This window comes from Demequina zhanjiangensis, from assembly GCF_030418315.1.
GTDB lineage: Bacteria > Actinomycetota > Actinomycetes > Actinomycetales > Demequinaceae > Demequina > Demequina zhanjiangensis.
In genome coordinates, this window is the sequence record NZ_JAUHPV010000002.1 from 57,672 (window position 1) to 115,342 (window position 57,671).

Annotated in this window: 47 protein-coding genes and 1 tRNA gene (2 of these 48 cut by a window edge); 9 read left to right on the forward strand and 39 right to left on the reverse strand. The window is 69.7% G+C overall.

Features of this window, described 5'->3' with window-relative positions; all coding sequences use genetic code 11:
* On the forward strand, positions 1-798 hold the 3' portion of the coding sequence (locus tag QQX04_RS02945) for a CAP domain-containing protein (RefSeq protein WP_301126137.1). The gene continues 69 nt to the left of window position 1, outside the view; only the last 798 of its 867 coding nucleotides appear in the window; its start codon lies beyond the left edge, outside the window; it ends in the stop codon at positions 796-798.
* Positions 799-884: 86 nt separating this feature from the next.
* Here QQX04_RS02945 and QQX04_RS02950 read toward each other — a convergent pair whose 3' ends face one another.
* The 3 genes from QQX04_RS02950 to QQX04_RS02960 are packed head-to-tail and all read right to left on the reverse strand — an operon-like array spanning position 885 to position 3,653.
* Complete coding sequence (locus QQX04_RS02950; RefSeq protein WP_367312938.1) at positions 885-2,180, reverse strand: MFS transporter; 1,296 nt, start codon at positions 2,178-2,180, stop codon at positions 885-887.
* Entirely contained in the window at positions 2,107-3,270 is a 1,164-nt protein-coding gene (locus tag QQX04_RS02955; protein WP_301126139.1) for a DUF3027 domain-containing protein, read from the reverse strand. The genes QQX04_RS02950 and QQX04_RS02955 overlap by 74 nt, the downstream gene beginning before the upstream one ends.
* Complete coding sequence (locus QQX04_RS02960) at positions 3,270-3,653, reverse strand: cold-shock protein (protein ID WP_301126141.1); 384 nt, start codon at positions 3,651-3,653, stop codon at positions 3,270-3,272. The genes QQX04_RS02955 and QQX04_RS02960 overlap by 1 nt, the downstream gene beginning before the upstream one ends.
* A gap of 106 nt (positions 3,654-3,759) precedes the next feature.
* Here QQX04_RS02960 and QQX04_RS02965 point away from each other — a divergent pair, with 106 nt between their 5' ends.
* Positions 3,760-4,035 (forward strand): DUF4031 domain-containing protein, encoded by a 276-nt coding sequence (locus QQX04_RS02965; protein WP_301126142.1) that lies wholly within the window; start codon positions 3,760-3,762, stop codon positions 4,033-4,035.
* Positions 4,036-4,408: 373 nt separating this feature from the next.
* Here the strand turns inward: QQX04_RS02965 and groL are convergent, their stop codons facing one another.
* The 3 genes from groL to QQX04_RS02980 all read right to left on the reverse strand — a co-directional run bounded on the left by groL (position 4,409) and on the right by QQX04_RS02980 (position 7,172).
* A complete protein-coding gene (gene groL, locus QQX04_RS02970) occupies positions 4,409-6,037 on the reverse strand; it encodes a chaperonin GroEL (protein WP_301126143.1) in 1,629 nt (542 codons plus the stop codon).
* 227 nt (positions 6,038-6,264) lie between these two features.
* Entirely contained in the window at positions 6,265-6,864 is a 600-nt protein-coding gene (locus QQX04_RS02975) for a LytR C-terminal domain-containing protein (protein ID WP_301126145.1), read from the reverse strand.
* Between the two features lie 20 nt (positions 6,865-6,884).
* Positions 6,885-7,172, reverse strand: coding sequence for a DUF3263 domain-containing protein (locus QQX04_RS02980; RefSeq protein ID WP_301126150.1), 288 nt, complete (start codon positions 7,170-7,172; stop codon positions 6,885-6,887).
* An 87-nt stretch (positions 7,173-7,259) separates the two neighbouring features.
* Between QQX04_RS02980 and QQX04_RS02985 the strand changes: the two genes are divergently transcribed.
* The gene (locus tag QQX04_RS02985) at positions 7,260-7,934 is read left to right on the forward strand and encodes a uracil-DNA glycosylase (protein WP_301126156.1); all 675 of its coding nucleotides are present in this window, start codon (positions 7,260-7,262) and stop codon (positions 7,932-7,934) included.
* A gap of 19 nt (positions 7,935-7,953) precedes the next feature.
* Here the strand turns inward: QQX04_RS02985 and QQX04_RS02990 are convergent, their stop codons facing one another.
* The 5 genes from QQX04_RS02990 to QQX04_RS03010 all read right to left on the reverse strand — a co-directional run bounded on the left by QQX04_RS02990 (position 7,954) and on the right by QQX04_RS03010 (position 24,545).
* Positions 7,954-21,045 (reverse strand): CLIPPER-2 domain-containing protein, encoded by a 13,092-nt coding sequence (locus tag QQX04_RS02990; protein ID WP_301126157.1) that lies wholly within the window; start codon positions 21,043-21,045, stop codon positions 7,954-7,956.
* Positions 21,046-21,222: 177 nt separating this feature from the next.
* A tRNA-Thr gene (locus QQX04_RS02995) sits at positions 21,223-21,298 on the reverse strand.
* 116 nt (positions 21,299-21,414) lie between these two features.
* The gene (locus QQX04_RS03000) at positions 21,415-22,197 is read right to left on the reverse strand and encodes a DsbA family protein (protein ID WP_301126159.1); all 783 of its coding nucleotides are present in this window, start codon (positions 22,195-22,197) and stop codon (positions 21,415-21,417) included.
* 35 nt (positions 22,198-22,232) lie between these two features.
* The gene (locus QQX04_RS03005; RefSeq protein WP_301126160.1) at positions 22,233-22,733 is read right to left on the reverse strand and encodes a MauE/DoxX family redox-associated membrane protein; all 501 of its coding nucleotides are present in this window, start codon (positions 22,731-22,733) and stop codon (positions 22,233-22,235) included.
* 159 nt (positions 22,734-22,892) lie between these two features.
* On the reverse strand, positions 22,893-24,545 hold the full coding sequence (locus tag QQX04_RS03010) for a protein kinase domain-containing protein (RefSeq protein ID WP_301126162.1): 1,653 nt from the start codon (positions 24,543-24,545) through the stop codon (positions 22,893-22,895).
* 212 nt (positions 24,546-24,757) lie between these two features.
* Here QQX04_RS03010 and QQX04_RS03015 point away from each other — a divergent pair, with 212 nt between their 5' ends.
* On the forward strand, positions 24,758-25,915 hold the full coding sequence (locus QQX04_RS03015; protein ID WP_301126164.1) for an ABC transporter ATP-binding protein: 1,158 nt from the start codon (positions 24,758-24,760) through the stop codon (positions 25,913-25,915).
* Positions 25,916-26,089: 174 nt separating this feature from the next.
* A complete protein-coding gene (locus tag QQX04_RS03020) occupies positions 26,090-27,562 on the forward strand; it encodes a DUF4032 domain-containing protein (protein WP_367312924.1) in 1,473 nt (490 codons plus the stop codon).
* A gap of 51 nt (positions 27,563-27,613) precedes the next feature.
* Here the strand turns inward: QQX04_RS03020 and QQX04_RS03025 are convergent, their stop codons facing one another.
* The 6 genes from QQX04_RS03025 to QQX04_RS03050 form a co-directional block, all read right to left on the reverse strand.
* Positions 27,614-28,675, reverse strand: a complete 1,062-nt coding sequence (locus tag QQX04_RS03025) for a hypothetical protein (RefSeq protein WP_301126165.1) — start codon at positions 28,673-28,675, stop codon at positions 27,614-27,616.
* Between the two features lie 37 nt (positions 28,676-28,712).
* Positions 28,713-29,672 (reverse strand): 23S rRNA (guanosine(2251)-2'-O)-methyltransferase RlmB, encoded by a 960-nt coding sequence (rlmB, locus tag QQX04_RS03030; protein ID WP_301126171.1) that lies wholly within the window; start codon positions 29,670-29,672, stop codon positions 28,713-28,715.
* A 1-nt stretch (position 29,673) separates the two neighbouring features.
* On the reverse strand, positions 29,674-31,095 hold the full coding sequence (gene cysS / locus QQX04_RS03035) for a cysteine--tRNA ligase (protein ID WP_301126172.1): 1,422 nt from the start codon (positions 31,093-31,095) through the stop codon (positions 29,674-29,676).
* A gap of 69 nt (positions 31,096-31,164) precedes the next feature.
* On the reverse strand, positions 31,165-31,638 hold the full coding sequence (ispF, locus tag QQX04_RS03040) for a 2-C-methyl-D-erythritol 2,4-cyclodiphosphate synthase (RefSeq protein WP_301126174.1): 474 nt from the start codon (positions 31,636-31,638) through the stop codon (positions 31,165-31,167).
* A complete protein-coding gene (gene ispD / locus QQX04_RS03045; RefSeq protein ID WP_301126176.1) occupies positions 31,635-32,300 on the reverse strand; it encodes a 2-C-methyl-D-erythritol 4-phosphate cytidylyltransferase in 666 nt (221 codons plus the stop codon). The genes ispF and ispD overlap by 4 nt, the downstream gene beginning before the upstream one ends.
* Positions 32,297-32,779, reverse strand: a complete 483-nt coding sequence (locus QQX04_RS03050; RefSeq protein WP_301126178.1) for a CarD family transcriptional regulator — start codon at positions 32,777-32,779, stop codon at positions 32,297-32,299. The genes ispD and QQX04_RS03050 overlap by 4 nt, the downstream gene beginning before the upstream one ends.
* 157 nt (positions 32,780-32,936) lie before the next feature.
* On the opposite strand from QQX04_RS03050, the gene QQX04_RS03055 reads away from it, so the two are divergent.
* Positions 32,937-33,416 (forward strand): hypothetical protein, encoded by a 480-nt coding sequence (locus tag QQX04_RS03055; protein ID WP_301126180.1) that lies wholly within the window; start codon positions 32,937-32,939, stop codon positions 33,414-33,416.
* Positions 33,417-33,741: 325 nt separating this feature from the next.
* Here QQX04_RS03055 and pstB read toward each other — a convergent pair whose 3' ends face one another.
* The 6 genes from pstB to QQX04_RS03085 all read right to left on the reverse strand — a co-directional run bounded on the left by pstB (position 33,742) and on the right by QQX04_RS03085 (position 39,691).
* Positions 33,742-34,521 carry a phosphate ABC transporter ATP-binding protein PstB gene (gene pstB, locus QQX04_RS03060; protein WP_301126182.1) on the reverse strand — a complete coding sequence of 260 codons (780 nt, stop codon included), beginning with the start codon at positions 34,519-34,521 and terminating at the stop codon, positions 33,742-33,744.
* A 12-nt stretch (positions 34,522-34,533) separates the two neighbouring features.
* Positions 34,534-35,496: a phosphate ABC transporter permease PstA gene (pstA, locus tag QQX04_RS03065; protein WP_301126183.1), complete on the reverse strand. Its 963-nt coding sequence runs from the start codon at positions 35,494-35,496 to the stop codon at positions 34,534-34,536.
* On the reverse strand, positions 35,496-36,500 hold the full coding sequence (pstC, locus tag QQX04_RS03070) for a phosphate ABC transporter permease subunit PstC (RefSeq protein WP_436968454.1): 1,005 nt from the start codon (positions 36,498-36,500) through the stop codon (positions 35,496-35,498). Before pstC ends, pstA begins: the two co-directional genes overlap by 1 nt.
* A gap of 80 nt (positions 36,501-36,580) precedes the next feature.
* Entirely contained in the window at positions 36,581-37,702 is a 1,122-nt protein-coding gene (pstS, locus tag QQX04_RS03075) for a phosphate ABC transporter substrate-binding protein PstS (RefSeq protein ID WP_301126185.1), read from the reverse strand.
* Positions 37,703-37,874: 172 nt separating this feature from the next.
* The gene (locus QQX04_RS03080) at positions 37,875-38,576 is read right to left on the reverse strand and encodes a response regulator (protein WP_301126186.1); all 702 of its coding nucleotides are present in this window, start codon (positions 38,574-38,576) and stop codon (positions 37,875-37,877) included.
* On the reverse strand, positions 38,573-39,691 hold the full coding sequence (locus QQX04_RS03085; protein ID WP_301126188.1) for a sensor histidine kinase: 1,119 nt from the start codon (positions 39,689-39,691) through the stop codon (positions 38,573-38,575). Before QQX04_RS03085 ends, QQX04_RS03080 begins: the two co-directional genes overlap by 4 nt.
* A gap of 133 nt (positions 39,692-39,824) precedes the next feature.
* On the opposite strand from QQX04_RS03085, the gene phoU reads away from it, so the two are divergent.
* Entirely contained in the window at positions 39,825-40,484 is a 660-nt protein-coding gene (phoU, locus tag QQX04_RS03090; RefSeq protein ID WP_301126190.1) for a phosphate signaling complex protein PhoU, read from the forward strand.
* A 168-nt stretch (positions 40,485-40,652) separates the two neighbouring features.
* Here phoU and QQX04_RS03095 read toward each other — a convergent pair whose 3' ends face one another.
* The 7 genes from QQX04_RS03095 to nadC all read right to left on the reverse strand — a co-directional run bounded on the left by QQX04_RS03095 (position 40,653) and on the right by nadC (position 46,433).
* Positions 40,653-41,396 carry a phosphoglyceromutase gene (locus QQX04_RS03095; protein WP_301126192.1) on the reverse strand — a complete coding sequence of 248 codons (744 nt, stop codon included), beginning with the start codon at positions 41,394-41,396 and terminating at the stop codon, positions 40,653-40,655.
* A 140-nt stretch (positions 41,397-41,536) separates the two neighbouring features.
* The gene (locus QQX04_RS03100; protein WP_301126194.1) at positions 41,537-42,589 is read right to left on the reverse strand and encodes a lactonase family protein; all 1,053 of its coding nucleotides are present in this window, start codon (positions 42,587-42,589) and stop codon (positions 41,537-41,539) included.
* Positions 42,589-42,915: a histone-like nucleoid-structuring protein Lsr2 gene (locus QQX04_RS03105; RefSeq protein WP_301126195.1), complete on the reverse strand. Its 327-nt coding sequence runs from the start codon at positions 42,913-42,915 to the stop codon at positions 42,589-42,591. The genes QQX04_RS03100 and QQX04_RS03105 overlap by 1 nt, the downstream gene beginning before the upstream one ends.
* A 214-nt stretch (positions 42,916-43,129) precedes the next feature.
* Positions 43,130-43,393 carry a hypothetical protein gene (locus tag QQX04_RS03110; RefSeq protein WP_301126197.1) on the reverse strand — a complete coding sequence of 88 codons (264 nt, stop codon included), beginning with the start codon at positions 43,391-43,393 and terminating at the stop codon, positions 43,130-43,132.
* Between the two features lies 1 nt (position 43,394).
* Positions 43,395-44,858 carry a lysine--tRNA ligase gene (gene lysS, locus QQX04_RS03115; RefSeq protein ID WP_301126934.1) on the reverse strand — a complete coding sequence of 488 codons (1,464 nt, stop codon included), beginning with the start codon at positions 44,856-44,858 and terminating at the stop codon, positions 43,395-43,397.
* A 158-nt stretch (positions 44,859-45,016) separates the two neighbouring features.
* Complete coding sequence (locus tag QQX04_RS03120) at positions 45,017-45,412, reverse strand: ester cyclase (protein WP_301126199.1); 396 nt, start codon at positions 45,410-45,412, stop codon at positions 45,017-45,019.
* Positions 45,413-45,530: 118 nt separating this feature from the next.
* Positions 45,531-46,433 carry a carboxylating nicotinate-nucleotide diphosphorylase gene (gene nadC, locus QQX04_RS03125; protein ID WP_436968461.1) on the reverse strand — a complete coding sequence of 301 codons (903 nt, stop codon included), beginning with the start codon at positions 46,431-46,433 and terminating at the stop codon, positions 45,531-45,533.
* A 138-nt stretch (positions 46,434-46,571) separates the two neighbouring features.
* On the opposite strand from nadC, the gene QQX04_RS03130 reads away from it, so the two are divergent.
* The gene (locus QQX04_RS03130; protein ID WP_301126203.1) at positions 46,572-46,841 is read left to right on the forward strand and encodes a metal-sensitive transcriptional regulator; all 270 of its coding nucleotides are present in this window, start codon (positions 46,572-46,574) and stop codon (positions 46,839-46,841) included.
* Positions 46,842-47,072: 231 nt separating this feature from the next.
* Positions 47,073-48,755: an FAD-dependent oxidoreductase gene (locus QQX04_RS03135; RefSeq protein WP_301126205.1), complete on the forward strand. Its 1,683-nt coding sequence runs from the start codon at positions 47,073-47,075 to the stop codon at positions 48,753-48,755.
* Positions 48,756-49,303: 548 nt separating this feature from the next.
* Here QQX04_RS03135 and QQX04_RS03140 read toward each other — a convergent pair.
* The 9 genes from QQX04_RS03140 to folP form a co-directional block, all read right to left on the reverse strand.
* Complete coding sequence (locus QQX04_RS03140; protein WP_301126206.1) at positions 49,304-50,995, reverse strand: L-aspartate oxidase; 1,692 nt, start codon at positions 50,993-50,995, stop codon at positions 49,304-49,306.
* Positions 50,996-51,016: 21 nt separating this feature from the next.
* Entirely contained in the window at positions 51,017-51,499 is a 483-nt protein-coding gene (panD, locus tag QQX04_RS03145) for an aspartate 1-decarboxylase (RefSeq protein ID WP_301126208.1), read from the reverse strand.
* Between the two features lie 35 nt (positions 51,500-51,534).
* Positions 51,535-52,389 (reverse strand): pantoate--beta-alanine ligase, encoded by an 855-nt coding sequence (panC, locus tag QQX04_RS03150; RefSeq protein ID WP_301126209.1) that lies wholly within the window; start codon positions 52,387-52,389, stop codon positions 51,535-51,537.
* Positions 52,386-53,330, reverse strand: coding sequence for a Rossmann-like and DUF2520 domain-containing protein (locus QQX04_RS03155; protein ID WP_301126210.1), 945 nt, complete (start codon positions 53,328-53,330; stop codon positions 52,386-52,388). The genes panC and QQX04_RS03155 overlap by 4 nt, the downstream gene beginning before the upstream one ends.
* Complete coding sequence (locus tag QQX04_RS03160; RefSeq protein WP_301126211.1) at positions 53,323-55,056, reverse strand: PH domain-containing protein; 1,734 nt, start codon at positions 55,054-55,056, stop codon at positions 53,323-53,325. Before QQX04_RS03160 ends, QQX04_RS03155 begins: the two co-directional genes overlap by 8 nt.
* Positions 55,053-55,532, reverse strand: coding sequence for a PH domain-containing protein (locus tag QQX04_RS03165; RefSeq protein ID WP_301126212.1), 480 nt, complete (start codon positions 55,530-55,532; stop codon positions 55,053-55,055). The genes QQX04_RS03160 and QQX04_RS03165 overlap by 4 nt, the downstream gene beginning before the upstream one ends.
* 130 nt (positions 55,533-55,662) lie before the next feature.
* The gene (locus QQX04_RS03170; RefSeq protein WP_367312926.1) at positions 55,663-56,205 is read right to left on the reverse strand and encodes a DUF3180 domain-containing protein; all 543 of its coding nucleotides are present in this window, start codon (positions 56,203-56,205) and stop codon (positions 55,663-55,665) included.
* Complete coding sequence (folK, locus tag QQX04_RS03175) at positions 56,156-57,466, reverse strand: 2-amino-4-hydroxy-6-hydroxymethyldihydropteridine diphosphokinase (protein WP_301126214.1); 1,311 nt, start codon at positions 57,464-57,466, stop codon at positions 56,156-56,158. The genes QQX04_RS03170 and folK overlap by 50 nt, the downstream gene beginning before the upstream one ends.
* Positions 57,467-57,477: 11 nt before the next feature.
* Positions 57,478-57,671 carry the final stretch of a dihydropteroate synthase gene (gene folP, locus QQX04_RS03180; RefSeq protein ID WP_301126215.1) on the reverse strand. 613 nt of this gene lie beyond the right edge of the window, so the window shows 194 of its 807 coding nt (coding positions 614-807); its start codon lies off the right edge, out of view; its stop codon occupies positions 57,478-57,480.

Sequence of the window (57,671 nt, forward strand, 5' to 3'; positions counted from 1 at the left end):
TGCGAGGAGATCATGGAACAGTCAGAGGTGAAGGTCCGGCGCGAACCGCGCCGCCGCTGGTACTGGGCGGCGCTGGCAGGCATCCTGCCGCTCGCGATCGTCGGCACCTCCGTCAGCGCCGCCGCGGCCTGGCTGCCCGAGGACTCCACCGCCGCGACGGTGCAGAACGAGGCGACGCCCACCACCGTCGCGACCTCCGAGGTCAAGGCCGACGGATCCGTCGAGGACGCTGACATCGCGGCCTCCGTGCCGAAGGTCGAGATCAGCAAGTCGCCCGAGCCCGAGCCCGTGGTCCCCGTCTACTCGTCAAGCGGTCGCTCGACGACCTCCTCCGGCACCTCGCGGTCGACTGGCTCCTCGTCCGGTTCGTCGGGCTCGTCCAAGTCCTCGACCCCCTCCGTGTCGTACACCCAGTACTGCGCGAACCCGTCCTCGCCCTACTCGGCCGGATCGAGCGCGAAGTCGCTCCTCACCGCCGCGAACAAGGAGCGCGCCCGCCTTGGCCTGCGCTCGCTCGGCTGGTCAGGCTCGCTCTCCTCGGCCGCCCAGAGCTGGTCCGAGAACATGGCCAAGACGGGGAACCTCGCGCACTCCGGCCGCGGCCAGGAGAACGTGGGCTACACGTACAACAGCGGCGGCATCAGCGTCGGATCCGGCCTCACCATCATCCACAAGGCCTGGATGCGCTCGTACGGCCACTGCACCAACATCATGTACCCCGGCTACTCCGTGATGGGCGCCGGCGTCGCGAAGACCGCCGACGGCACCGCCGTGTACTCCACCGAGAACTTCGGCTGACACTCCGCTTTCCACGAGGGCCCGGGCAACCGCTCGGGCCCTCGTCGCGTGTGCGGACGGATGTGAGCCGCCGGGCGAGGCTTCGATCAGGCCGACGGGCCGGCGGCGGGCGTCTCCCGTAGCCTCCACGGCGGGATCCACCGCATCATCGCGCCCGCGGTGGCCACACCGACGACGCCCGCGGCACCGAATCCCAGCGGGAACGCGATCGCCGTGCCCACCGACAGCAGCACCGGCCCGAGCAGCCCGCCCGCATCCTGCAACGCCATCCACAGCCCGATGAACATCGCCCGCCCGCGCGCCGGAGCCACATCTCCCGCGAGCGTCATCAGCACTCCGGAACCCCACCCGTTCCCGAGGCCCAGCACCATTCCCGCGATCGCCAGGCCGAGCGCGTCGGAGGTGCCCAGCAGCATCACGGTGCCGGCAGCGAGCAGCAGCGAGGACGGCACCGCCGTCCACTTCCTCCCCCACCTGTCCATCACATAGCCGGCAGGCACGAACAGCACCATGTCCACGGCCGCGGAGATGCTGAAGATGACGGAGATCGTGTGATCGTCCAACCCGAGGTGGGCTCCCCACAGCGGGATCACGACGTTGCGGAGCTGCCTCAGTGCGCCGGTCAGGACGACGGCGATGCCCAAGGTGCGCAGCGTCGGCGCGGTATGGCGCACCACCTCCGCGAGACCCACCCGATGCTCGGGAGCGTGACGGTAGTGGCGGCGCCTCCACGCAGGTGCGAGCCGGAGCGCCACCATCCCGGCAGCGATGAACCCGGCCGACATCACATACGTCCACGACAGCCCGACCGCCACGATCACCGCCGCACCGAGCAGCGGTCCCACGAAGTTGGCGACGCGCCACAGCCCCGCCAAGGTCGTGAGCGCACGCGCACGCTGATGGTCGGCCACAAGGTCGTCCACCTGCGCCTGGCGGGACACGTGCACCGCCGCGTGGCCCGCGCCGAACACGACGGCGCCCGCCAGGAACGGCAGGACGCCCGGAGCGGCCGCGCACGCGAGCGCGCCGACACCGAGCAGACCGAGCGCCGCCATCGACGCGCGGGTCGAGCCGAGCCGCTCCACGAGCGCACCCACGAAGGGGGAGGCGATCAGGCGGCCGAGAGAGTACAGACCGACGCCCAGCGAGGCGACGGTCGCAGGGCTCCCGAAGTCGAGGAGCGAGAGGGTCAGCAGCGGAAGGATCGCTCCGACGCCGATCTCCGCGAGGAACGTCGGGAGGTAGGTGGATGCGACGAGCGCCCGGACGAGCGTCGCGCGCGCTGAGGGTTCTGGGGAGACGCCGGCGCTAGCCAGCGGCGTTCTCCTCGTCGGCAGGTCGCTCCGGTACGGGCTCGACCTCGTCGGCAGGCCCTGCAGGATCGGCGGGCTCCGCCGTCACCCGGTCCGGCTCCTCCGCCGCGTCAACCGCGTTGTCGGCCTCAGCAGCGTCAGCTGCGGGGGCCTCGGCATCGGTCGAGTCCTCCGGGGTTTCTTCGGTCGGCTCGTCGGACGCGGGCACGGCTTCCGAGACAGGCTCAGCGTCGACCGCAGGCTCAGCGTCAACCGCAGGCTCAGCGTCAGCCGCAGGCTCTGCCGCGGGCTCGGGCTCGGCGTCAGCCGCAGGCTCACCCTCGGACGTGGCTGCAGGCTCAGCGTCAACCACTGGCTCAGTCTCAGCCACGGGCTCAGCCGCGGGCTCGGGCTCCGGCTCCGGCTCGGGCTCAGGCGTCACCAGATCGAACGGCTCGTGCGAGTTGTCCACGTACACCGGGTCGTTGGCGGGCCACTGCGTGCCCTGGCGCTCGACATCGGTCTGCGAGTGGGCGCCGCAGCCGTGGTCGACCGCGACGACCGAGCCGTCCGACGGGGACCACTCGTTCGCACATGCGCCGAAAGCCGTGCGCAGGGAGCCCGTGAGCGGGATGAAGAAGGCGCAGGTGGAGCACGGCGCAGTGGAGGCGACAGCGGAAGGCGCGGTCGGTCCGTGCGATCCGCGAGACCAACGCTCCGCGGCGTCGCTCCGACCGCGGGGCGCGAGCACGCGCTCCCGGCCGAGTCCGAACTCCCAGATCGCCAGCTCGTCGGCGTCGGCATCGCCGGTCTCCTCGTACCCGTGCATGAGCCGCGAGTCCTCGTCGATGCGCGGCAGCACCATCGACGGCTCGAGGTCTCCGGGCTGGACCCTGTCCGCCCACGGGATCCACGACGGCGCGAGGAGCGCGTCGTCCGCGGGCACCAGATGGGCTTCGCAGATGTTCGCAGTCTTGAGCCGCGGAGTGCGCGACAGGGTCACCGACCACACCCAGCCCCGGTATCCGGGCAGGGTGCAGGAGAACAGGTGGGTGACGAGCTTGTCGCCCTCGTCGTTCGCGGAGAGGTGCTCGCCGACGGCGGCGGCATCCTGGGCCGCCTCGATGGCGGCCTCGCGAGCGAGGTCGACGGCTGCGGCCAGGACTGCGTCGACAGCCATCAGGCGTCCAGCTGCTCCGCGACGGCACGCAGCACGGCAGCCACCTGGGCGCCCTTGGCGCCCTCCGGGTAGCGGCCTCGGCGCAGCGAGTTGGAGACGCCGTCGAGCATCTTGATGAGGTCCTCGACGATCACCGTCATCTCCTCGGGCTTCTTGCGCATGTTCTGCGCCACCGAGCCGACGGGCTCCTGGATGGTCACGGCGAGGGCCGAGGGGCCGCGTCGGCCGTCGGCGATCGAGAACTCGACCTTGGTGCCCGGCTTCGGGCTGGTCGTGCCCGCAGGGAGGGCGGACGCGTGCAGGAACACCTCGCTGCCGTCCTCGCTCGCGATGAAGCCGAACCCCTTGTCGGAGTCGAACCACTTCACTTTCCCGGTGGGCACATCTACCTCGCTGATCTCATGGACGCCGCGGTCGCGACGCGGGCACCAGTCTAACGGCCTCCAGCAGTGAACCCGCAGGTGACCGCGGTGCGCCTACTCTCGAGGCATGGCCGTGCTCATCGATCCACCGCTGTGGCCCAACCACGGCACAGTGTGGGGCCACCTTGTCTCGGACTCGTCACTGGACGAGCTGCATGACTTCGCGCGCCGCGCAGGCATCCCGGAGCGAGGCTTCGACCTCGACCACTACGACTACCCGATCGCCCGGCAGCAGCAGCTCCTGGACCTTGGGGCGACGCTCGTGTCCACGCGCGACCTGGTCCTGCGGCTGCGCGCGTCTGGCCTGCGCGTCACGAACGCCGAGCGCTTCGGCCGCGACTGACGCGTCGTCCCCGCGCCGGCTCCATCCAGAACCCCAGCCGTCCGCCGGCCCGAGCCGTCCCGGCAGCCGCATGCCGTCGGCGCACCTCCTCACCTCCATACCCCCTCGCCGCACCCCCTCGCCGCACCCCCTCGCCACGGCCAGACGCGTTCCGACACCAAGCGGGTTCGGACACTGTGAACCAATCCGAGCGGCGACACGCCAGCGTGTCGGGCTGCGATGCGGCGCGTCGCCCGGCGTGTCGGCTCCACATTGGTTCGGAGTGTCGGGCGGCCACGGAGGTGGTGAGCACCTCCGCGCCCTCCGAGCACGACGAAGGCCCCCGGGTCTCCCCAGGGGCCTTCGCGTGAGCTGTCGCGATGCGACGCTGGGCTTAGAAGCCCATGCCTCCCATGTCAGGCGCGCCACCGGCCGGCATCGCCGGCTCGGGCTCGGGCTTGTCCGCCACGACCGCCTCGGTCGTGAGGAACAGGCCGGCGATCGACGCGGCGTTCTGGAGCGCCGAGCGGGTCACCTTGACCGGGTCGTTGACGCCCGCGGCGAGCAGGTCCTCGTAGACGCCGGTCGCGGCGTTGAGGCCGTGGCCGATCGGGAGGTCCTTGACCTTCTCCACGACGACGCCGCCCTCGAGGCCGGCGTTGACGGCGATCTGACGCAGCGGGGCCGAGACGGCCGCGGCGACGATCGACGCACCGGTGGCCTCGTCGCCCTCGAGCGAGAGGTCGGCGAAGGCGAGGTTGCCCGCCTGGATGAGGGCCACGCCACCACCGGCGACGATGCCCTCCTCGACGGCAGCCTTCGCGTTGCGGACGGCGTCCTCGATGCGGTGCTTGCGCTCCTTGAGCTCGACCTCGGTGGCCGCGCCCGCCTTGATGACGGCGACGCCGCCTGCGAGCTTGGCGAGGCGCTCCTGGAGCTTCTCGCGGTCGTAGTCCGAGTCGGAGTTTTCGATCTCGGCGCGGATCTGGCGCACGCGGCCCTCGATCTGCTCCTCGGCGCCAGCGCCCTCGACGATCGTGGTCTCGTCCTTGGTGACGACGACCTTGCGCGCCTGGCCGAGCGTGGTCAGGTCGGCGCCGTCGAGCGACAGGCCCACCGACTCGGAGATGACGGTTCCGCCGGTGAGGATCGCCATGTCCTGCAGCATCGCCTTGCGGCGGTCGCCGAAGCCGGGAGCCTTGACGGCGACGGCCTTGAAGGTGCCGCGGATCTTGTTGACGACCAGGGTCGCGAGCGCCTCGGACTCGACGTCCTCCGCGACGATCAGCAGCGGCTTGCCGGTCTGCATGACCTTCTCGAGGACGGGGACGAGGTCCTTGACGTTGTTGATCTTGGACTCGACGAGCAGGACGTAGGCGTCCTCCAGGATGGCCTCCTGGCGCTCGGGGTCGGTGACGAAGTACGCCGAGAGGAAGCCCTTGTCGAAGCGCATACCCTCGGTGAGCTCGAGCTCGAGGCCGAGAGCGTTCGACTCCTCGACCGTGATGACGCCCTCCTTGCCGACCTTGTCCATCGCCTCGGCGATGAGCTCGCCGATGGTGGGGTCGCCGGCGGAGATGCCTGCGGTCGCGGCGATCTGGTCCTTGGTCTCGACCTCCTTGGCCGCCTTGAGCAGCTCGGCGGTCACAGCCTCGACGGCCTTCTCGATGCCCTTCTTGAGGGCGATCGGGTTGGCGCCTGCGGCGACGTTGCGGAGACCCTGGGTCACGAGCGCCTGCGCGAGGACGGTCGCGGTGGTGGTGCCGTCACCGGCGACGTCGTCGGTCTTCTTGGCGACCTCCTTGACGAGCTCGGCGCCGATCTTCTCGAAGGGCTCCTCGAGCTCGATCTCCTTGGCGATGGAGACACCGTCGTTGGTGATGGTCGGCGCGCCCCACTTCTTCTCGAGCACGACGTTGCGGCCCTTGGGGCCGAGGGTGACCTTGACGGCGTCGGCGAGGGCGTTCATGCCCCGCTCCATGCCGCGGCGGGCCTCCTCATCGAAGGCAATGATCTTTGCCATGAGTGATGTTCCTCTTCCGATGGGTGGTGGCTCCCGCATCGCCCGCGACGGACGGCGCTCTCCGCACAGTTCAGGTCACTGCGAGGGTCGCGCCTCGACCGGAAGCCGAGGTCTAGTTAGCACTCAGCAGGTGCGAGTGCTAACGCCGATTCTGGCACTCTCCCCCTGCGAGTGCAAATGGCGCGACGGTGAACGTGCCGCGGGGGCGCGCGGGGCGCGACGGGTGGCTACGCGGCCGGGTCGGACGCGAGCAGGACCTCGATCTGGTTCCCGCCCGGGGGACGCTGCTCGAGCACCGCGTCGATGCCGAGCAGCTCGGCGATGTGCGCGGCCGTGTCGGCGAGCTCGGGGTCCTCGTAGACGACGGTGTTCTCGCCGTTGGGGATCAGCGAGGCGTTGATGTTGTTCGCGGTGACGGCCGTGAAGCCGTCGGCCTCGAGGATCTCCTGCTGCGCACCGGCGATGCCTGCGATGCCGGCGCCATTGCGCACGAAGACCTCAGCGTCGTACACGATCACCGGCTCGGGGGTCTCCGAGACAGTGGGCGTGGGGCTGGCCGAGGGGGACGCGGACTCGCTCGCGGTCGCCGTGGGGCTGGGCTCGGCCGTCTCGGTCGGCTCCTCGGTGGGCGTGAAGCTCGTCTCGGGGTTCGCGATGTCCTGGTTCCAGGTGTACGCGACCCAGCCGTAGGCGACGCCACCTGCGATCAGGAAGACCGCGAGGGGCAGCAGGAGGCGCGTCCACCAGGGACGGGGCGCGCGGTGCACGCCGACGGGGCCCGCCTCGCGGGCGAGGACGTCGAACTCATCCTGCTCGTACTGTGCCACGCGCCGATGCTACCGAAACTTCACAGACCGGCGGCGCGGCCGCGGCCGCGCTGGCGGGCGGCACGCATGCGGCGGAGGCGCTTCACGAGCATGGGATCGTGCGCGAGCGCGCGCTCATCGTCGATCAGTGCGTTGAGGACCTGGTAGTACTCGGTACCGGAGAAGGAGAACAGCTCGCGGACGGCGTCCTCCTTCGCTCCTGCGTACCTCCACCACTGACGCTCGAAGTCGAGGATGGCGATGTCGCGGTCGGACAGACCCGACGAGGGCCTCTCCTCGCGCTCCAGGCGCACTGCTGAACCGCTCACATCGGCCTCCTTCATCGAGGTCCAGGCTATCCGCGAACCACGTCGATGTCATTCACCGTGCGGTGCGCGCGCCGCTAGCCTGGCCTCATGCCGACGATGTGGCGCGATCAAGTGGCCCCCGACTGGGTCGACGTGCTTGAGGATGTGGAGCCGACGCTCACCCGCCTGGGCGGCTTCCTGCGGGAGGAGATGGCGCTCGGCCACGGCTACCTCCCTGCCTCCGGGACGATCCTGCGCGCGTTCGAGACCCCGCTCGCCGACGTTCGCGTCGTCGTGGTCGGCCAGGACCCGTACCCCACGCCTGGCGACGCGGTCGGGCTGTCGTTCTCGGTGCCTCCAGGCCATCCGCAGCCGCGCAGCCTGCGCAACATCGCCGCCGAGCTCAAGGACGACACGGGCGAGGAGCTCATCGGGGGCGACCTGAGCCACTGGCAGGGCCAGGGCGTCATGCTCCTCAACAGGGTCCTCACCGTCAGGCCCGGCCTCCCCGGCTCCCACCGGGGCAAGGGCTGGGAGGAGGTGACGGAGAAGGCCCTGCGCGCACTCGCGGCCCGCGGCGGCCCGCTCGTCGCGATCCTGTGGGGCCGCGACGCTCAGGCGGCGGGCTCGCTCCTGGGTACGACGGCGAGGGTGCAGTCGGCGCATCCCAGCCCTCTGAGCGCGTCGCGCGGCTTCTTCGGCTCCCGCCCGTTCTCCCGCGTCAACGAGCTGCTGGCGCAGCAGGGCGCCGAGCCGATCAGGTGGGGCACGCCGCAGCCCTGATCCGACCACCCCGCTTGCGTCAGCCTCGCAGCATCACGCTCGATCGGCGCATCCGGCCGAGCGTCAGCAGCATCAAGGAGCCGGCGAGCAGGAGCATCAGCGCCATGCGGAGCAGCCCTGCTGCGTCCGCTCCCGTGTTGCCGAGCTCCTGACCCCCCGTGCCTCCGCCTCCGCCGGTGCCGAGCTCGTCACCGGAGGCGACAGGCACTTCGACCTGATCCGTGACAGACCCGGTCTGGTCCGAGTCCGCGGTGGCGGTGTTGAGGATCGACCCGGCCTCGGCGTCTGCGTCCGTGACCACGTAGGACCCCTCGAGCACACACGTCTCGCCAGGCGCGAGGAAGGCGCAGGTGACGGAGTCCGGGCTCAGCATCGGGTCGGACACGACCACGTTGGTGAGGTTCGCCTCGCCCGTGTTGGTGGCGGTCACCGTGTAGGTCAGCGTGTCGCCTGCCTCGATGTCGCCGGATCCATCGTCATCGGCGTTGACCGGCTCATCCTTCACGATCGCCAGCTCGGGCGCGGGGAGCGGGGTCACCACTGGCGGTGTGGTGGTCACCTCGGTCTGGTCCGATCCGCCCGTCCCGGTGTTGGCGACGCTGCCGGCCTCCACATCCCCGGCCGTGACGATGTAGGTGCCGGTGAGCTCGCAGGTCTCGCCTGGCGCGAGCAGCGGGCACGTGACCGAGTCCGGATCCAGCAGCGGGTCCGAGACGACCACGTCGGTGAGGTTCGCCGTGCCCGTGTTCGTCGCGGTCACGGTGTAGGACAGGGTGTCTCCCGCGGAGATGTCTCCGGACTCGTCGGCGTCCTCGAGCAGGAGCGGCGCGCCCTTCTCCACCATGAGGCGCGGCAGGGGCACGGGCGAGACGACGATCGAGTCGACGCCGCCTGTCTGGTCGCCGTCTCCGGTGCCCGTGTTCGTGATCTCGCCCGCCGAGACGTCCTCGGCCGTCACCACGTAGGTGCCCTCCAGGACGCACGTGTCGCCGGGCTCCATGAACTCGCACGTGATCGAGTCGGGGTCGAGCATCGAGTCGGACACGACGACGTTCGTGAGGTTCGCCTCGCCCGTGTTCGTCGCCGTCACCGTGTAGGTGAGGGTGTCACCGACGGACACGTCGCCCGAGCCGTCCTCATCGGCATTCACAGGCCCCGTCTTCACGACCGTGAGATCGGGAGGGACGAGCGGGGTCACGACGGGAGGCGTCGTGATGGTCTCGGTCTGGTCGGAGCCACCCGATCCGGTGTTCGTGATGCTGCCGGTCTCCACGTCGTCGGCCGTGACGACGTAGGTGCCCTCCAGCACGCAGGTCTCGCCAGGTGCGAGAAGCGGGCACGTGACCGAGTCCGGCGTCAGCAGCGGGTCCGACACGACCACATCCGTCAGGTTCGCGGTTCCGTTGTTGGTGGCGGTGACCGTGTAGGTGAGGGTGTCGCCTTCCGAGATGTCCTCGGAACCGTCCGCGTCGTCGGTAAGGACGGGCTCGTCCTTCACGATCATGAGGTCCGGGACGGGCAGCGGGGTCACGACGATCGACTCGATCTCATCGGTCTGGTCCGAGCCGCCGGTGCCAGTGTTCTCGATGGTGCCGGTCTCCACGTCGTCGGCCGTGACGACGTAGGTGCCCTCCAGCACGCACGTCTCGCCAGGTGCGAGAAGCGGGCACGTGACCGAGTCCGGGCTCAGCAGCGGGTCCGACACCACCACGTTCGTGAGGTTCGCCTCGCCCGTGTTCGTCGCCGTCACCGTGTACGTCAACGTGTCCCCGACCGAGAGGTCTCCCGACCCGTCCTCGTCAGCGTTCACCGGATCCGACTTCACGACCTCCAGCTCGGGCGACGGCACGGGCGTGACCACGGGCGGAGTCGTGATGGTCTCCGTCTGGTCGGTCGAGCCGGTCGCCGTGTTCTCGATCTCGCCTGCGGCGACGTCCTCCGCCGTCACCGTGTACGTGCCCTCGAGCACGCACGTCTCGCCAGGGGCGAGCAGGGGGCATGTCTGCGATCCGGGAGTGAGCATCGCATCGATCACGACCACGTCCGTCAGGTTCGCCGTGCCCGTGTTCGTCGCCGTGACCGTGTAGGTGAGCGTGTCACCCTCGGAGACGTCGCCGGAGCCGTCCTCATCCGCGTTGACCGGGCCTGTCTTCACGACCTCCAGCTCGGGCGACGGCACGGGCGTGACCACGGGCGGAGTCGTGATGGTCTCCGTCTGGTCGGTCGAGCCGGTCGCCGTGTTCTCGATCTCGCCTGCGGCGACATCCTCCGCCGTCACCGTGTACGTGCCCTCCAGCACGCACGTCTCGCCCGGCGCGACGAGCGGGCAGGTCTCGGACCCCGGCGTCAGCATCGTGTCGATCACGACGACGTCCGTCAGGTTCGCCGTGCCGGTGTTGGTGGCCGTCACCGTGTACGTCAACGTGTCGCCCTCGGAGATGTCCCCCGAACCGTCGGCGTCGACGGTGAGCACCGGCACGTCCTTGACGAGCGCGAGATCGGGGAAGGGCAGCGGGGTCACGACGATCGACTCGATCTCATCGGTCTGGTCCGAGCCGCCCGTCGCGGTGTTGTCGATCTCCCCTGTGGCCACATCGTCCGCGGTCACGGTGTAGGTGCCTTGGAGGACGCACGTCTCGCCCGGTGCGACGAGCGCGCAGGTGACCGAGCCCGGCGTCAGCATCGGGTCGGACACCACCACGTCCGTCAAGCTCGCCGTGCCGGTGTTGGTGGCCGTCACCGTGTACGTCAACGTGTCACCCACGGAGATGTCACCGGAACCGTCCTCGTCCGCGTTCACGGGCCCCGTCTTGACGACCTCGAGGCGCGGGGCGGGCACGGGCGTGACGACGATCGACTCGACCTCGTCGGTCTGGTCGGAACCACCGGTGCCGGTGTTCCTGATCTCGCCCGCGGCCACATCATCGGCCGTCACCACATACGTACCCTCGAGCACACATGTCTCTCCAGGCGCCAGCGTCGGGCAGGTGATCGAGTCCGGGGTCAGCAGCGGATCGCTCACGACCACGTTCGTGAGGTTCGCCTCGCCCGTGTTCGTGGCCGTCACCGTGTACGTGAGCGTGTCACCCTCGGAGACGTCGCCCGACCCGTCCTCGTCCGTGTTCACGGGCCCCGTCTTGACGACCTCGAGCCCGGGCTCAGGCACGGGCGTGACGACCGGGGGCGTGGTGATGACACCCACCTGGTCGCCGTCACCGGTGCCGGTGTTCCTGATCTCGCCCGCGGCCACATCATCGGCCGTCACCACATACGTGCCTTCCAGCACGCATTGCTCCCCAGGCGCCAGCGTCGGGCACGTGATCGAGTCCGGGGTCAGCAGCGGATCGCTCACGACCACGTTCGTCACGGTGGCCGTGCCCGTGTTCGTGACGGTGACCGTGTAGGTGAGGGTGTCGCCCTCGGAGATGTCACCCGACCCGTCCTCATCGGCGTTGGCCGGGGGATCCTTCACGATCGACAGCTCCGGGTACGGCACAGGCGTCACAACGATCGACTCGATCTCGTCGGTCTGATCCGACCCCCCGAAGGCGGTGTTGTCGATCTCGCCCGCGGCCACGTCGGCCGCGGTGACCACGTACGTCCCCTCGAGCACACAGGTCTCTCCAGGCGCCAGCGTCGGGCACGTGATCGAGTCCGGGGTCAGGAGCGGATCGCTCACGACCACGTTCGTGAGGTTCGCCTCGCCCGTGTTCGTCGCGGTGACGGTGTACGTCAACGTGTCACCGACGGAGATGTCACCCGAGCCGTCCTCATCCGCGTTCACCGGATCCGACTTCACGACCTCCAGCTGAGGCGACGGGAGCGGCGTGACCACCGGCGGAGTCGTGATGGTCTCCGTCTGGTCGCCGCCTCCAGCGCCGGTGTTCGTGATGCTGCCCGCCATCACGTCGTCCCCGGTCACCACGTAGCTGCCCTCGAGCACACAGGTCTCTCCGGGCGCGAGCGTCGGACACGTGATCTCGCTCGGCGTCAGCAGCGGGTCGGTCACCGTCACATTCGTCAGGTTCGCGGTCCCCGTGTTCGTCGCCGTCACCGTGTACGTCAACGTGTCACCGACTGAGATGTCGCCCGAACCGTCCGCGTCCGCGCTCAGCACCGGCTCGTCCTTGACGATCTCCAGCCGAGGTCGAGGAACCGGCGTGACGACGATGTCTCGAGTCGACCCGGTCTGATCGGAATCGGCGACGCCCGAGTTGAGGACGAACCCGAGATCGACCGCCGTCTGAGTCACCACGTAGCTGCCCTCGAGCACACAGGTCTCTCCGGGCGCGAGCGTCGGACACGTGATCTCGCTCGGCGTCAGCAGCGGGTCGGTCACCGTCACATTCGTCAGGTTCGCGGTCCCCGTGTTCGTCGCCGTCACCGTGTACGTGAGGGTGTCGCCCACGGAGATGTCACCCGAGCCGTCCGCATCCTCGGTCAACGCCGGGGCGTCCTTCTGGACGGCGAGGTCAGGGAGCGGGACGGGCGTCACGACGATCGAGTCGATCTGATCGGTCTGGTCCGAGTCGCCCGATCCCGTGTTGGTGATGCTTCCCGCGGCCACATCGTCGGCGGTCACCACGTACGTGCCCTCGAGCACGCATGTTCCACCCGGCACGACCGGATCACATGTGATCGAGGCGGGCGTCAGCATCGGGTCGCTCACGACCACGTTCGTGAGGTTCGATCCTCCCGTGTTGGTGACGGTGACCGTGTACGTGAGCGTATCGCCCTCGGAGACATCGCCCGACCCGTCCTCGTCCGCGTTCGTCGGCCCGGTCTTGACCACCTCCATGTCCGGAGTGCCGACGGGGGTGACGATCGGAGGCGTGGTGATGGTCTCCGTCTGGTCGCCGCCGCCTTCGGCCGTGTTGGTGATGCTGCCGGAAGCGACGTCGGCGGCAGTGACGACGTACGTGCCTTCCAGCACGCACTCCTCGCCTGGCGCCAGCGTCGGGCAGGTGATCGAGTCGGGAGTCAGCAGCGGGTCGCTGACCGTCACATTCGTCAGGTTCGCGGTGCCCGTGTTCGTCGCCGTCACCGTGTACGTCAACGTGTCGCCCTCGGAGATGTCACCCGAGCCGTCGGCGTCGTCGGTGAGCTCGGGGACGTCCTTGACAACGATCAGCCGTGGGGTCGGGACCGGCGTGACGACGATCGACTCGATCTCGTCTGTCTGGTCGGAATCGCCGGTCGCCGTGTTCTCGATCTCGCCCGCCGCCACGTCGTCCGCGGTGACCACGTACGTGCCCTCGAGCGCACAGGTCTCTCCAGGCGCGAGCAGGGGGCACGTGATCGTGTCGGGAGTCAGGAGCGGGTCCGAGACGACGACGTCCGTCAAGGTCGAGGTGCCGGTGTTCGTCGCCGTCACCGTGTACGTCAACGTGTCGCCCTCGGAGATGTCACCCGACCCGTCCTCATCGGCATTGACCGGGTCGGACTTCACCACAGACATCCCCGGGATCGGCACCGGTGTGACGACGATCGACTCGATCTCGTCGGTCTGGTCGGAGTCGCCGACGCCGGTGTTCCTGATCTCGCCCGCGGCCACATCGTCGGCCGTCACCACATATGTGCCTTCCAGCACGCACTCCTCACCTGGCGCCAGCGTCGGGCAGGTGATCGAGTCAGGCGTCAGCAGCGAGTCGGTCACCGTCACATTGGTCAGATTCGCCGTACCCGTGTTCGTCGCCGTCACCGTGTACGTCAACGTGTCACCCACGGAGACATCGCCGGAACCGTCCTCATCGGCGTTCACCGGCTCCGTCTTCACCACCTCAAGCTCGGGGCGCGGCAGCGGGGTGACGATCAGGTCGCGGGTGGACCCTGTCTGGTCGGAGTCGGCGGTTCCCAGGTTGATGAGGAAGCCGAGAGCGACAGCGGCCTCGGTCACCACGTAGGAGCCTTCCAGCACGCACTCGTCACCCGGGGCGAGCGTCGGGCAGGTGATCGAGTCGGGGGTCAGCGACGAGTCGGTGACGACCACGTTCGTCAGGTTCGCGCTGCCGGTGTTGGTGGCAGTCACCGTGTACGAGAGAGTGTCGCCGACCGAGATGTCACCCGAGCCGTCAGCGTCGACGACGAGCGTGGGCGCGGTCTTCTCGACGTCGAGCCGCGGAGTGGGAACCGGGGTGACGACGATCGACTCGATCTCGTCGGTCTGGTCGGAGCCGCCGACGCCGGTGTTCCTGATCTCGCCCGCGGCCACATCGTCGGCCGTCACCACATATGTGCCTTCCAGCACGCACTCCTCACCTGGCGCGAGCGTCGGGCAGGTGATCGAGTCAGGCGTGAGCAGCGGGTCGGTCACCGTCGCATTGGTCAGATTCGCCGTGCCCGTGTTCGTCGCCGTCACCGTGTACGTCAACGTGTCGCCCACGGAGACATCGCCGGAACCGTCCTCATCGGCGTTCACCGGCCCCGTCTTCACCACCTCAAGCTCGGGGCGCGGCACAGGGGTGACGACGGGCGGTGTCGTGATGGTCCCCGTCTGGTCGCCGCCGCCCTCCGCAGTATTGGTGATGCTGCCTGCGGCCACGTCATCGGCCATCACCACGTAGGTGCCCTCGAGCACACAGGTCTCTCCAGGCGCGAGCAATGGACACGTGATCGAGTCGGGCGTCAGCAGCGGATCGCTCACCGTCACATCCGTCAGGTTCGCCGTGCCCGTGTTCGTCGCCGTCACCGTGTACGTGAGGGTGTCGCCCTCAGAGATGTCGCCCGAGCCGTCCGCATCCTCCGTGAGCACAGGCTCGTCCTTCGCGAGCTCAAGAGCGGGGCGCGGCAGCGGCGTGACGATCACGTCGCGCGTGGATCCGGTCTGGTCCGAGTCGGCCACAGCGCTGTTGAGGATGAATCCGAGAAGTCCCGCCGCCTCAGTCACCACGTATGTGCCCTCCAGCACGCACTCCTCACCGGGCGCGAGCGTCGGGCAGGTGACCTCGCTCGGCGTCAGCAGCGGGTCGGTCACCGTCACATCCGTCAGGTTCGCCGTACCCGTGTTCGTCGCCGTCACCGTGTACGTCAACGTGTCACCGACGGAGATGTCACCCGAGCCATCCGCGTCCTCCGTGAGCACCGGGGGCTCCTTGTCCACCGTCAGACGCGGGGTCGGGAGAGGTGTCACGACGGGCGGCGTGGTGACGGTCTCCGTCTCGCCCGAGTCGCCCGTGGCGGAGTTCTCGATCTCGCCCGCCGCCACATCCTCGGCCGTGACCAGGTAGGTGCCCTCGAGCACGCAGGTCTCCCCCGGCTCGAGGACAGGACACGTCGCCGAACCGGGTACGAGCATGGTGTCGATCACCACCACGTCCGTGAGGGTGGCGTTGCCGGTGTTCGTCGCCGTGATCGTGTAGGTCAGCGTGTCGCCCTCGGAGATGTCACCGGAACCGTCCGCGTCGTCCGTCAGCACGGGCACGTCCTTCACGAGCGAGAGATCGGGCACGGTCACCTCGACCGTCACCTCCGCCGTCGGCGGCTCGCGCGGGATCAGGTTGCCGTCGGGGTCGCTGCCCGTCACCGACGCCACGTTCGTCGTGGTCTCGGTGATCACCGCAGTGCACTCGTACGTCCAGGTCTCGCCGATGCTCAGCCGGCCGTCACCTTCGATGTCGCCCGACACGTAGTCCACCGGGGAGCACATGTCATCCGTCACGACGGGGTCGATGATCTCGTTGTCCAGCTCGCAGACCACGTCACCTTCGTCGCACACGCTCACGTTCGTGATCGTGTACGTGTAGGTGACGGGAGTGCCCGCATCCACCAGCAGCTCCGACGCCTCCTTGGTGATGTCGAGAAGCGGATCGTGGACCCTCACGCGGTCGCTGTCCGTGCCCTCGGCGTTGCCGTCCGGCCCCGTGGCGTCGACCGTGACGGTGTTGGTCGTCGTCTCGTCGAGCGTGGTCGTGCAGGTGTACTCCCAGGCCTCGCCCGGCTCGAGCACGCCAAGCTCACCCCCGTCACCCGATGGCCCCACCAAAGGCGAGCACGTGTCATCCACGACGTCCACCGTCGTGAAGTCCGCGTCACCATCGTTGAACACCACGATCGTGTAGGTGACCGACTCACCGGGGAAGACCAGCTCCTGGTCCGCCGTCTTGCTCACGTCGAGGCTCGGCGCGATCACGTCCACGACCGCGATGTCCCAGTCGAGCCACGGCCTCCCCAGGGAGTCGCGGCCACCCACGACCACCTCGTTCGTCACGTCGTCCTCAACCACCGTGGTGCACGTGTAGGTCCACGTCTCGCCCGGATCCAGCAGCCCGTCGCCGTTCGTGTCACCGGGGTTGGGCTCTCCAGAGGCGGGCACCAGAGGCGAGCACTTGTTGTCGATGATCGTCACGTCGCTCAGCGGGTCGTTGCCGGGGTTCGTCACCTCGAACGAGTACGTGACCTCGTCTCCGGGACTGACGACCGTCGGGTCAGCGGTCTTGTCCACCGCGATCGCCGGGTCGATGACGTCCACCGTCGCCTCGGCGTCGTCCGTCACGAGGTTGCCGAGCCGGTCCGTTCCCGAAGCCTCCGCGATGTTCGTCGTCGTCTCATCAAGCGTCGTCGTGCAGGTGAAGATCCAGGTCTCCCCGTCGTCGAGCACGCTGTCACCGTTGGTGTCACCGGCCGTCGGCCCCTCCACCGGAGCACACCTGTCGTCGGTCACCGAGACCGCGTTCAGCGACTCGACGGTGCCCTCGGCGAGCGTCACCTCGTAGGTGTAGGTGACGGCGCCTCCGGGCCTCACGATCAGCGGGTCGGCGGTCTTCTCGATCGCGATCCCGGAGTCGATGACCTCGACCGTCGCCTCGTCCTCGTCAGTGACGGCCTCGTCCTCGCCGGAGCCTGGCGTGACCGGATCACCCGTCGCCGTCGCGGTGTTGGTGAACGTCTCGTCGACCGTCACGGTGCACGTGTAGATCCACGTCTCGTCGAGGTCCAGGACGCCGTCGCCGTTGGCATCCCCGGAGTCGAGCGTGGGGACGCACTCCGGCACGTCGGGGTCGGAGATCTCGACGTTCTCCAGGGGATCGTTTCCTTCGTTCGTCACCTCGAAGGTGTACGTGACGTCGCTTCCCGGCTCGGTGAACTCCGGGGCGACCGACTTGTCGAGGCCGATCTCGGGCATCACCCGCTCGATCTCTGCCGTCGCCTGGCCCGGGTCGGGCTCCTGATCGCTCGTGACCTCGGCCACGTTCACGAGCTCGCGGGGGAAGGGCGAGCCGTCCGCGTTCACGGTGCCCGTCACCTTCGCGGTCAGGTCGTCGCCCGGGGCGAGGTCGATCCCGTCGGCCTCATCGACGATCGTCGGATGGCTCGTCGTCGTGAACGTGTCCATGCAGGCGATCGCCAGGTTGTCCACGGAGAAGTGGTCGTTGTCATCGTTGTCCGCGCCCGTGGCGACTCCGATACGGCTCGTGGGGCCGAACAGGCCAGGCGTGTCGGCGGCGCTGATGGTGGTGCTGAACGACGTCCAGTCGCCCACCGCATCCATGAGGATCGAGTCGGCCTGGATCCACGCGTCGTCGTCGTTGTCGCCCCCGATGCTGATGACCCCGTCGCCGTCCCTGATCTGCGTGATGCGGTAGTCGAACGCGACGGTGCACTGGCCGTAGCTCGAGTAGTCCGCAGGCCAGACGAGACCCTTGTCCTTCTTGTTGATCTTCACCGCGCAGTCGCCGGTGACGCTGCAGTCGTCGCCAGGGGTCGTCTGGCTCTCCGAGGCGACATCGCCCGCGGTGCGGTCCGCCGGGTCGTTGTCCCGGTACTCGCCCCAGCCCGGCGCGAGGCCGGTCGAGAAGTACGCCTTCGACTTGTAGTTCTCGAAGTCGTCCGAGATCCCACCGGCTCCGGCGCTGATGACGATCTCATCGAACAGCACCTCGTTGTTCGTGTTCACCTGCGGCGCCGTCGTGACCTCCACATCCGCGACGATCCCGAGCGCGCCACCGCTGATCTGGCACGCCGGCGGGATCGCAACCCCGGTGAGATCCACCGAGAAAGGCCCGTCCGGGGTCGCGAGCACCGAGTCGTCCGCGTAGTCGATCGCGTCGAGCTGCTGCCAGCCGCCGCCATCCCAGCAGCCGACGAAGAAGCGGCCGGCCTCGTTGTTCCGGGTGATCGTGTACTCGTACGAGACGTCCACGCTCGAGACACCCGACAGGTCGGTCTGCCATTGCAGGCCCTTGTCCCCATCGGTGATCCGCAGGCACTGACCGTCGCCGCCAGGGCAGTCAGCGCTGGACTCGATCCTGACGTCGCCGTCCTTGGCCTGGTCGTTGTCGTTGTACTCCGTCCAGCCCGCGTCGTAGGTGTTGTCATCGTTGACATCGCGGTCGAACCCGTCGTCGATGAGCGTGACCGGCGCGGTCACGATCGTCTCCACGTGATCGACGCCCGTCGGCAGGTCGTCCGTCAGCACCACGTCGGTCTGGGTGGTGTCCCCCGTGTTGGTGACCGTGATGAGGTAGCAGACCTCGTCGCCTGGATAGTAGGTGGGACCGTCGAGCGGCTCGTCCGTGGCGCAGTCCACGGGCACCTTCGTGATCTCCAGGTCGCCTGCGACCACGTCGAAGGAGGCGTCGTCATCATCGGTCACGTTCCCGCTTCCGTCTGGAAGGGTGCCTGTGACCTCGATCGTGTTCACCCCGGAGGAGGGGGCTGCGGGCGCGGGCGAGAGCGCGCACGAGTAGGTGATCGACTCGCCGACCGCGAGCGCACCGAGCGTGCGGTCGCAGGAGGGCGCCTCGGGGTCGGTGACGGTGACGTCCTCAAGGTCGACGTCACCCGTGTTGGTGACCGTGATGTCGAACACCACGTCCCCGCCGTCCGTGACCGTCTGTCCATCCGGACTCTTGTCGACCGTGATCCCCGGTGCGATCGCGTCGACCTCGGCCGAGTCCTCCGCCGTGACGGGATCGCCTTCCTCCGTCTCCGCAGACGCCGTCGCGGTGTTGACCAGGTCCTCTCCGACGGGCGCGACGCAGGTGAAGATCCATTCCTCTCCCACCTGGAGGATGCCGTCCCCGTTCGTGTCACCGCTCTGATAGACGGGCTCGCACTCCGGAACATCCGGGTCTGTGATCGTGACATTGCTCAACTCGCCCGGCCCCACGTTCGACACCACGAAGGTGAACGTGACGTCCACAGGGTCGCCGCCGTTGCCGATCACGTCGATCTGCGTCGGATCCGCCGACTTCTCGAGGCGAAGACCGCTCACGACGGTCTCGTCGGTGTCGGTGTTGTTTCCCGGGACGAGGTCGAGCTGCGGCGCATCGACGGTCGCGGTGTTCTCGATGACGCCCGTGGCGTCGGCTCTGACGCGGCCGGTGATCTCGATCGTCGCCGACTCGTCCACCGCGAGGTCGCCCAGATCGCACTCGACCTGCGACCCGCCGTAGCCGCAGGTTCCTTGCGACGGCGTCGAGCGGACATAGATCAGCTGCGCGCTGGGCCAGTCGTCCACCACGGTCACGTCCGTCGCGTCGTTCGGACCGTTGTTCGTCACGGTCAGGGTGTAGGTCAGCTCCCCGCCGGGCGTGATGCTCACCAGGCCGTCGTCCTTCGTGAGGGAGAGATCGGCTCGCTCCACCACGACCGTCGGAGTCGTGTCGAAGCCGCCGCGCCCGCACAGATCGCTCACGGAGATCTTGACCTGACAGTCCTGCGCGCCCGGGGGCGCGGTGAACTGGGCGGACACGACGCCGTCGTCCGTGGTGCCCTCCACCGGGTCGAAGGTGCCACCGCACGTCGACACCCACTCGTACTCGTAGCCGGGAGAGCCACCCGTGATGGTGGCGCTCACCGTCACGGTCTCCTCCGCGACGATCGTGGCCGGCGCGTCCACCGACACCTCGAGGCCGCGCTCGATGCCGGACAGCAGGTTGAAGTTGAGGAAGGCGCGGATCGCTGCGACCGCCGCCTCGTCACCCGTGTCGAGGTCGTGCCCGGATTCGTACATCACGAGCCCGTTGCTCGGGTCGTCGTACGCGCGACCGTAGACCAGGGTGGCCGCCTCTCCGGGAGAGACGTCGAGGTCGGGGTGGTCCGGGTCCCAGGCGAGCACCTTGGCGCCAGGGTTCCACGACGAGTCGCCGGAAGGGAGGTAGATCTGCTCCGACCCGTTGGTCTGCGCGTCGTCGATGGAACCGACGAACTGCATGATCGGGTCGGACCCGTTCGCAGTGTAGGTGTAGGGCGGGGTGCCGTCGTCGTGGTCGCCGAAGTCGATGAGCCCTTCCGTGGTGAGGAAGTTGAGCTCGGGATCGGGATCCACGTCGTCAGGATCGGAGACGTTCTCCAGCACCGACACCGCGTGGCAGCCCGCCCAGATGTAGCCGCCCTCGGCATTCCACGGCACGAGGCTTCCGTGGTCCTCCCAGCTGGGGTCCGCGTGCGGAAGCACGAAGAGGTCATCGCAGGTGGTGAGGTCCACCGGGTCCTTGAAGATGTACGCGATCTTCTCGTCGCCCGTCGCCGCGGAGATCGTGGTCTCCGGGATGAACGCCGCCTCGTAGTACGCCTGCCCGATGCTGCCGTTCTGGTTGTCGAGCACGGCGTTCGGCCAGTTGGTGAGGGTCGTGTAGACCGGCGCCGTGATCGCGGTGGTCGTGGGGCCGACGATGACCACGCCGTCGTCCCCCGCGTTGAAGTAGCCGCCGCCGTCCAGCACGGTGCCGTCGGGACCGCCCCACTGGTCCAGCACCGCCTTCGCCTCAGCCGCATACTCGGCGCGGATGACGAAGGGGCCGCTCGTGAACTCGCGCCCGTCGTACTCCAGGTCGACGTCGGTGGACGCCTGGGAGCCATCGGTCGTCTTGTCCGGGTCGATGATCCATTCCACCGGGATCAGGTGCTCGATCATCAGCGCGTAGACGAGACCGTACGCCTGAAGCGCGTTCTCGTAGGTCTGCGGGTTCACACCCATGTCGATGATGTACGCGCCCGGTTCGAGCGTGGTGCCTGTGGCCGCGGTGGGGATGGGAGCGGCCTCGGCCGACCGCACCGCCGTCACGCCGACGAGCGCGAGAGAGAGGACGACAGCGAAGGTCAGCGCCCGCCAGATGCCGTGATCGAGCCCCGTCCACGACGATGCCCTCCGGGTGCCTGTACCGCGCACTCGGAGGGACCTGTCTGCGGCCTCACCGTCGAGGCCCTGGAAAGAAAGGTGTGTCCTCATTCACAGCCCTGCCCAACCGGGGCGCGAAGGCGTCCCCTATGTCCCCCCGCCACTCCAATGTGACATAGAAGTGCACCGAGTGCCTGGTGAGAGGGATGTGACAGGGCAGAGCCTCGATGGAGCTGGCAGCGGGACTCGAACCCGCAACCGCCCGATTACAAGTCGGGTGCGCTACCAATTGCGCCATGCCAGCGTGTCCTCAAGGGACGCTCCAGGATAGCGGGCGACGGGCGTGCCCTGTGAGCGCCATGGATGCACGAAGGCGCCGCACCCGGACGGGCACGGCGCCTTCGACGCATGGAGTCGTCGCTACTGCGCGGCGAGCTCCTCAAGGTAGGCGCGGACAGTGCCCTCGCCGAAGTAGGAGACGTCCTCCTGGTTCACGATCTCGCCGCCCACGGCCATGGTGGGCGTGCCGGACACGCCGTCGATCGACGACTGGTCCGTCGCGGCTGCGACCCATGCACGGAACTCGTAGTTCGAGAAGGTGTCGGCGACGTCGCTCGGGACACCGACGTTCACCGCGATCTGCGCGATCTCGTCATCGCTCAGGCCGTCCGAGCCCTCCTCGGGCTGGTTGGCGAACATCGCCGAGACGAACGGGACGAAGTACTCGGGCGCCTGGTCGGCGATCACGGCGGCGGCGTTGGCCGACCGGGTCGAGTAGTTGGTGCCGTTCGAGTAGGCGTCGAGGATCGCGATCGGGTGGTAGTTCACCTGGATGTCGCCCGCCTCGCGCAGCTCGTCCATGTCGGCGGCATTGATCTGCTCGAAGAAGTTGCAGTACGGGCACATGAAGTCGAAGTACAGATCGACGACCACGGGGTCGTTGTCGTCGATCTCACCGGCCACGCCGGACGAGCCGACCGGGATGCCTCCGCTGGGGAGCGAGTTCGCCGGCGAGCCCTCGGCTCCCGAGCCGATCTCGTCGAGGGAGCTGTTCTGGCTCAGGATGAATGCCACGAGACCACCGAAGACCGCGATCGCGACGACGATGCCGGTCACGATGATCAGAGTGGTGCGGCGCTCCTGCGCCTTGACGTTCGCCTTGGCCTTGGCGCGCGCCTGCGCGGCCTTGTCGCTTGATGCCATGGTGGGGGAGTGTCCTCTCGTCTGTCCGGGTCAGTCTAGGCGTCAGCCGGTTCGGGCTCGTTCGCCATCCAGCGGTCGAGCGAGAACGGGGTCTTGGGGAAGAGCAGGAGCCAGGTGCCGAGCGCGATGAAGCCTGCCCGTTCGGCCATGTGGCCCCAGTAGTTCGCAGTCTCACCTGCTTCGAGGTCGCCGCCGCCGCCGAAGCAGCCGCAGTCGATCTGATAGCCGTTCGCCCACGCCCATGCGACGCCGAAGACGAATGCGGCCATCATGGCCAGCCACGCGACGGCGGCGAGCCGGGTGAACAGGCCAAGGAGCAGCAGGAGCGCGAGCAGGAGCTCGATCACCGGAAGCATGGTGCCCACGAGCGGCACCACGACCTCGGGCAGAAGCCGGTAGGCGCGGACGGCGCGGATGCTCTGATCGATGTCGGTGAGCTTGGGTATCGCCGCCGCGATGAGGATGCCCGCCATGCCCAGCCGCACGAGCAGGCTGATCCATGGCTTGGCGACGTCGAACCTGTCCTTGAATGCCATCACCCCTCCTGGAGGTCGTGTCACAGTCGCGTCAGACGCGAACGCTCAGCGGGGAACCGTGACGACGGTACACCGCGCGCGAGGGCACGCCCCCCGCAACCTTCGTCCACCCAACGAGACAGGATCAATTGTTGTTCCCACAACTAACTGTGGGGACCGTCACTGCCCCGGACCCTGCGGCATCGGCCACCACCAGGGGTCTGCCTGGGTGTAGACCGCGACGGTGACGACGCCCAGCAGCACCACGGCGACGACCACCCAGGCGACCGCCAGGCCACGAGTCGGAGCGAGCCCGTACGCGAGCCTGCGAGCGCCGTCGCGGGTGCCCTCGGACCAGGGCCCCACCCACATCGTCGCTGCCGCCGCGAGCATCCCGAGACCGACGGCTCCCGCATGTCCCCACACCTGGCCGGCAGGGGTCGCGGACGCGATCAGCGCGCTCGAGACGAGCCACCACACGAACGCGCCGATGCCGAAGCCGATCACCGCCGCGAGGAGGACCGAGGGAAGCACCTCGACGGCCCCTCGGAGCAGATGCCACGGCATCCCGATCGTCTGCACCACCGCGTCGCCCTTCCGCATGCCCCGACGAGCACGCCCGGCGGCGAGGGACGCCGCCCTGCGGTGCACCCCGCGCGCCACGATGGCCGCGCCGACGAGCACGAGGAACACGATGAACGGCGCGAGGGCCGACGCTGCGGCGATCGCGAGCGCCCACGCACCGAGCATGAGGGGTCGGCCGGAGGCGGGCTTGGGCACCAGGCCCGCGTCGAGCGCATCCCAGGGACCGACAGGGCGTCCGTCGTCCTCGTCGTACTCGTCCTGCCCGTCGTACTCGTCGTCGTCGAAGGCCTCGTCGTCGAGGCCGTGCTCGTCGTGCGCGTCGCCTTCGTCGCCCGGCCACTCGCTCTCGTCGCTGCCGGAGGCGCCGTCGCCCTCCCACTGATCCTGCTGGCTGAGAGGCATCACCGCGGTCCCCGCGACGGGTGCCACCAGCGTCGGCTCCGGGGTCCGGGCGCCGAGCACCTCGGTCGCGCCCCGCAGCGCTGCGACCACCTCCGCCGGCGTGGGGCGGCCCCCGATGTCGCGGCTCAGCGCCGCCTTCAAGGCAGGCGCGCCGGGCACGTCAGGGAGGTCGACCTTGGCGTCGAGCGTGCGGGAGATCGCGCCGGTGCCGGAGCCGAAGGGGGCATCGCCGGTCATCGCGTAGGCGACGGTGGCCGCCCAGGACCACCGGTCGGCGATGGGTCCCGGCTCGGCCCCGTCGATCACCTCGGGCGCCACGTAGCCTGCGGTGCCGCTCACGAGCCCGTCCCTTGTGAGCCGCGCATCCTCCTCGCGGTGGGCGAGGCCGAAGTCGATCAGCACGGGCCCTGCGGGTCCCATCATCACGTTCGACGGGGTGACGTCGCGGTGCACGACGCCGGCCGCGTGGGCCGCCTCGAGCGCTGACGCGATGCGCTCCGCCAGGTCGGCCAGGTCGGCGCCCGCGAGCGGTCCATGCTTCTGCACGTGGTCGAACAGCGACAGTCCCGGGATGTACTCGGATACGACGAACGTCTCGTCCCCGTCGACCTCGGCGTCGAGGACCCGGGGCACGGCGGGGTGCCGGAGCGACTGGAGCGCACGCACCTCCCGTCCGAGCCGTTCGCCCGCGACCGGGTCGGAGGCCGCGTCGACGAGCTTGAGCGCGGCGAGCTGGCCGCCGCCGTCCTCGACCAGGTAGACGGCGCCGGAGCCGCCCCTGCCGAGCTGCTTGCGCACGACGTAGCCGCCGATCTCGTCGCCAGCCTCTCGACCCAGTCCCACCATGGCTCACACCGTACCGGGCCACGTCATCCCAGGACAGCGGCCACCACAGGACATTCGGGACGAAGGTCCTGCCTAGGCACACCCACTGGGCTATGGCAAGATGGTGCCCGTCTCGGCGACGGTGCCGGGACAAGTGTCACTGTGGACACCACACGGGCACTCTTCACTACGGATCGTCCGGCACGTACCTGCCGGTGAAGGGACCACGAACCATGGCAACTGTCACCTATGACAAGGCCTCGCGCATCTACCCGGGGACCGAGCGCCCCGCGGTCGACAGCCTCGACCTGGACATCGCCGACGGCGAGTTCCTCGTCCTCGTCGGCCCGTCGGGATGCGGAAAGTCCACCTCGCTCCGCATGCTCGCGGGCCTGGAGGACATCGACAAGGGAAGCATCTGGGTCGGAGACCGTGACGTCACCCACGTGCAGCCCAAGGACCGCGACATCGCGATGGTGTTCCAGTCCTACGCGCTCTACCCGCACATGACCGTCGCCGACAACATGGGCTTCGCGCTCAAGATCGCGAAGGTCGACAAGGCTGAGATCCGCAAGCGTGTCGAAGAGGCCGCGAAGATCCTCGACCTCACCGAGTACCTGGACCGCAAGCCGAAGGCCCTCTCGGGTGGTCAGCGTCAGCGTGTCGCCATGGGCCGCGCCATCGTGCGTCAGCCCCAGGTGTTCCTCATGGATGAGCCGCTGTCCAACCTGGACGCCAAGCTCCGTGTGCAGACCCGTACCCAGATCGCCGCGCTCCAGCGTCGCCTGGGCACCACCACCGTCTACGTGACCCACGACCAGGTCGAGGCCCTCACGATGGGCGACCGCATCGCGGTCCTCAAGGACGGCGTGCTGCAGCAGGTCGGCACCCCGCGCGAGATGTACGACACCCCGGCGAACGTGTTCGTCGCGGGCTTCATCGGCTCGCCGGCCATGAACATCTCGACGTTCCGCGTGGACAACGGCTACGCGATCGTCGGCGACTCCAAGGTGCAGCTCCAGCGTGAGACGGTCGCGAACATGACCGACGCCGACAGCGGCGAGGCCGTGCTCGGCTTCCGTCCCGAGTCGCTCGACCGCGTGGCGCCGAACACCGACGGCGCCATGCCCGTCGAGGTCGTCGTCGTCGAGGAGCTCGGCTCCGACGCGTTCGTGTACGGCCAGCTGCCCAAGGCGGCCACCACCCTGGCCGACCCGAAGTTCGGCGGCACGGGCGAGGTCATCGTCCGCGTCGACCCGCGTGACGTGCCCAAGAAGGGCGAGTCCATCTGGGTGAAGATCCGCGAGGGCGAGCAGCACGTGTTCTCGGCCGCGTCCGGCCAGCGCATCAGCCCGTCTGCTGCGTCGACCGCCGCGACGCCCAAGGCGTAAACGCCGCGCACGCTCGAAGGAAGGGGCGGTCCCGGGTCACCGGGGCCGCCCCTTTCGCATGCACAGGCCGTGACATCCGCCCCCTTGAGCGCGGACGACGCCGCTGCAGACACGCCTCCCAGCCCGCCACGGAGGTCCCGACTCATCACCCCTGGTGCCGCGTAGGCTGAGGGCATGCCGCTGCTGATCACAGGGGCCGCCGACGCGGGCCTCATGGAGCTTCCCTGGGACATTCCTCTGAGCGCATGGCCGGAGGAGAGGATCGCCGCGCTCCCGCGCGGACTGTCCCGTCACGTCGTCCGCTTCGTGCGGCACGGCGACGGCGTGCTCGCCGTCAAGGAGACGAACCCTGAGATCGCGCACCGCGAGTTCCACATGCTGCGCGAGCTCGAGCGCATGGAGGCGCCGTGCGTGAAGCCCGTCGCCGTGGTCACCGGCAGGCAGACGTCCGCGGGAGAGGAGCTGTCAGCCGCGCTCGTGACCGAGCACCTCGCGTTCTCCCTTCCGTACCGTGCGATCTTCTCCACCGCACTGCGCCGCGGCACCCTGACCCGCCTCATCGACGCGCTGTCCGTGCTCGTCGTCCGCCTCCACCTGGCCGGCTTCTACTGGGGCGACGTATCGCTGTCGAACGCTCTCTTCCGCCGCGACGCCTCAGAGTTCTCCGCGTACCTGGTGGACGCCGAGACGGGCGACCTGCACCAGCAGCTCTCCGACGGTCAGCGCGAGTACGACCTGGACACGGCGACCACGAACATCGTGGGCGAGCTGCTCGACCTCCAGGAGTCCGAGGACCTGGACGAGAGCGTCGACCCGTTCGACATCGGCACGCGGCTCGAGGCCCGCTACCGCGAGCTGTGGACTGCCCTCACCTCCACCGAGACCATCGATGCGAACGTGCCGTTCCACGTCGCCGAGCGCGTCCGCGCGCTCAACGCCCTGGGCTTCGACCTCGGCGAGATCGACATGCAGCAGACCGAGGACGGCACCGCCATCACCCTGCGGCCCAAGGTCGTGGACGCCGGCTACCACTCACGTCGCCTCATGCGCCTCACCGGCCTCGACGTGCAGGAGAACCAGGCGCGACGCCTCCTCAACGACATCGACGAGTACCGGGTCGTGCGCGAGGACCGTGCAGGGGCCAGCGCCGACGAGACGTTCGTCGCCCACGAATGGCTCACCCACATCTTCGAGCCCACGGTCCGCGCCGTGCCCCGCGCGCTGCGTGGCAAGCTCGAGCCCGCGCAGGTGTTCCACGAGGTGCTCGACCACCGCTGGTACCTGGCGCAGGCCGCCGCGAAGGACGTGCCGATGCCGGTCGCGACCGCGTCGTACGTCAAGAACGTGCTTCCCACCAAGGCCGACGAGCAGGCCGTCCTGGGGCGCTCGCTCGCCGAGATGACGGCCGAGCTGCCGGCGCTCACCGCGGAGGTAGGCACCCGCTACGAGGTCCGCGACCCGTACGCGAACGACAACACGCACGCGTGGGGCGGCGTCCCGGAGCCCGAGGAGGAGCCGGAGCCCACCGTCACGCGGGTGTCGACGCGCATCCCCACGCAGACCCGGCGTCCCCTCACCGCCGAGGAGCGCGCGGCACGGGACGCCGAGGCAGAGCTCGGCACGCTGGACTCCCCCGACGAGGACTGACGCCGCCAGACCGGCGCCGCACGGTGCCGGCGGGAAGCCTGCCCGTGCGGATCAGGACACCGCCCGCTGCGGAACCACGTCGCCGATGTCAGAGAGCAACCACGTCTTGAAACCGCTGAGCTGGTCGAAATCGAGCTTGCGTGTGTTCACGAAGGACACATGATCGACGTGACCGATGACGTGGCCGATGACGTTGCGCTCAAGCGCGACCACATCCTCCACCTGGTCCGAGTTGAGAACGTTGGCATACAAGCTGTCATTGAGATCCTCCGACTCGAGGATTCGATCGACGATCACGGCCAAGTCGTCTGTCGTCGAGAGGGCGTGGTCCTCTCCCTCCCTCAACAGGAAGACGATTCGGCGCACGGTGCTCCGCTTGCCCTTCTTGAAGTCCTCATACAGCTCCTCGGCGTGCACACGGGTCGAGATGAGGAACTCCTGACGCGTGAGCGGCTCAAGCACCGCGCGCATGAGGTCCTTCGTACGCACCTGAGCGCGCACAAGCCATGGCACCTCAGCGCCTCGCAGGGTGCGGATGTTGTACGCGAACAGATGCAAGGGTCGCAGGTAGCGCCTTACCTCGCCGGAGGAGGCATCAACGAGCAGCAGGTCGTCGCCGAGCACCCGCATCCCCTCGCCCATGAGACCAAGCGTGAGAGTCGTCTTCCCGGTGCCGCCGAATGCAGGGAAGAGGTATGCGTCACGCCCCTTCGTGACCCCTGCCGCGTGCATGAAGAGGATGTTCCGCTCCAGCAGTTTCAGGTATGCGACGGGCTCGATGACCTGCGCCTGGAGGAACAGGGTGACCACATTGGTGTAGACGCGAGCCAGGGGCTGATCCCTGAAGTAGATCCGCACGTGATCCGTCTCGAGCCCTCGGACCACGTAGTCGTACGTGAAGATCTTCTTGAACCGCAGACTTCGGCGGACGTCACCGGGTTCCTCGTCCGGCAGCTCCTGGACGATCGCTGCTGTGATGCGCGCAGCGTCCGGTCGCTCCCCCGTCGCCATGCGCGCGTACTCGTTCTCGAAGTAGCGATGATAGCGACGGCGCGACGCGACGACCTCGATCGTCAGCGCAGGATGGATGGTCCACGCAGACGACGACGTCATACGGGTCTCCCCTCAGTTCCGCTCTCTGGATGGCGGGTCAGGACACCGCGCGCTTGGCCTCGTACAGAGCGATCGACGTGGCGACGGACGCGTTGAGGCTCTCCGTGGTCGCCGCGATCGGGATCGAGACGATCTGGTCGCAGGTCTCGGACACGAGCCGCGACAGCCCGTCGCCCTCCGACCCGACGACGATCGCGAGAGGCCCGTCGAGCAGGTTCGACTCGTGAAGGTCGACCTCTCCCCCGGCGTCCAGACCGATGGCGAAGACGCCGGCCTTCTTGTAGTCCTCGAGGGTCCGGGCGATGTTCGTCGCGCGTGCGACGGGCACGCGCGCCGCCGCACCAGCGGACACCTTCCACGCGGCCACCGTCACGCCTGCCGCGCGACGCTCCGGGATGACGACGCCTGAGGCACCGAAGGCACCGGCCGACCTGAGGATCGCGCCAAGATTGCGGGGATCCTGGATGTGGTCCAGGACGACGATGCGCACTGGCGCGGTCGCCTCGAGCAGGTCGCGCGGGTCCGCGTACTCGTACGGCGGCACCTCGAGCGCGACGCCCTGGTGAGGACTGCCGCCTGCGAGGCCGTCGAGCGCCGCCTTGGTGACCTCGCGCACCTCGATGCCCGCCTCGACCGCGAGGCCGACGATCTCGGTGACCCTGTCGTCCGCCTCGATCCGGTTGAACACGTGGAGCACGTTCGCGGGGATGCCCATGCGCAGCGCCTCGAGGACGCTGTTGCGGCCGATCGCGAGCTCGTCGGAGCCCGAGGTCCGGTTCCGCGGCGTCTGCTTGCCGCGCGGCGCCGGCCGCTTGGCAGCCTCACGCTCCGCGCGCTGCTTCGCCTTGTGCGCCTTGTGGTACGGACGGTCCTCGGCCTTGGGCGTGGGGCCCTTGCCCTCGAGCGCCTTGCGCCCGTGCCCGCCTGTGCCGACCGAGGCACCCTTCTTGGAGCCCGGGTTGCGGGTCGCGCCTCGACGCTGTGAGTTCCCTGCCATGTCAGCCCTCCTCGGCCAGCGCCCAGCGGGCGCCGTCGGCGGCGTCCTCGATGACGATTCCTGCGGCCTGGAGCCGATCGCGGATCTCGTCCGCGGCGGCCCAGTCCTTCTCAGCGCGCGCCTCGGCGCGCTTCTCGATGTCAGCTCCGACGAGCACCTCGAGCGCCTTGAGCGCCGGCTCGGACGTCCGGGAGGCGTCGGCCCACTGGGACGACGCGGGGTCCAGCCCGAGGACGTCGAGCATCGCGCGCACGGACAGCAGCGCGGAGCGAAGCGCGTCGTCGTCCCCTGCGGTCAACGCCGCGTTTCCGCCGCGCACGGTCTCGTGGATGTGCGCCATGGCTCGCGGCACCGCGAGGTCGTCATCCATCGCGGTGACGAACGGCTCGGGCAGGTCCGCGGACGCGACCTGCTCCGCCGTGGGAGCGCCGACGCGCTCGGAGGCGCGGGTCACGAAGCCTGACAGTCGCGCCCACGTCGCCTCGGCGTCGTCCATGGTCTGATCGGAGTACTCGAGCATCGACCTGTAGTGGACCTGCGCGAGCGCGAGGCGGAGCGCCGCCGCAGAGTGGTGCGCGAGCACCTCCTGCACCAGCAGCCCGTTGCCGAGCGATTTGGACATCTTCGCCCCGGACTGGGTGACCCAGGCGGAGTGGAGCCACGTCTGCGCGAAGCCGTACCCGGCGGCGCGCGACTGCGCCTGCTCGTTCTCATGATGCGGGAAGCGCAGGTCGAGACCGCCGCCGTGGATGTCGAAGGCGTCGCCCAGATAGCGGCGCGCCATCGCCGAGCACTCGATGTGCCAGCCCGGCCGACCGGGACCCCACGGGGAGTCCCAGCGCGCGGTCTCAGGCTCGTCGGCCTTCGACGCCTTCCACAGCGCGAAGTCGCGGGGATCGCGCTTCACATCCGCGGGGGCGTCAGGCGCAGGCTCGAGGTCCTCGAGCGACTGCCGCGTCAGCGACCCGTACTCGGGGAACGACTGCACGTCGAAGTAGACGGAGCCATCGTGCTCGTAGGCGTGACCCAGCTCGAGCAGCCGCGCAGTGAGCGCGAGGATCTCAGGCATGTGGCCGGTCGCGCGCGGCTCCGCATCGGGCGGCAGGACGCCGACGGCGGCGTACGCGGCCTGGAACTCGCGCTCGTAGCGCAGCGCCCACGCCCACCACTCGACTCCCGCGTCCGCGGCCTTGGTGAGGGTCTTGTCGTCGATGTCGGTGATGTTCCGCACCATCGTCACGTCCAGGCCGGACCGTTGCAGCCACCGCTGCAGCACGTCGAACGCGACCGCGGATCGCAGGTGACCGATGTGGGGGCTCGACTGCACCGTGGGGCCACACAGATAGATGCCGACCTTGCCGGGAGTCAGGGGCGTGAAGGGACGCTCCACGCGGGTGGCGGTGTCGAACAGGTGCAGAGTCACGCCCTCAAGGCTACCGGGCGTGATGCAGGGCTGCGTCTGCGCAGGACGGCGCCGAGGAGATGAGGGCCGTCAGGCGTCCGGTGCGACGACCAGAGCGGTGGCGATCGCCGCGACGCCCTCGCCGCGCCCGGTGAGGCCGAGGCCGTCCGTCGTGGTCGCCGAGACGGTCACGGGAGCGCCGATCGCGTCCGACATCGCAGCCTCCGCGTCGGCCCTGCGCGGGCCGATCTTGGGACGGTTGCCGATGACCTGCACCGCCGCGTTGCCGATCTGGAAGCCGGCCTCGCGGACGCGGCGCGCGGTCTCCGCAAGCAGCGCAGCGCCAGAGGCGCCCTTCCACTCGGGCCGGTCCACGCCGAAGTTGGAGCCCAGGTCGCCCAGCCCCGACGCGGAGAGCAGCGCATCGCAGATCGCGTGTGCGGCCACGTCACCGTCGCTGTGACCAGACAGCGCGCGCTCGTCGGGCCAGCTCAGCCCCGCGAGCGCGAGGCCCGTGCCGTCGCCGTACGCGTGCGTGTCAGTGCCGATTCCGGTACGGATCATGGCGTCGCGATCCTCTGCTCGAAGTGATCAAGGTCTTCGGGATAAGTGACCTTGCGGCCCTCGACGTCGCCGTCGCAGGTCACCACGCGGTAGCCGTAGCGCACGAGGAGCGAGCCGTCGTCGGTGCCCTCGAAGCCGTCAGCCTCAGCGCGTGCATGCGCATCACGGAGCTCGGTGGCCCGGAAGGCCTGAGGGGTCTGGACTGCGCCGAGAGAGGCTCGGTCAAGGTAGCCGAGGGCGCCGTCGGAGGTCGTCACGATCGTGTCCACGACAGGAAGGACGGGGATCACGCCGTCCGCGTCCTCCAGGGCCGCGAGCGCGCGACCCGACACCGCCACCGGCATGAAGGCACGGGCGGCATCGTGCACGAGGATCTCATCGGCGTCAGGCCTCACCGCGGCGAGGCCGAGCGCCACCGACCGCTGCCGGGTCTCACCGCCTGCGACGACCACCACGTCGGCCGCCACATGTGCGACGGCGTCACGAAAGGCGTCGAGGTGCTCGGCGGGTGCGGTGACCACGACCTGCTCGCACACGGCGGCAAGGGACGACGCGGCCCACGCCACCAGCGGAATGCCGCCGACGGGCGCGAGCGCCTTGGGAACATCGAGACCCAGCCGGGTCCCTGAGCCAGCGGCCGTCACGACGGCCGCGACGGTCACGAGGCGAGGACCTCGTCCAGACGGGCCTCCGCCGACTCCTCGTCGCACTTCTCAGCGAGCGCGAGTTCGGAGACGAGGATCTGGCGCGCCTTGTGAAGCATGCGCTTCTCGCCCGCGGACAGGCCCTTGTCGGTGTCACGACGGCTCAGGTCGCGGACGACCTCGGCCACGCGGATCACATCGCCGGAGGCGAGCTTCTCACCGTTCGCCTTGAAGCGGCGCGACCAGTTGGTGGGCTCCTCGACGTACGGCTCACGCAGGACGCCGAACACCTTCTCGAGGCCAGCCTCGTCGACGACGTCGCGGACGCCGACCAGGTCGACGTTCTCCGCGGGGACCTTGATGGTCAGGTCGCCCTGTGCGACACGGAGCTCCAGGTACGTCTTCTCCTCGCCCTTGATGGTCCTCTTGAAGATGTCCTGAATGGTGGCCGCACCGTGGTGCGGGTAGACGACGGTCTCGCCGACTGCAAAGTTCATTGTGGAGATAGCCCCTTCGTCGCGGAGCCCCAGTCTATCATTCGCGCCCCGTGCAATAACAGGTACACTCTGGGACCCGCCGAAACGACACGCCGTGAGCGACGCCCCGCGTACCCACTATCCTGGTCCTGCACGTCTCCCTGGAAAGGTCCCCTACGTGAAGCTGCAAGTCACCGCCCGCATCGCCGCGGCCGCGATCGTCGCCCTGTCCCTCGCCAGCTGCTCCTTCGCTGCGTCCATCACCACGTCCCAGCAGTACTCCGCCTCCGACGGTGTCCGACTGGAGCTCGAGGACGTCACCGGCCTCAACCTGCTGGTGATCTCCACGGACGAGGGCGCACCCGCCGCGCTGATCGGCTCCTTCGACAACTCGGGCGACGAGCCCGTCTCCGTGACCGTCGGACTCGGCGGCGAGGACACGAGCTTCACGGTGCCGGCAGGCGGCGTCGTCGCGCTCGGCCTCGACGAGGACGAGACCGCCGTCGTGGGCACCAGCACCGCGGCCCCCGGTCTCATCGCGTCGGTCTCGGTCGAGACGCCGCGCTCCGGCATGCAGGACGTGGACGTCCCGGTGCTCGACGGCACGCTCGAGGAGTACGCCGACACGCTGGAGATGCTCCAGTCCGTCGCGGGCTGACGCACTCCGCCTCAGACTCTCCAGAAGCCCCGGGCAGGCCGCCCGGGGCTTCTGCGCGTCCGGGGCCGTCCGGGGCCGTGCGCGCCGCGGCTCGCGGCTCGCGGCTCGCGGCTCAACGGCGCGAGGCGCACGGCGCACGGCGCACGGCGACAGTCCGAACCAACCTCACGCTCGACACCCCGACGCCACGCCGCTCAGGTGCGCGACACGCTGGCGTGTCGCGCCCCGGATTGGTTCGCACTGTCGGCGAGCTGAGCCGCGAGAGGTCCGGGACGACGAAGGCCCCTGGGGTCTCCCCCAGGGGCCGTCGCTCACGTTCAGCGGATCAACCGAAGCGGCCCGAGATGTAGTCCTCGGTGGCCTTCTCGGCCGGCGCCGAGAAGATGGTCGTGGTGTCGTCCATCTCGATCAGCTTGCCCGGCTTGCCGGTGCCCGCGATGTTGAAGAACGCCGTCTTCTCGGACACGCGCGCGGCCTGCTGCATGTTGTGGGTCACGATCACGATCGTGTACTCGGACTTGAGCTCCTGGATGAGGTCCTCGATCGCGAGCGTGGAGATCGGGTCGAGCGCCGAGCAGGGCTCGTCCATGAGGAGCACGTCCGGCTTGATCGCGATCGCGCGGGCGATGCACAGACGCTGCTGCTGGCCACCGGAGAGCGAGGAGCCGGGCTTGTCGAGGCGGTCCTTGACCTCCTCCCACAGGTTCGCGCCGCGCAGCGACGACTCGACCAGGTCCTGAGAGTCGGACTTGGACATGCGCTTGCTGTTGAGCTTCACGCCCGCGAGCACGTTCTCCTCGATGGACATCGTGGGGAACGGGTTCGGACGCTGGAACACCATGCCGACGTGGCGGCGGACCGCGACCGGGTCCACCTGCGGGTCGTAGAGGTTGACGCCGTCCATGAGGACCTCGCCCTCGACGCGGGCGCCGGGGATGACCTCGTGCATGCGGTTGAGGGTGCGGAGGAAGGTCGACTTGCCGCAGCCCGACGGGCCGATGAAGGCCGTCACGGACTTCGCCTCGATGGAGAGCGACACGTCCTCCACGGCGAGGAAGCCGCCGTAGTAGACGTTGAGGTTGTTGACGTCGATGCGCTTGGACATGAAGAGGGGTCCTTACCGTCCGGTCTTGGGGCTGAAGTAGCGGGAGATGAGGCGCGCGATGAGGTTGAGCGCCATGACGATGAGGATGAGCACGAGCGCCGCCGCCCAGGCGCGGTACTCGGTGATCTCACCGACGCACGCCACGGACGGGTCGTTGCACGGCTGCACGCCCTTGCGCCATTCGGACACGATGTACACGGGCAGCGCCATCATTCGTCCGTCGAACAGGTTGAGGTTCATCGAGTCGGCGACGCCGACGGCGACGAGCAGCGGGGCCGTCTCGCCGATGACGCGGGCGATCGCGAGCGTCACACCGGTCGCGATTCCCGCGATGGCGGTGCGGACGACCACCTTGAGGATCGTCAGCCACTTGGGCACGCCGAGCGCGTAGGAGGCCTCGCGGAGCTCGTTGGGCACGAGCCGCAGCATCTCCTCCGACGAGCGGACGACGACGGGGATCATGAGCACCGACAACGCGACGGCGCCGACGAATCCTGTCTTGGTGCCTGGCCCGACGACGATCGCGAAGAGCGCGTACGCGAACAGACCGGCGACGATCGACGGGATGCCCGTCATGACGTCCACGAAGAACGTGACTGCCTTCTTGAGCCAGCCGTTGCCGTACTCGACGATGTAGATCGCGGTGAGCAGGCCGATCGGCACGGAGATGACGGTCGCGGCGATCGTGATGAGCAGCGTGCCCCAGATGGCGTGCAGGATGCCGCCCTCCGGCATGCCTCCGAACACTCCGCGCATCGACTGCTGCAGGAAGTCGAGGTTGAAGTTGGCGTCGCCGTTCGAGTCGACCATGAACCGGTCCACGCCGCGCTCGACCACGGTGACCGACAGCCACACGAGCGGGATGACGGCGAGCGCGAAGGCGAAGTAGACGACGAAGCTCATCCAGCCGTTCGTCAGGCGGCGCCGCAGCGGCAGCTTGCCGAGCCCCGCGGTGTCAAGGGTGGTGGAGGTCATCAGTTGGCTCCCGAGAACTCGGAGCGGCGCGACACGATCCAGCGCGCCAGCATGTTGACCAGCAGCGTGATGACGAACAGCGCGAGGCCGAGCGCGATCAGCGCGCTCACGCCCTGCGAGTTGGCCTCAGGGAACTGGCCCGCGATGTACGACGCGATGGTGTTGTGGTTCGCGGCGTTGAGGATCTGGAACGAGTAGGTGAGGCCGACGGAGAGGATCATGTACACGGCCATGGTCTCTCCGAGCGCGCGGCCCAGGCCGAGCATGGTGGCGCCGATGATGCCCGAGCGTCCGAAGGGGAACACGGCCATGCGGACCATCTCCCAGCGGGTGGCACCCATGGCGAGCGCCGCCTCCTCGTGGAGCTTGGGGGTCTGCAGGAAAACCTCGCGGGTGACGGCCGTGATGATGGGGATCACCATGATCGCGAGGACGATGCCGGCGGAGAGGGCGACGCGGCCCGTGTTGGACACCGTCCCGTCGTCCGCGGGGGCGAAGAGCGGGATCCATCCCAGGTAGTCGGCGAGCCACTGGTAGAAGGGCTGCAGCACGGGGATGAGCACGATCGCGCCCCAGAGGCCGTAGACGACGGAGGGGATCGCGGCGAGCAGGTCGATCAGGTAGCCGAGGCCGGAGGCCAGCTTGCGGGGCGCGTAGTGCGAGATGAAGAGCGCGATGCCGATCGACAGCGGGGTGGCGATCAGCAGCGCGATCGCGGAGATGAGCACCGTGCCGAAGATGAGGTAGCCAGCGATCTCGATGAGGCTCTGACCCTCGTCGGGCCTGATCCATGAGACCTTGTCGGCGAGCTCGCCGGACGCGTCGGTGATGGCGGGCCAGGCCTCCACGAGGAGGAAGGTGGCCACTGCCGCGAGGGTGACGAGGATCAGGCTGGCCGCCGTGATCGACAGGCCTCGGAAGGCGGTGTTCGCCGTACGCTGCGCGGGCGCCGTGAGAGGCGTGATCTCGACGCCTGCGGACTGGCGGTCCTGGGTGGTGGTCACGTAGTGCTCCGTCGTGAGTGACAGCAGGAGGGTGGTGGGTTCATCCTCTCAGATGAACCCACCACCCTGCCTATCCGTTGTTACGCAGCCGCGATCTCGTCGAGGATGCCCGTGATGCGCTCGGAGAGCGTCGCGGAGATCGGCGAGGAGCCGGCGGCGGAGGCGGCCTGGCCCTGGCCGTCGGCGGAGGCCACGTACTTGAGGAACTCGGTCACGAGCGTGCGCTCGGCCTCGTCGTCGTACTGCTGGCACAGGATGTGGTACGAGACCAGGACCAGCGGGTAGGCGCCCGCGGCGGTCGTGGTGCGGTCGAGCTCGATCGCGAGGTCGTTCGCACCGTTGGTGCCCTCAGCGGCGGGCGAGGCGTCGACGACCGCGGCAGCGGCCTCCGGCGAGAACGGCACGTACTCCTCGCCGACCTTGACGGCGACGGTGCCCAGGTCACCGGCGCGCGACGCGTCGGCGTAGCCGATGGTGCCCTCGGTGTCCTGGACGATCTGGACGAGAGCCGAGGTGCCCTGGCCGGACTCACCGGCGGCGCCGGCCCAGTCGCCCGAGGCCTCGTGGCCCCAGGTGGTCGAGGCCTTCGACAGGTAGTCGGTGAAGTTCTCGGTGGTGCCCGACTCGTCGGCGCGGTGCACGATCGTGATGGTCGACGACGGGAGCTCGACGCCCTCGTTCTGCGAGGCGATGGCCTCGTCGTCCCACGAGGTGATCTCGCCGTTGAAGATGTCCGCGATGGTGTCCGCGTCCATGTTCAGCGAGTCGACGCCGGGAAGGTTGAAGATGACGGCGATCGGGGAGATGTACATGGGCAGGTGGATCGCGCCCGACTCACCGTCGCAGCGACCGACGGCGAGCTCGTACTCCTCGGAGTCCATCAGCGAGTCGGAGCCCGCGAAGGAGGTGGCGCCGTCGAGGAACTGGGTGCGACCGCCGCCGGAGCCGACGGGGTCGTAGTTGACGGTGACGTCGGCGTTGAGGCTCTGGAAGCCGGCACGCCAGGCCTCCATGGCCGACTCCTGGGACGACGCGCCCGCGCCGTTCAGCGAGCCGGAGAGCTCGACGGTGGTGGTGGTGTCGTCGGACGACGCGGGGGCCGACGACTCGTCGGAGCCCTCGTTGGACGCCGAGCAGGCGGCCAGGGCGAGAGACAGCACAGCAGCCGTAGCGACGGCACCGGTGCGCTTGGCAATCTTCACGTTCGAATTCCTCACATGCGGATGACCCGGCTCCCTGCCGGACAACTAGAACGCTAGGCAGAGAAGGTGACGGCTCGGAGGGGGGAACCTGAACTCTAGGTGAACATCAGGTGAACCCGATCCTGGGTGTCACGCTGCGATCACGCCGAGGTGGCCGTCAGGTGAACGACGGTCAGGCGGGCGGCTCGAGCGTGTAGCCGACGCCGCGGACGGTCTGGATCAGCACGGGGTTGTGCGGGTCCTCCTCGATCCTCGCCCGGAGCCGCTTGATGTGCACGTCGAGCGTCTTGGTGTCGCCGTAGTAGTCGGCGCCCCAGACGCGGTCGATGATGACCTGGCGGGGCAGGACGCGTCCCGCGTTCTGGGCGAGCAGGAGAAGAAGGCCGAACTCCTTGGGGGGCAGCGACGTGGTCTCGCCGTCGCGCTGCATGGTGAGCCGCTCGGGGTCGATCGTCATGCCTGCGACGCTGACGCGCGTCGGCTCGTCGGCGAGCGAGTCGTAGCCTGCGGCGGCGCGACGCAGCACGGAGCGGACGCGGGCCACGAGCTCGCGGCCGCTGTAGGGCTTGGTGACGTAGTCGTCGGCGCCGAGCTCGAGGCCGATGATCTTGTCCACCTGGTCGTCCTTGGCGGTGACCATGATGATGGGCACCTCGGAGCGTTCTCTGATGGTGCGGAAGACGTCGGTGCCGCTCATGCCGGGGAGCATGAGGTCGAGCAGGACCAGGTCGGCCCCGTCGCGCTCGAAGAGCTCGACGCCGCGGGTGCCCGTCTCGGCGGTGGAGACGCTGAATCCCTCGCGTCCCAACAGATACTTCAGGGAGTCCCTGTAGGACTCCTCGTCCTCGACGACGAGGATGTGCGCCTCGCTCATTCGACCGTTCCCTCCTCCTGCGTCTGGAGACGCAGCGTGAAGGTCGAGCCGACGCTCGGCTGCGACCACACCTCGACCGTCCCTGCGTGGCGCAGGGCGATGTGCTTGACGATGCTCAGTCCCAGCCCGGTGCCGCCCGTGGAGCGGGAGCGTGCGGGGTCCGTGCGGTAGAAGCGTTCGAAGATCCGCTCCTGGTCCTTCAGATCGATGCCGATGCCGCGGTCGATGACGGCGACCGAGGCCACTCCGTCCTCCTCCGCGAGGGACACGGTCACCTTGCCGCCCTCCTCGGAGTACGCGATCGCGTTGTCCACGAGGTTGCGGACCGCCATGACGAGCAGGTCGTGGTCCCCCATGACGACGGGGTCGGCGGTCACGGCGCTGCTCACCTCGATCCGTCGCTGGTCGGCGGTGAGGGCCGCGCCGTCGATCGACTCCTGGACGACCGCGAGCAGGTCGACGGGCTTGTGGTCCCGCACGGACTCCTCGCCCTGGAGGCGCGAGATCTCGATGATCTCCTGGATGAGCTTGGTGAGCCGGCGCGACTCCTTGCGAATCTTGCGCGCGAACTCGCGCACCATGTCGGGGTCGTCGGCGCCCTCCTCGATCGTCTCAGCGAGCAGGGAGAGCGCGCCGACGGGCGTCTTCAGCTCGTGCGACACGTTGGTGGCGAACTCGCGGCGGGTCTGCTCAGCGGCGCGCATCTCGGTGTTGTCGTTCGCGACCGCGAGCGCGAGCTCGTCGCCGAGCGGGGTGACGCGCACGTGCACGTGGGTGATCGCGCCGAGCACGCCGCGGCGGATCTCGACCTCGCGCTCCACGGGCTCGCCACGTTCCCAGGCCTCCTCGGCCAGGTCGGCGACCTCGGGCTGGAGCTTCCCGTCCAGGCGTGCGACGGCCAGAGCGGCGGCGGCCGCGTTGGCGAAGGCGGCGCGACGGTCGCGGCGCACGATCACGGCTCCCGACTGCATCGCAGACAGCACCTCGCGGGTGCGGTGCGGCACGAGAGTGCGGGCGATGACCTCCTGCTTGTGCCGACGACGCAGCAGCAGCGCACCGAACCCGGTGCCGGCGGCGAATGCCAACACGATCCACATGACATCCACGCCATCCATGCGGACACCGTACCCACGCGGCATCGAGTTCACCCAATGTTCACGAGAGACACCATTTGTTCACCGCTGGGCATGCGTCGGCCCTGGAAGTGATGGGAGACTTGTGGGCGTCACCTGTCCCACAAGGAGAACCATGCGAACGCTGTTCACCGCTGAGATGTCCGAGCTCGCGGACGACCTCATCGCCATGGGCCGCCACGTCGAGACGGCCATCAACCGTGCGAACGAGGCGCTGCTCACCGCCAACGTGGAGCTCGCGCAGTCCGTCATCGCTGACGACGCGAAGCTCGACGACATCGAGGAGACCGTCGACGAGCGCTGCGTGCTGCTGATCGCACAGCAGCAGCCTGTCGGTCTCGACCTGCGCACCATCATCTCGGCGCTGCGCATCTCGGCCGCCCTGGAACGCATGGGCGACCTCGCGCAGCACATCGCCGAGGCTGCCCGACGCGCCTACCCGGAGTCCGCGATCCCGGCGGCTCAGCACGAGATCTTCGAGCGCTTCGCCGCGGCGGCCGCGGAGACGGCCACCGCGGTGCGCAGCCTCATGGAGACGCGCGACCTCAACGCCGCGGCTGAGATCGTCTCCGATGACGACAACCTGGACCGGCTGCACGCCGAGGCGTACCAGTCGCTGCTCGACCCCCAGTTCGAGGGCTCCAATCAGGAGGTGCTCGACATCGCCCTGATGGCGCGCTTCTACGAGCGCTTCGGCGACCACGCCGTCGGCATCTCGCGCCGGATCGTCTACCTGGTCACGGGCGACCACACGGGCGAGCAGGCCCGCATCTGACGTCCGAGCCTGCGGCCCGCATCTCTCTCCCGCGGGGCTGCGGGCTCGGTCACGCGCGGCCCGCCTCGGCTCGCGCCGCCTGACACGACGAAGGGCCCCCACCGTGCGGTGGGGGCCCTTCGCTGTCTGGCCAGACGATGAGAGGCTGACCGAACGCTTGCTTCTAGGTTACTTCTTACCCTGGTTCGCGACAGCCTGAATCGCCGCGGCGGCCGCGTCGGCGTCGAGGTAGGTGCCGCGCGGGTTGGTGGGCTTCAGCGTCTCCTCGTCCAGGTGGTAGACGAGCGGGATGCCGGTGGGGATGTTCACGCCGACGATCTCGTCATCCGCGATGCCGTCAAGGTGCTTGACGATCGCGCGGAGCGAGTTGCCGTGGGCCGCGACGAGGACGGTCTTGCCGGCCTTGAGGTCCGGGACCACGTCCGACTCCCAGTAGGGCAGGGCGCGCTCGAGGACGTCCTTGAGGCACTCGGTCTTCGGGACGGGCTCACCGGCGTAGCGGGGGTCGCCCTCCTGCGTGTACTGGTTGTCGTCCGAGATGACGGGCGGCGGCACGTCGTACGAGCGACGCCAGATCATGAACTTCTCCTCGCCGAACTGCTCGAGGGTCTCGGCCTTGTTCTTGCCCTGGAGGTCGCCGTAGTGGCGCTCGTTGAGGCGCCAGTTGCGCTTCACGGGGATCCAGTGACGGTCGGCGGAGTCGAGCGCGAGGTTCGCGGTCATGATGGCGCGACGCAGGAGCGACGTGTGGACCACGTCGGGCAGGATGCCCTCCTCCTTGAGCAGCTCGCCGCCGCGCTTGGCCTCGCCCCAGCCCTTCTCGTTCAGGGGGACGTCGACCCAGCCGGTGAACAGGTTCTTCTCGTTCCACTCGCTCTCGCCGTGGCGGAGCAGGATCAGTGTGTAGGTCATGGACTCAGCCTAGCGGCGTGCCGGGTGGGCGCGACCGGGACGGAATGCCCGAGCGGGGACGACGCAGCACGACGGCCTGAGCGGGACGACGCGCCACTCCCCCGGCCGGCAGGGGCGTCGGCCCTCCGGACCGCGCCCGGTCACCGCTGGGCGACGCAGGCCGGGCTGGTGATCGCGATCTCCTGGAACGGCAGCTCGGCGATCGCGCCGATCTCCTGCTCCGGCGCGAGGGCGAGCACGTCGGACCATGCGTACGAGCGTGCCTGGTGACCGCGCTCGCACGCGATGTGGAGGCGTCCGTCGATCACCGCGAAGTAGCGCGGCCAGTGCCCTGAGTCGAGGCTCGCCCTGTAGCGGGGCCACCCCTCTGGGCTCAGGTCGAACACGGCGATGACATCGGGGCCGCGGACGCCCACGAGCAGGACGTCGTCCACGAGCGCCACATGCGAGGCGTCCCTCGTGTCCTCGGAGCGGGGTGCGACTGCGGTGATCGCCTGCTCCTCGATGAGGATCGCCTCGGCCGTCTCCGCGTCCCAGCGGAAGGTGCGAAGCATGGAGTCGAGCTCGCACGTCACATAGAGAAGGTCGCCGCGGACCGCCATGTGGCGCGGTCCGGACCCCCCGGGCAAGGTGGCGGCGATGCCGTCCGGCTCGAGGATCCCGCCAGGGTCCACGCGGTAGCGACGCAGCTCGTCGGTGCCGAGGTCAGCGACGAGCACGTGCTTGCCTCCCGGCGCGAACGAGGCCGAGTGCGCGTGCGGCGCCTCCTGGCGGTCCGTGCGGGGTCCGTGGCCGTGGTGCTCGTGCCGCTGAAGCTGCTCGTCGTAGCCGGGCATGCCGTCGGGCAGGAGCGCGAGCACCACCAGGTCCCCGCTGCCGTAGTGGCTCACGTAGAGAGCGTCGGCCTCACGGGAGAGCAGCAGGTGACAGCCGTCGGTCCCCCCGGTGGGGATCGACGCGACGACGCGGGGGTCGTCCGGGTCGGACACGTCGATCGTGTGCACCACGGAGGCGGGCGCCTCCGACAGCGCGTACAGGAGCGGCTCCGAGGGGTGGGCGAGGACGAACGACGGCGCGGGCAGCTCGAGCACCTGCGCAGCCGTTCCGTCGTCCTGCCTCCATAGGCCCTCGCCGAGGCCTACGGGCGTGCCGAGGCCCTCAGCGGGGTAGGTACCCCACCAGAGTCGGGCCATCAGTGCGCCGCGTCGTAGGCGTCACGGAGCTCCTGCGAGACGCGTCCGCGCTCGGAGACCTCCATGCCCTGCGCACGGGCCCACTCGCGCACCGCGTGCGCGTCGGTGCGGGACTTGCGGCTGGAGCCAGCGGCGCGGCGGCCACGTCCGGCGGAGACCTTGCGGGACTTGGAGGTCCACTTCTCGAGGTCGGTGCGAAGCGCTGCGGCGTTGTCCGCGTTGAGGTCGATCTCGTACTTGGTGCCGTCCAGCGCGAACGACACGGTCTCGGTGGCGGCGCCTCCGTCGAGGTCGTCGATGAGCACTACCTGGACCTTCTGAGCCATCCTGGATCCTTTCCCAGATTCTGCGGCGAATTCCTGTTCCCTCAGGGAAATCGTCGCGTTCGGTCCCCTCGCACGCCCAGCATAGACATACACCCACGAAAACGCGCGAATTGAGCCGATAACCTGTGGAAATCGGAGGATTAATTCCGATTCCGAGAGGATTGAAATACCCCCGGGGCCATATTTCCCCCACACTCGACGGAAAAGTCGAGAGTTATCCCTGCGAACTGCTCGTCTCGCGGCCCGAGCCTTCGGCCCCGCCGTTCACACCCGAATCCGGTTCCGGCGCGTCCTCGCTGGAAGCGTGCCCCGATCCCGCCGCGGCCTCCTGCTGCGCATCCCACTCCGCCTCCTGAGCGGCGATCGCCGCGCGCTCATTCCTGTCCGCACGGATGACAGCACGCATCACATACCAGAAGAGCAGCCCCACCCCGATGCTCGGAATGATGCTGATCAGCATGGCGTCGATGCCGCTCATGTCACGCCTCGTGCGGCTTCACGAGCGGGAAAGTGATGGTCTCGCGAATTCCCAGGCCGGTGAGCGCCATCAGGAGTCGATCGATTCCCATGCCCATACCGCCCGACGGGGGCATCGCGTACTCCATCGCGGTCAGGAAGTCCTCGTCCACGCGCATCGCCTCGTCGTCGCCCTGCGCCGCCATGCGCGCCTGCTGCTCGAACCGCTCGCGCTGGATCACGGGGTCAACGAGCTCCGAGTACGCCGTCGCCAGCTCGAAGCCGCGCACGTACAGGTCCCACTTCTCCACGATCCCCTTCTTGGACCGGTGGTCGCGGGTCAGCGGGCTCGTCTCGACCGGGAAGTCGCGCACGAACGTAGGCGCGTGCAGGGTGGAGCCGACGTGGTGCTCCCACAGCTCCTCGACGAGCTTTCCGTGGTTGACCCGCTTGGGGTCCACGGAGATCTCGAAGCGGTCGCACAGCATCTCGAGGTGCGCCACCGTTGTGTCGGCGGTGATCTCCTCGTCGATCGCCTCCGAGAGGGAGCCGTACATGTCGAGCGTGGTCCACTCGCCGGAGAGGTCGTACTCCTCGCCGTCGGTGAGCGTCACGACCTGCGTGCCGAAGATGTCGTCGGCGGCTCCCTGCACGAGCTCGCGCGTCAGCGTGGCCATCGTGTCGTAGTTGCCGTACGCCTCGTACGCCTCGAGCATCGAGAACTCGGGCGAGTGCGACGAGTCCGCGCCCTCGTTGCGGAAGTTGCGGTTGATCTCGAAGACCTTCTCCACGCCGCCCACGGCCGCACGCTTGAGGAACAGCTCCGGCGCGATGCGCATGTACAGGTCGATGTCGTACGCGTTCATGTGCGTGACGAACGGGCGCGCAGCGGCGCCGCCCGGCTGCGTCTGCAGCATCGGGGTCTCGACCTCGATGTAGCCGCGAGAGTGCAGGGACTCGCGCAGGCTGCGGTTCAGGGTGGCGCGGTTGCGCACGGTGTCGCGCGCGAGCGGGCGCGCGATCAGGTCCACGTAGCGCTGGCGGACGCGGGTGTCCTCGGCCAGGTCCTTGTGCAGGACGGGCAGGGGGCGCAGCGCCTTCGACGCGATCGCCCACTCCGAGGCGAACACCGACACCTCGCCACGACGCGACTTGATGGCACGCCCCTTGGCGAACAGGTGATCGCCCAGGTCCACGTCGGACTTGAAGGCGGCGAGCGAGTCCTCGCCGACCTCAGCGAGGCTCAGCATGATCTGCAGGCGCTCGCCGGCGCCATCCTGGATCGACGCGAAGCACAGCTTGCCCGTGTTGCGGACGAAGACCACACGGCCGGCGACGCCGACGATGTCCTCCGTCTCCTCGCCGTCGGCCAGCCCGTCATAGGCGGCCTTGACGTCGGCGATCTCGTGAGTGCGGTCCACGGTGACCGGGTAGGCCTCGCCGCCGTCAGCGATGAGGCGGTCGCGCTTGGCGCGCCGGACCCGCATCTGGTCGGGAAGGTCGTCGTCGTCAGGGAGAGCAGGCTGGTCGTTCACGCCCTCTAGGGTACCGGCGGCGCTCCGTGGCCCACGAACCGGGCCGCTCAGCGGCCTCTCACTGGGTTCAGAGCCCCGTCACGCATCACCCACCTGGTCCTTGAGCGCCGTCAGATCTGCTCCTTGAGCGCCGTCAGATCTGCGATCTCCCAGGCCTCCTGGACCATGCCGTCGCGCAGGTGGACGACGACGGCCTGGTCCATGCGGAACGACCTGCCGGTGCCGTCGACCCCTCCGAAGGTGCCGACCATCGTGCCGGTGACGATCACGCGCGCCATCTCGACGCCCTCCTCCGCCACGACCTCCTGCACCTCGTGGTGCAGGTCGGGCATCGCCGCGAGCGCCGCGCGCCACACGTCCTTCTCCTGCGCGCGTGCCGACGTGGACAGACCACCGGGGGCGTGGACCATGACGTCCTCATGCAGCAGCGCATCGAAGGCATCGAGGTCGCCCTGGTCGCCTGCGCGCAGCCATCGAGCGATGACGGAGTCGCGGTGGTCGGACATCCGCCCAGTGTCACATCGAGCGGGCGGGCGCGCGCGGTGAGGTCCGGCCAGAGGGACGACGGGCTCCCGGGTCTCGCGCAGGCGTGTTCCCCGAGTGCGGGCCGGCCCGGCCGCTCGGCTACTTCAGGTCGAGCGCGATGTCCACGATCGGTGAGCTGTGGGTGAGGGCGCCGACGGAGAGGTAGTCGACGCCGGTGACGGCCACGTCGGCCGCGTTGTCGAGCGTGAGCCCGCCCGTGGCCTCGAGCAGGACGCGGCCCGTCTTCTTCTCCTTGGCGCGGATCTCTGCGACGAGCTCGGCCATCGCGTCGGGCGCCATGTTGTCGAGCATGAGGAAGCGGGCGCCGGCCTTGATCGCCTCGTGCGCCTGCGCCGGCGACTCGACCTCCACCTGGACGGGTACGTCGGGGAACGCCTCGGCGATCGCCTGGATCGCTGCGGTCACCGAGCCTGCAGCGGCGATGTGGTTGTCCTTCACCATCGCGCAGTCGTAGAGGCCGATGCGCTTGTTGACGCCGCCGCCGCAGCGCACGGCGTACTTCTCGAGCTCGCGGAGCATGGGCGTGGTCTTGCGGGTGTCGAGCACCTGCGCGCCGGTGCCCTGGAGCGCCGTGGCCCAGCGCCGGGTGTGGGTCGCGATGCCCGACGCCCGTGACAGCAGGTTGAGCATCGTGCGCTCGGCGATGAGGACCACGTGGCCGACGCCCTCGATCGTCGCGAGGGTCGTGCCTGCGTCGACCTGGTCGCCGTCGGAGACTGCCAGCTCGACCGTCGGGCGGGGAAGGCCGAGCCGGATGGCCACCTGGCCGAGCACCTCGGGCACCACGTCGAGCCCGGCGACGACGCCGGACTCCCTCATCACCACAGCAGCGGACACGCGCGCGTCCGACGGGATGGTGGCCTGCGTGGTGACGTCGCGGCCGGGGAAGCCTCCCAGGTCCTCGCTGAGCGTGCGGCGCACGGCGTCGGCGAGCCAGGACTGAGCGAGAGGACGCTCCTGAGGCAGGAGCTCGGGGTGCATCGGGCCGGCGCCCGAGGCGGCGGCGGTGTCGACAGCGTCGGTCATGGCTTTATGTTGGCACGACTTCCTCACACGGCCTGGGCCAAGGGGTACGGGGAGGGGTATCCTGTCTTGTCATCTAGTGCTATGGAGGCCCCCATGTCCGAGGTTCACCTCACCGAAGCCGACCTCGAGCCGGTCGTGAAGCGCCTGCGCCGTGCGCACGGACAGCTCGCCGGAGTCCTCCGCATGGTGGAGGAGGGGCGCGAGTGCGGCGACATCGTCACGCAGCTCGCCGCCGTCTCGAAGGCGATCGACCGCGCGGGCTTCACCATGATCGCGTCCGGCCTGGAGCAGTGCGTGCGCGAGGGCGAGAGCGCGTCCGAGGCGAAGGTCCGCCTCGAGAAGATGTTCATGGCCCTGTCCTGACCTCGGTCGGGATCCTTTCGCGCCGCGATCTCCTCGCGGCGCCTCGCCGTCGGCCTGCCGGACCCGTTCCGGACAGGTTGACGGCTCACCCACCCCACGCGGCGTCGCGCCTGCTCGTACGCTGATCTGAAGCGCGCCGATCGTGCGGTGAGGTGCCCGCGGGACCTAGGTCTCGCATACCCCCGGGGGTATCTGGTACGGTGGTGCCATCAACCCCTGGAAGGAGTACCCATGCGCATCGTCGTCGTCGGAGGTGTCGCCGGAGGCATGAGTGCCGCCGCACGCGCCCGCCGCCTCAACGAGTCCGCCGAGATCATCGTCTTCGAGAAGGGCCCGGACGTCTCGTTCGCCAACTGCGGCCTGCCGTACCACGTCGGCGGAGACATCGAGTCCCGCGACTCCCTGCTCCTGCACACCCCCAAGACCCTCGGCGCATCCCTGGGCCTCGACGTGCGAGTCAACACCGAGGTCACCTCGATCGATCGCACCGCCAAGACCGTCACCGTCGTCGGCCCCGAGGGCAGCGACGTCGTCTCCTACGACGCGCTCATCCTCTCCCCCGGCGCCACCGCGTTCACGCCGCCCATCCCCGGCATGGACCTCCCCCAGGTCACCCACCTGCGCACCGTGGACGACGCCACCGCCCTCGCTGCCCGCGTCGGCGAGGCCAAGACCGCCGCCGTGCTCGGCGCCGGCTTCATCGGCCTCGAGACCGCCGAGGCCCTCCGCGAGCGCGGCCTCGACGTGGCCCTCATCGAGATGGCCCCCCAGGTCCTGCCCCCGCTGGCGCCCGAGATGGCGCGCCTCGTCGAGCTCGAGCTGCGCGCCAACGGCGTCGACGTCGTCACCGGCCTCGCGGCCTCCGCCGTCGAGCCCGCCGCGTCCGGCAACGGCGTCACCGTCACCCTGTCCAACGGCGCCGCCGCAGACGTCGACATCGTCGTCGTCTCCGTGGGCGTCCGCCCCAACTCGTCGCTCGCGTCCGACGCCGGCCTCGAGGTCGACGAGCGTGGCGCGATCATCGTCGACGAGCACCAGCGCACCGCCGACCCGAGCATCTGGGCCGTCGGCGACGCCATCGCCGTCAAGAACCAGATCACCGGCGTCGTCGGGCCCGTCCCGCTCGCCGGCCCCGCCAACCGCCAGGGCCGACGCGCCGCCGAGTCCATCATGGGCGTCGCCAAGCCCGCCAAGCCCGTGCTCGGTACCGCGATCGTCAAGGTGTTCAACCTCACCGCCGCGATCACCGGCGCCTCGCCGCGCATGCTCGACCAGGCAGGCATCGAGCACGTCGTCCACCACACCCACCACCTCAACCACGCTGGCTACTACCCCGGCGCGGACCAGGTGCACCTCATGGCGACCTTCGCCCCCGACGGCACCCTCCTGGGCGCCCAGGGTGTCGGCCGCTCGGGTGTGGACAAGCGCATCGACGTGCTCGCCACCTCGCTGCGCGCCGGCTTCGGCGCCGACGACCTGGCCGAGCTCGAGCTCGCCTACGCACCGCCGTTCGGCTCCGCCAAGGACCCCGTCAACATGCTGGGCTTCATGATGCAGAACACGCTCATGGGCACGCTCAAGCTGTGGCACGCGTCCGACGTCGAGTGGGCACGCGAGAACGCGCTCATCCTCGACGTGCGCTCGGCAGGCGAGTTCACCCGCGGGCACCTGCCCGAGGCCGTGCACATCCCGCACGACGAGATCCGCGAGAACCTGGACCGCATCCGCGAGCTCGCCGACGGCCGCCCCGTGCGCGTGCACTGCGCCTCCGGCTTCCGGTCGTACCTCGCGCACCGCATCCTCGACCAGGAGGGCTTCGACTCCGCGAACTTCGACGGCGGCATGCTCACCATGCAGACCGCGCTGCCGGAGATGGAGCTCGTCACGGGCGTCGCCGAGCCGGCGACCGCCTGACACCACCGTCGGCCGACGGCCCCACCGGGCCGCTCGGTCGGCGGGCCAGGTCCCGCCACCAGGTGGGCCGGCCAGGTCCGCCACGGCTGGACCACCTCGTCCCGCATCCCGCGGGACCCACCACTGTCCCGGCCCCCGCGCCGTCCGACCCGCCCAGCGGCGCGGGCGTCGCGAGGGTCCGGGCTTCAGACCCCGACTGTGGCGCTCACCCCCTTGCGCGACAGCCGGATCAGACAGGACGGGGGCGGTCTTTTTCCGGGGGGCCGCCCCCGTCCGGCTGTCTGGAGTGCTGGCGCGACGGTCCGGCGCCAGTGTCGGCGGTTCGGACCAGTTCTGATTCAGCGGCTCAGTCCGGCGCTGCGTCAGTGGCTCGGCAGTTCGAGGATTCGCGCCCTCAGACAGAGCCGACAGTACGAACCACTCTGAGCCGCGACACCCCGTGAGGCCGGGCTCGGAGCGCGGAATCGGCGGCGTGTCGGACTGAGAGTGGTTCAGACTGTCGGGGCAAGGGCGGCCGGAGCAACGGCCGCTCACCGGCGAGCGAGGCGTCAGCCCAGGTCGAGCGGGACCTTCATGAGCGACAGCGCGCCATCCGGGTCGAGCGACGCGGCCTGACGGACCTCCCAGCGCTCGTCCTGCTGAGGGAAGTCGGTGCGCAGGTGACCGCCGCGGGTCTCCTCGCGCGCCATCGCCGTACGCACCAGGACGGACGCAGCCTGAAGCACGTTGGTCGTCTCCCACTCGGCCACCTGCGGGGCGGGCCCCACGGCGTTGTCCGAGTGGAACTGCGCGCGCAGCCGCTCGAGCCGGATGTCGGCCCGCTCGAGCCCCACGCCGTCACGCACGGGCCCGGCGCCCTGGTGGGCGATCTTCTGGATGCGGGGACGTTGAGTCGCGGGCACGAGCGCGTTCGGGCCGAGTCGGTCGACCGGCTCGTGCTGCCGCACCACTCCGTCCGCTACGACCGCCGCGGCGTCCTTGGCGGCACGCGTCGCGAACACGAGCCCTTCAAGCAGCGAGTTGGACGCGAGACGGTTGGCCCCGTGCACGCCCGAGCAGGCGGCCTCGCCCACGGCGTACAGGCCGGGCCTGGTGGAACGGCCGCGCAGGTCGGTGAGCACGCCTCCCGAGTGGAAGTGCTGGGCGGGCGCGACGGGGATCAGGTCGGTGCCCATGTCGATCCCACGCTCCGCGAGGCGCGCGTGGATCGTGGGGAAGCGCTGCCTCAGGAAGTCGTCGCCCAGGTGGCGGCAGTCGAGGAAGACGTTGTCCGACTCCTCCTGCGCCATCATGCGCACGATCGCCTTGGAGACGACGTCGCGCGGGGCGAGCTCGGCGAGCTCGTGCTGGCCCACCATGAACCTGTCGCCCTCGGAGTTGAGCAGGTAGGCGCCCTCGCCGCGCACGGCCTCGGAGATGAGCGGCAGCTGGCCGAGCGCCGAGGACCCCTCCCACAGCACCGTCGGGTGGAACTGGACGAACTCGACGTCCGCGATCGCCGCACCTGCGCGCAGGGCCGCGCCCAACCCGTCGGCCGTGGCCGACGCGGGGTTCGTGGACGACTGGAACACCTGGCCGATGCCTCCGGTCGCCAGGATCACGGCCTTCGCGAGCGCGGCGCCGACGCCGTCGCGCGAGCCCTCACCGATGACGTGGAGGGTGACGCCGCAGACCGGGCCGGGGATGCCGTCGGCGTCGGGGGCGGCGGTGAGGAGGTCGACGACCATAGCGTGCTCGATGATCTCGATGCCTGGGTCGTTGCGGACCGCGTCGAGCTGGGCGATGAGCGCGCGGGAGATCTCGGCCCCGGTGGCGTCTCCGCCGGCATGCGCGATGCGGTCGCGGTGGTGGCCGCCCTCGCGGGTGAGGGTGATGGACCCGTCGGCCTGGGTGTCGAAGTGGGCGCCGCGGCCGACGAGCTCGCGCACGCGGTCGGGGCCTTCGGTGACGAGGGCGCGGACGGCGCTGGGCGAGCAGGTGCCGACGCCTGCGACGAGGGTGTCCTGGAGGTGCTCGTCGGGGGTGTCCTCCGGGTCGAGCGCGGCGGCAATCCCTCCCTGCGCCCAGATCGTGGAGCCGGAGCTGAGCACGCCCTTCGTGACGAGGAGGACGTGGTCGACCTTCTGCCGCAGCTCGAGCGCGGCGGTGAGGCCCGCGATGCCGGAGCCCACGACGACGACGTCGGCGTGAACTGTCCAGCCTGGCTCAGGCGCGCGCAGGCGCTGCACGAAACGGGTCATGAGCCACAGACTATGCCCGCGCTAGGCGTCCTCCGTACCGCGGTGGTACGCGTCCCAGCCGTCGGTGTGGAAGGCGTGGGTGCTGAGCCCGGACGGCTCGAGGCCGGACCCGTCGGGCACGAGCCCGGGTTCGTCGGACAGCTCGACGATGCGGTTGTCCTGGTCGACGAACACGACGTGCGGCTCGTAGGTGCGGGCGTCGGCGTCGGACAGCATGCCGTAGCCGATGATGATGACGGTGTCGCCGGGCTGCACGAGGTGGGCGGCGGCACCGTTGATGCAGATCTGCCCTGAGCCGGACTGGCCGGGGATGGCATAGGTGGTGAGGCGTGCGCCGTTGGTGACGTCCACGACGTCCACCTGCTGGCCGGGCAGCACGTCAGCGGCCTCCATGAGGTTCGCGTCGATGGTGATCGAGCCGACGTAGTGGAGGTCGGCCTGGGTGACGGTGGCGCGGTGGATCTTGGAGATCATCATGGGGCGCTGGAGCGAGGTGACGCTCATGGTCGGGTCCTTCCTTGGGTCGTGGGGCGGCCCGGTCAGCGCAGGCGGGTGACCACGTTGTCGATCAGTCGGGTGTCGCCGACGGTGGCGGCCACGGCGATCACCACGTCGCCTCGATGGTCGTCGCCGACGGGGTGGGCGTCGGCGGGGTCGAGCGCGGCGAGGTAGTCGACGTCGAGGCCCGGGGTGGAGTCGAGGATGGCCTGTCCGGCGGCGACCGCGGCGGAGGCGACTGCTCCGGTCTCAGCGGCGTCGCGGGCGGCGTTGAGGGCGCGGGACAGCGAGAGGGCGCGCGCACGCTCGTCTTCGCTGAGCCTGATGTTGCGCGAGCTGAGGGCGAGCCCGTCGCCGTCGCGCACGGTCGGCACCGACGTGATCTGCACGGGCAGGTCCAGGTCGCGCGCCATGGCGCGGATCGCGATGAGCTGCTGGGCGTCCTTCTGGCCGAAGAAGGCGACGTGGGGCTGGACCAGGTGCATGAGCTTGAGGACGACGGTGAGCATGCCGTCGAAGTGGCCGGGCCTGTGTGCGCCTTCGAGGATGTCACCGATCTCGCCTGCGCTGACCGTGACGGCGGGATCGCCGTGCGGGTACATGGTGGTCAGGTCGGGGGCGAAGAGGACGTCGACGCCGGCCTGCTCGAGCAGCGCGGCGTCGGCCTCGAGCGTGCGGGGGTAGCTCTCCAGGTCCCCAGGGTCGTTGAACTGGAGGGGGTTGACGAAGATCGTGACGACCACCTGGTCGGCGGCCACGCGTGCGGAGCGCACGAGCGCAAGGTGGCCGGCGTGGAGGGCACCCATGGTCATGACGACCGCACGCCTGCCGGGCGCGTCGCCGCGGCGGGGCGGCTCTAGCTCCCTCAGCTCGGCGGGGGTGGTGATGATCCTCATCGGTCCTCCAGGTCGGGGCCCTGCGCGGCGGGGCCGTAGAGGTCACCGGGCTCGAGCCCGAGCGCGGCGATCACCCCCGCGTAGCCGTCCGCGCCGAGCCGTCCGCCGGAGAACGCCAGGTCGGCGGTCGCACGGGCCATCGCACGGTAGGCGGCGAGCGTCTCGGGGCTTCCCGAGAGCGCCGCGAGGTGCGCTGCCACGGTACCGGAGTCGCCGCGGACCACGGGACCGGTCAGGGTGGTGACCGCCCCTGGGGCGTCGCTGAGCGCGCCGTCGACGGAGGCGTGCGTGAGCGGTCCGAGGACGCGGCCGGGCTCGTCGACGCCGATCCTGGCGAGCGTGGCGCTGGCCTGGGTGACGGCGGTGACCACGTGGTTCGCGCCGTGGACGAGCGCCGCGTGATACGCCGCACGGTCCTGTTCGGCGACGACGACGGGCTCGCCTCCCATCTCGACGACGAGGGCTTGGGCGATGGGCAGCACGGGCGCCGAGGCGGTGACGGCGAAGGCGGCATCGCGCAGGCGGGCGCGGTCCATGCTGGTGCCGGTGAACGTCATCGCGGGGTGGATGGCGAGGGGGATCGCTCCGGCGGACTGGGCGTCTGCGAGGACGCCGGTGCCATAGCGGCCCGCGCAGTGGACGACGAGCTGGCCGGGCTTCCATGCGCCGAGGGTGGCGAGTCCGGCGACGAGGGACTCGAGGGAGTCATCGGGCACCGTGAGGAGGACGAGGTCGCTCGCGCTGACCACGGCGTCGGGGTCGAGCCGGGGCACTCCTGGCAGGAGTGTGTCGATGCGGTCGACGGAGGCGGCGGAGGAGCCGGAGGCTCCCACGACCTCGTGGCCGGCCTCGCGCAGCAGCGAGCCGAGGACCGCGCCGACGCGTCCGGCACCGACGACCCCGACCGCGAGGCGGCCGGGACGCTGGGACGGGTCAGACATCGCGGCGCTCCGGCGGGGTGGGGCTGTGCGGTGCCTGCTCGACGCGGTCCGCGGTCGCGGTCGACCCGTCGGTTGGGACGGGCGCTCCCGGTGCGTCGGCTGGGAGGGGCGCGCGCGGTGCGTCGGCCGGCAGGAGCGTCGGCGCGACGTCGGACTCCGGTGCTGCGGTGATGTCGTCGGAGGCGAGCACGTCGTCGATCGCGGGGGCGACGGCGGCAAGCCACTGCTCGGGCGTCTGCTTCCGACGGCCCTCGCGGGCGCGGATCGCCTGCTCCTCGATCAGCCGGAACGCGTCCTCGACGGCGAGGTGGTGGGCGGCGGGCATCACGGGTCCGGGCGTGGAGTGGATGATGACCGACGCGACGCCGGCCGCGCGCTCGAGCGGCCCCTGGCTGAGGCCGAGCGACTGGGTGCGCTCGTGCGGCACGATCGACAGCTCGCGCACGAGCGCGCCCTCGCGGATGAGGAGCGCGGTCTCGGTGGCGCGCACGCCGCGGTTCTTCCACTGCATCGGGTCGAACCAGCGTGCGGAGCGGGGTGAGGCGACGAAGCCTCCGTCGGCGCCCCTTCCGGACATGGCGCGGGAGATGGTGCCCTCGGGGTCAGGGTCGCCCAGGTCGGGGAGGACGAGCCACAGGGCGGCGAGCGCGTCGGCCCTGGTGCCGACCGGCAGGAGCGTGGAGACGGCGGTCTCCCCTGCCTGGTAGCCAGCGACATTGATGGTGATGCGCCACCAGTCGCGTCCGCGCCACAGGAGAGGCTGACGGAGCTTGACGGCCTGGACGCGGCCGGGCGGCACGGTCTGGCGGCGTGTCTCGAGCATGCCGTGGCGCAGTCGGACGCCGTCGGCCGAGATGCCGGCGACGAAGCCGAAGCCTCCGGTGAGCCTCGTCCAGACGTAGCCGACGATCGCGAAAACGAGAGGGAGGAAGCCTGCGATCGACCCGCCGATGATGCCGAGCAGCGCGGTCTCGACCTCAGAGCTGACCGCCAGGATCACGACCAGGCCGGCGAGCGGGAGGCCCACGAGCCACAGGAAGGGCCCCGACAGCGCGATCGAGGCGACCAGCCTGCCGAGCGGGACCGACAGGACGTCGCGCTCCTCGGCGGCGGCGATGGCGGGCACGGCCTGCTCGTCGGGGCGGAGGACGTCGCGCAGGCTCGGTTCCTGTGCGGACCCGGCCGACGGCGCCTCACCTTCCGCTGCGGCAGGACGGCCGGTCTTGAGTCCCGCGGCAAGCACCATGATCTCGTTGCGGAGCGCCTCGGCGTCTCCGAGCCGGAGGTACTCGAGCGCGACGGTCGACCCTTCGCCGCCTGCGACCTCGATGCGGACGGACGCGAACCGGAAGATGCGTGCCAGGAGCGGCTGCACCACGTCGACGGCCTGAAGCCGGTCGAGACGGGCCTGCTTGTTCTGACGGAACAGGATGCCCTTGCGGAGCTCGACCGAGTCGTCGGTGATGCGGAACGTGGTCATGCGCCACGCGAGGTAGCCACCCGCGACCACGAACAGGGCGATCACCAGTCCGATGATCGCGAGCGTGATGATCGCCGGATGCCAGGTGCCCTCGGCAGCCTCGCCGGCACCGCCCGCCCACTCGGGGGCGTTGTTGAAGAACCAGTACGCGCCGATCGCACCGAAGACCGACCACGCGCCCAGGAAGGGCGAGACGGGATGGAGGCGCGTCCACTCGCGGGGCGCCTGGTAGACGGTCGGAGTCACAGTCCCGCCAGGGTCGCCTCGCCGCGTGCCGTGAGGCGGTCCCTCAGGCGGGCGGCCTCGTCGGTGGGCACGCCGGCGATCGACGCGTCGGTGCCGGGAGCGGCGGTGTGGAGCTGGACGCGGGCGATGCCGAACGCGCGCGCCAGCGGCCCGGCCTCGACCTCGACGAACTGCATGCGGCCGTAGGGCACCACGGTGACGCGCTTGAACATGCGGCCGCGCTTGACCAGCAGGTCGTCCTCCCGCTCGGCCCACGCGTGGGCGCCCACCTGGCGCACCACGATCCAGCTGGTCCAGAGCAGGATGATCGCGACGGCTGCGGGCGCGAGCCATACGAGCCCGCCGAACATGACGGCGGGGACGGCGGTGGCCACGAGAAGCAGGAGCAGCGGGATGCCGAAGCTCAGCAGCCGGGCAGGGATGAGACGCCTGTCCACGTAGGTCCAGGAGGCGCCTTCGGGCTCGAACCAGGTCATGGGGTCCAGTCTGCCAAAGGCGACGACGCCCGTGCGTCGCCCTCAGGGATGATCGGCGCCCTCAGGGTCCGGGGCAATGGCCGACGCGCGGCTCACGCAGGTGCGGAGCCAACCCGCGACGCGCGTCGTGTCACGCAGGTGCGGGGCCGGCGCCGCCGGGGACGCTGACTCCGTGATGCTCGTCGTCGTCCTCGTCGATCCGGCACCAGCGCTCGGCGACGACGCCCGCAACGAGCATCGCGATCGACGCGCCCGCGGCGATCATCGCCTGGATGGCGATCGCGCGACGCGGCGCGTGGTCCCAGTACGCGAGCAGGCCCAGCACGTAGCCGCCCATCGCGCCTCCGAGCACGGCACCGCTGTAGGCGCACGCCTGCGCGAAGGCCGCCGTGCGGACCGCCTTCATCGAGTCGATCGGCCCGCGATCACCTTTCCGGTATCCGCGCACCGTCCACCCCCACGCGATCGCGATGCCGCCCGCGATGAGGCAGCCGATCGGGAGCGATACGGGCACCGCGAACGGAGGGTTGCCCCGGCCCAGCAGCAGAGCGGCGAGGGCCCAGGCGAGCAACAGGGTGGGCACGCCCCAGAGTGCGAGGCGCCGCCAGGTCAGCAGTGTCACGTCAGGGGCGCGGCGCCTCGCCCTCCCACGGCGTGGACGACGACGGCGCACCTCCCTCCGCGTACGGGGTGGGGTCGTTGAACTGAGGGGTGGGCGCGGACTGCGCCGGCGTCACGGCCGACGGTGCGCTCGGCTCCGCGTCCTCGGGGACGAATGCCGTGGTGGCGGGGTCGAGCGCCGGGTCCACCTCTTGAGCCTCGCTCTGCGGGATCTCGGGCTGCATCGCGCCTGACTCCGGGGCCTCGGGCTGCACGTCCTGCGGCTCGATCTCCTGCGGCTGGACGTCCTGGGGTGCGGCCGCCTGGCCCGTCTGAGGCTGCGCGACGATCTGCACGCCCGAGGTGTCGACGGTCGTGACCAGGTCCCCGACCCTGCCGCCGCCCTCGCCGGGAAGCACCGCGTCGGCGTCGAAGGCGGCCCACGGCACGAGCACGAAGCCACGCTCCTTGGCGCGCGGGTGAGGCAGCTGGATGTCCTCCGCCTCGGCCACGAGACCGTCGAAGTCGATGATGTCGATGTCGAGCGTCCGCGGGCCGTTGGCCACGCTGCGCTCCCTGCCGTAGACCATCTCGATTCCCTGGCAGGCGGCGAGCAGGAGGCGCGGGGACAGCGTCGTCTCGATCGTGATCACGGCGTTGAGGTAGTCAGGCTGCGGCGGTCCGCCCACGGGCGTGGACTGGACCAGCGGGGACGCGGCGGTGACGGTGATGCCGTTGATGCGGTGCAGGTCGCCGACGGCGTTCGAGAGGTTCTGCGCCATGTCGCCCAGGTTCGCGCCGAGCGCCAGGACCGCCTTGACGGGCCTGCCGGGCGCCGCGTCGAACGCGTCGCCGGTGGGGCGCGCGCCTCCAGGGGACATGGGGTCGTCGGGCATCCCGGCCGACGAGCCGATCCGCTTGTCCGCCCACAGCCCACCGGTGCGCAGGTCGCGACGGATCCGCACCGTCACGTCCGCGAACTCGACGTGGAGTGGCGCCTGCGGCTTGTGGACCACGACGTCGACGCAGTAGACGCCCTCCATGTCCAGCACCGCGAGCGCGATGTGCTCCGCGACGGTCTCGATCAGGTTGGCGGGGTCGCCCGCGAGGATCTCGGCGGCCACGTCGGCCACGTTCGAGTAGTTGAGGGTGCGCGTCAGATCATCCGAGCCTGCGGCGGCGCGCGTGGAGACGTGGGCGACCACGTCGGCGTAGAAGAGCTGGCCCGTGGTCCGCTCGTTCGCGTTGACACCGTGGAAGCCGGTCACGCGGATACCGTGCACCGCGATCTGATCCAGCTCGACGCCGTCCTTGACGTAAGGGGTCGCATCCATCGTCATACCCTTCATCGTGCCGTGTACCCGGCCTTTGTCAACGCGGACACGACGGAGATCGCGTCGCGCGCGGCGGCGGCCTCGTGGACCCTCACCGCCCACACGCCCTCGAGCGCGCACACTGTGGTGACCGCGGTGGTCGCGGCCTCACGGTTCGCCGGGTCGGCGCCGTCTCCCCCGCCCGACGCGATGGCGGCCCCCAGGA

Excerpts from the sequence above, each read along its gene's own strand:
- QQX04_RS02955 (WP_301126139.1), bottom strand. The coding sequence starts at position 3,270 with ATGGCTGTCGACGCAGTCCTGGCCGCAGCCGTCGACCTCGCTCGCGAG.
- QQX04_RS02965 (WP_301126142.1), top strand. The coding sequence starts at position 3,760 with ATGGCCGTGCTCATCGATCCACCGCTGTGGCCCAACCACGGCACAGTG.
- groL (WP_301126143.1), bottom strand. The coding sequence starts at position 6,037 with ATGGCAAAGATCATTGCCTTCGATGAGGAGGCCCGCCGCGGCATGGAG.
- QQX04_RS02985 (WP_301126156.1), top strand. The coding sequence starts at position 7,260 with ATGCCGACGATGTGGCGCGATCAAGTGGCCCCCGACTGGGTCGACGTG.
- QQX04_RS03000 (WP_301126159.1), bottom strand. The coding sequence starts at position 22,197 with ATGGCATCAAGCGACAAGGCCGCGCAGGCGCGCGCCAAGGCCAAGGCG.
- QQX04_RS03005 (WP_301126160.1), bottom strand. The coding sequence starts at position 22,733 with ATGGCATTCAAGGACAGGTTCGACGTCGCCAAGCCATGGATCAGCCTG.
- QQX04_RS03010 (WP_301126162.1), bottom strand. The coding sequence starts at position 24,545 with ATGGTGGGACTGGGTCGAGAGGCTGGCGACGAGATCGGCGGCTACGTC.
- QQX04_RS03015 (WP_301126164.1), top strand. The coding sequence starts at position 24,758 with ATGGCAACTGTCACCTATGACAAGGCCTCGCGCATCTACCCGGGGACC.
- QQX04_RS03020 (WP_367312924.1), top strand. The coding sequence starts at position 26,090 with ATGCCGCTGCTGATCACAGGGGCCGCCGACGCGGGCCTCATGGAGCTT.
- QQX04_RS03025 (WP_301126165.1), bottom strand. The coding sequence starts at position 28,675 with ATGACGTCGTCGTCTGCGTGGACCATCCATCCTGCGCTGACGATCGAG.
- rlmB (WP_301126171.1), bottom strand. The coding sequence starts at position 29,672 with ATGGCAGGGAACTCACAGCGTCGAGGCGCGACCCGCAACCCGGGCTCC.
- ispF (WP_301126174.1), bottom strand. The coding sequence starts at position 31,638 with ATGATCCGTACCGGAATCGGCACTGACACGCACGCGTACGGCGACGGC.
- QQX04_RS03050 (WP_301126178.1), bottom strand. The coding sequence starts at position 32,779 with ATGAACTTTGCAGTCGGCGAGACCGTCGTCTACCCGCACCACGGTGCG.
- pstB (WP_301126182.1), bottom strand. The coding sequence starts at position 34,521 with ATGTCCAAGCGCATCGACGTCAACAACCTCAACGTCTACTACGGCGGC.
- pstA (WP_301126183.1), bottom strand. The coding sequence starts at position 35,496 with ATGACCTCCACCACCCTTGACACCGCGGGGCTCGGCAAGCTGCCGCTG.
- QQX04_RS03080 (WP_301126186.1), bottom strand. The coding sequence starts at position 38,576 with ATGAGCGAGGCGCACATCCTCGTCGTCGAGGACGAGGAGTCCTACAGG.
- QQX04_RS03085 (WP_301126188.1), bottom strand. The coding sequence starts at position 39,691 with ATGGATGGCGTGGATGTCATGTGGATCGTGTTGGCATTCGCCGCCGGC.
- phoU (WP_301126190.1), top strand. The coding sequence starts at position 39,825 with ATGCGAACGCTGTTCACCGCTGAGATGTCCGAGCTCGCGGACGACCTC.
- QQX04_RS03095 (WP_301126192.1), bottom strand. The coding sequence starts at position 41,396 with ATGACCTACACACTGATCCTGCTCCGCCACGGCGAGAGCGAGTGGAAC.
- QQX04_RS03100 (WP_301126194.1), bottom strand. The coding sequence starts at position 42,589 with ATGGCCCGACTCTGGTGGGGTACCTACCCCGCTGAGGGCCTCGGCACG.
- QQX04_RS03105 (WP_301126195.1), bottom strand. The coding sequence starts at position 42,915 with ATGGCTCAGAAGGTCCAGGTAGTGCTCATCGACGACCTCGACGGAGGC.
- QQX04_RS03110 (WP_301126197.1), bottom strand. The coding sequence starts at position 43,393 with ATGAGCGGCATCGACGCCATGCTGATCAGCATCATTCCGAGCATCGGG.
- lysS (WP_301126934.1), bottom strand. The coding sequence starts at position 44,858 with ATGCGGGTCCGGCGCGCCAAGCGCGACCGCCTCATCGCTGACGGCGGC.
- QQX04_RS03120 (WP_301126199.1), bottom strand. The coding sequence starts at position 45,412 with ATGTCCGACCACCGCGACTCCGTCATCGCTCGATGGCTGCGCGCAGGC.
- nadC (WP_436968461.1), bottom strand. The coding sequence starts at position 46,433 with ATGCACCCCGAGCTCCTGCCTCAGGAGCGTCCTCTCGCTCAGTCCTGG.
- QQX04_RS03130 (WP_301126203.1), top strand. The coding sequence starts at position 46,572 with ATGTCCGAGGTTCACCTCACCGAAGCCGACCTCGAGCCGGTCGTGAAG.
- QQX04_RS03135 (WP_301126205.1), top strand. The coding sequence starts at position 47,073 with ATGCGCATCGTCGTCGTCGGAGGTGTCGCCGGAGGCATGAGTGCCGCC.
- QQX04_RS03140 (WP_301126206.1), bottom strand. The coding sequence starts at position 50,995 with ATGACCCGTTTCGTGCAGCGCCTGCGCGCGCCTGAGCCAGGCTGGACA.
- panD (WP_301126208.1), bottom strand. The coding sequence starts at position 51,499 with ATGAGCGTCACCTCGCTCCAGCGCCCCATGATGATCTCCAAGATCCAC.
- panC (WP_301126209.1), bottom strand. The coding sequence starts at position 52,389 with ATGAGGATCATCACCACCCCCGCCGAGCTGAGGGAGCTAGAGCCGCCC.
- QQX04_RS03155 (WP_301126210.1), bottom strand. The coding sequence starts at position 53,330 with ATGTCTGACCCGTCCCAGCGTCCCGGCCGCCTCGCGGTCGGGGTCGTC.
- QQX04_RS03165 (WP_301126212.1), bottom strand. The coding sequence starts at position 55,532 with ATGACCTGGTTCGAGCCCGAAGGCGCCTCCTGGACCTACGTGGACAGG.
- folK (WP_301126214.1), bottom strand. The coding sequence starts at position 57,466 with ATGGATGCGACCCCTTACGTCAAGGACGGCGTCGAGCTGGATCAGATC.